The sequence below is a fragment of the Streptomyces sp. NPDC057543 genome (assembly GCF_042801895.1).
GTDB lineage: Bacteria > Actinomycetota > Actinomycetes > Streptomycetales > Streptomycetaceae > Streptomyces.
Genome location: NZ_JBHVFF010000010.1, coordinates 1 through 56,458, shown reverse-complemented (window position 1 = coordinate 56,458; position 56,458 = coordinate 1). Strand labels below are relative to the sequence as shown.

Genomic DNA, 56,458 nt, shown 5'->3' with positions numbered 1-56,458 from the left:
AGGGGCGGGATGCGCCGTTATGCAAGGACTCTGGTCGCGGTCGCGCTGGCGACCACCATGGTGGCGGGGACGGCCGGCTGGGCGTCCGGGAACGCGCAGCAGGCCCTGACCGGGCCACCTCCCGGAACCGCGGCCTGGCGCGCGGATCGGGTGCTGGGGCGTGAGCTGCCGGACCCGGAGCGGACCACCCCCGCCGAAGTGAGCCGCTTCTTCCGGGGGTTGACGGCGGCACAGCAGCAGACCCTGGTCGTACGGCACCCACTCGTCGTGGGGAATCTGGACGGCGCGCCCGTCGCACTGCGCTACCGGGCCAACGCCCGTTCCCTGCGCACCTCGCACGACCCCGGGTACGCGCATCTCGCCGGGCCGGGGCACCGGCAGATCCTCGCCTTCGACCCGCGCGGACGCGGCCAAGTGGCCGAGGTGTTCGGGGACTTGAGCACCGCGCGCCATGTCGCGGTCGTGGTGCCGGGTTCGGACATCGACGCCGGGACCTTCGACCGTACGAACGATGTGTACGGCACCCCGGCCGGCATGGCGAAGGCGCTGTACGCGCAGACCGGACGCGGCAGCGCCGTCGTCGCCTGGGCCGGGTACACCACTCCCGTGGGCATCGGCCTCGATGCCGCGACCGGGTCGCTCGCCGAGGCCGGGGCCGACCGGCTGACCCGGTTCGCGGAGGGGCTGGCCGCCGACGGTGCGCCCGCGCCCGCCGTGTTCTGCCACAGCTACGGCTCCGTCGTGTGCGGGCTCGCCGCGTCCCGGCTGCGCGTCACGGACCTGGTCGTCCTCGGCTCGCCCGGGATGCGTGCCCGCAACGTCGCCGATCTGCACACCACCGCAAGGGTGTGGGCCGCCAAGGACGCCACGGACTGGATCGACGACGTACCGAACGTCGAGGTGGCGGGGCTCGGGCACGGCCCCGATCCGACCGGTCCGGGGTTCGGCGCACGCCGCGTACCGGCCCACAAGGCCCACGGGCACACCGGCTACTTCGCTCCCGGTACGGACTCGCTCCGCGCCTTCGCCTCGATCGCGCGGGGGGAAGCCCGATGAGCCTCACCGCCCTCACCACCCTTGCGCGGCGCATCGACGCCCGTACGCCCGCTCATCGCGACCGCGCCATCGACGGCCTGCGCGCCCTCGCCCTGCTCGCCGTCCCGACCGGCCACTGGCTGCTCGGCGGCTTCCGCCTCGACGGCGACGGCGCGCTGCACAACGCCAGCCCGCTCGCCACGTTCGGCGGCCTCGCCCCGGTGAGCTGGGTGCTTCAGATGCTGGGCATCTTCTTCCTGGTCGGCGGCTACGCCTCCGTGCTCTCGTACCACCGCAGGAAGTCCACCACCGGTGCCTGGCTGCGCGGACGCGTCGCCCGCCTGGGCAGGCCGGTGATCGGGGTGACGGCCGTCTGGGCGGCGATGATCCCGGTGCTGAGCGCGCTCGGCGTGCCCGGTGACACCCTGCGGACCGGGTCGACGCTGGTGATCCAGCCGCTGTGGTTCGTCGGGGTGTACACGGTGGTCACGGCGCTCACCCCGTACTGCGTCAAGGCCGCACGGAAACTGGGCGGCTGGGCCGCGGTGCCGCTGCTCGGGTCGGTCGCAGCCGTCGACTTCCTGCGGTACGGGCCGTTCGCGGACACCATGCCGTCCTGGCTGAGCGTGCTGAACATCCTTCCGGGCTGGCTCTTCGCGTACCAGCTCGGCGTCTCCTGGGGCGAGGGCCGCATCGGCAGGCGTGGCGCCCGCGTCCTGCTCATCGGCGGGACCGTGCTGTTCGCCGCGCTGCTGCTGGTCCTCCACTATCCGGCGTCGATGGTCGGCGTACCGGGCGAGGCGCGGACGAACTCGCATCCGCCGTCGCTGCTGGTCCTGGCGCTGGCCGCCGCGCAGAGCGGCGCGGCGATCCTGCTGCGGGACCGGATCGGCCGGTTCCTGCGCAGGCCGCGGGTGTGGGCGCCGGTCGTCGTCATCAACCTGTCCGCGATGACGATCCTGTGCTGGCACCAGACGGCGATGCTGGCCGCGGCGGTCCCGGCGTCGTTCGCCGGTGCGGTGCCGGGACTGACGACCGGGCCCGACACGGTCGGCTGGATCCTGGCGCGGGTGGCGTGGCTGCCGGTGTTCGCGGGGCTGCTGGTGTTGATCGCCCGGTACGCGCGACGCTTCGAGGCCCCGTGGAAGACCGGCACGCACGCGGCGAACGCCCGCCGCGCGGTGGCGGGCCTGCTGGCGACAGGGTTCGCGGCGTACGCGCTGGGGCTGGCGTAGGACGGCGCCGGACGATCCATCCCGTCCGGCGATCGAGGGCGTCTCAAGCCCGTCCGGCGCTTGAGGGCACAACGATCGCCGGGCGCCCGGGCCCGCCGGAAACGACTACTCTCGCGCGGCGGACGTCGAGCTCATGTCCGGGTACCGGTCCCCCGCCACCTGCCCCGCGATCGGCTCCAGCAACGCCAGCTCCTGGTCCGTCAGCGTGAGCCGGGTGGCGGCCACGTTCTCCAGCAGCCGGCTGCTCTTGCGGGTGCCCGGGATCGGCACCACGGTCAGCCCGTGCACCTGGGCCCGCTGCTGCACCCAGGCGAGCGCCACCTGAGCCGCCGACGCCCCGTGCGCTGCCGCGATCTTGTGGACGGGCTCCAGCAGGGCGGCGTTCGCCTTCGCGTTGTCGCCCGTGAAGCGCGGCTGGAACCGGCGGAAGTCGCCCTGCGACAGGTCCTTGGCCGCGTCCGTGAACGACCCGGTCAGGAAGCCGCGGCCGAGCGGCGAGTACGGCACGACGGTCACCCCGAGCTCGACAGCCGCCGGTACGGCGCTGCGCTCGACGTCCCGGCTGAAGAGCGACCACTCGGACTGCAGGGCGGCGATCGGATGCACGGCGTACGCCTCGCGCAGCTCCGCGCCCGTCACCTCGCTCAGCCCGAGCTGCTTGACCTTGCCCTGCCGGACCAGCTCGGCCATCGCGCCGACGGACTCGGCCAGCGGGACGGCCGGGTCGCGGCGGTGCATGTAGTAGAGGTCGATGACGTCGGTGTTCAGCCGACGCAGGCTGTCCTCGACGGCGCTGCGGATGTACGCGGGGTCGTTGCGCACGCCCCGGTAGTGCGGGTCGTCGTCCTTGCGCTCGATGGCGAACTTCGTGGCGAGCGTGATCTCGTCGCGGTGCGCCCCGACGAACGGGGCGAGGAACTCCTCGTTGGCGCCGAGACCGTACACATCCGCGGTGTCGAAGAGGGTGACGCCCGCCGCCAGCGCCGTCTCCAGCGTCTCGCGGGCGGCGGACTCGTCGGTGTCCCCGTAGAACTCGCTCATGCCCATGCAGCCGAGTCCCTGCACGCCGATCTGCGGGCCGCCGATACCGAGCTCCACGGTGGCGATCTTGTTGTCAGTCATCAGGTACAAGGCCTTTCCGGCGCCCGGCGGGCACTCGCATAGAAGTCGATCTTGTGGTCGAGGACGGCGAGGGTGTCCTGGAGCTCCGCGATCCGCGTCCTCACGTCGCGGCGGGTCGCTTCCAGCAGCTCCTGCCGTTCCTCGAAGGTGTGCTCGCCCTCGCGCAGCAGCTCCGCGTACCGGACCATGTCGGCGACCGGCATCCCGGTCAGCCGCAGCTTGCCGACGAAGGCCAGCCAGTCCAGGTCACGGTTGGTGAAGCGCCGCTGGCCGGTGTGCGACCGGTCGACGTGCGGCATCAGCCCGATCCGCTCGTACCAGCGCAGGGTGTGCGCGGTGAGCCCGGTGAAGGCGACGACCTCACTGATGGTGTAGCGGTCCTGCCCCTCGGGACGCGGATGCGCCTGCGGGGCCGAGGCGCAGACGTCCACCTTCACGGAAGTGCTCTCCATCACCGTCATGACCTCCACGCTAGAACCTTGGAGTGCACTCTAAGCAAGCGCGAACGGTGACGGGTTTCGGCGACGGCCGGCACAGGAGCGTGCTCCTGTGCCGAAGCGTGCCAGTAGGCCGTCGTCGGACACCTCCAGGTGGTTGACGCAGCGGAGCAGCGTGCTCTTGCCGGACCCCGACGGGCCGATGAGACACACGGTCTCCCCGCGCCTCACGTCAAGGGAGACCCCGCGCAGCACTCCATGCCGTGCGGAGCTGCGCGGCGAGAGGAACTGGCCCCTCGACCTGGGCCTGTGCAACTGGTCCGGCAACCTCCTGGAGTCCGGCGTCGCCCTGACGGGCCTGGCGCTGACCGGTGCGCTGCCGTCCATCGTGCCGATGGCGCAGAAACGACGTCACCCGGGGAGCCCTCATGACCGCACGGGGAGTACGCAGGCCACGCGGAGCCCCCGGGGCACTCGCGGGCCGGGGCCTCGGCTTCGGGGGCGTCCGGGCGCCGCCACCGAGCGTAAAATTTGCGGTGTGAATCCGCGACTGACTTTGCTCAGTACGGTGGCTTCTGGCGCTCCGGAAAGCGAAGTCCTCCGGCTGGCGCTCCATCAGGCCGTGGGTGAGCTGTGCGCTCTGGGTGGAACGATCCATCTCTGTGGTCCCACGTCCGCGTTGTGCCTGGCGTCGGCGGTCGGTCTGCCACCCGCCCTCACCCGCTCTTGGGAGATCATCGACCAGGAGAGCCCGCTGGCCCCGGCCCGTGCCCTGCGCCAGGGCACTGCCGTATGGCTGCCGCTGCCGCCCACCGAAGCCGCCGGGCCCGGCACGGGCCTGGCCGCCCTGCCGGTGTCCGGAGGGGGCCGCATCATGGGCACCCTAACCGTTCTGACAAGCGACCGGAGCGAGCCCACCCCGGAGCAGTGGGACTTCCTCCGGGCCGTAGTCACCTGGGCCGAAGAGCGCATGGCCCAGGCTCCGAGGCTGTCCGGATCCGCGCCGACGGAGTCCGACGGTGAGCAGCCCCGGCAGGACGTGCCAGGCCTCAGGGTCGGCTGGTGGGACTGGAACCTCCAGACCGACGAGCTGATCTGGGACGCGGCGGTCATGGAGTTCTACGGCAGCAGACCGGCTGATTTCACCGGAAAGATCCAGGACTGGATGCACATTCTCCACCCCGACGACCTGGCACCGACGCTGGCGGAGGCACAGCGGGCGATCCGCGACCACTCGGTGTACGAGGCCGAGTACCGCGTACGGCGCCTGGACGGCACGTACGGCTGGTCGCGGGCCCGCGGTATGCCGACGTACGACGACAGTGGCCAGCCGCTCCGGATGGTCGGCGTGAGATGGGAGAGCAGCGAGTCGCCCTCCGCTCGGGACGCGCTCAGCCGGGCCCTTCGCCAGATGAGCGACGGTTTCCTGGCGGTGGACGCCGAATGGCGCATCATCTTCACCAACCTGGAAGCGGAACATGCGCTGGGTTTCTCGCAGGAGGAACTCTTCGGGCGTGTGCTGTGGGACCTGCCCGCCGCACGACAGATCAAGGGCCTGGAGCGCCGCTGCCAGATGGCCGCCGCCGAGGAGAAGCCCACCAGCTTTGATGTGCGCATGCCGGACACAGGGTGTCGTTACCGGCTGCGGCTGGTCCCGGGGCCCGTAGGCTGCGCCCTCTACCTGACGGACGTCACCGAGAAACTGCGTATGCAGGAGGAGCACAGGGCGGCCGAGCGTGCCGCGTCCGAGCGAGCGGCCCAGATCACGGAGCTGACCGCGGCGCTCGCCAAGGCGACGACCTCACGGGACGTGGTGGACGCGGTCGCGCGGTGGGTGCTGCCGCCGTTCGACGCCGTCGGACTCATGGTGCAGGCCATCGAAGGAAACCGGCTCCTCAATGTCGGGTCCGTCGGCTACGCGGACGACTTCCTCGACCTCGTGAACGACCGAGCCGCAGCGGGCACCAGCCCGTCCTGGGGTGTGATCTCGTCCGGAGCACCGGCGTTCCTGTCCTCGCCGCAGGAGTACGTCGCGTACTCGCCCGACCACGCCGACCTGCCCGGCATCGCCAACAAGCAGGCGTGGGCGTTCCTGCCGCTGACGGCGTCCGGTCGCACGTTCGGGGTGTGCGTCGTGTCCTTCGACCGTCCGCGTCGGCTCACCGACGACGAGCGTTCGCTGCTGACCACGATCAGCGCCCTCGTCGCACAGGCCCTGGAGCGGGCCCGGCTCTACGACGCCGAGCGTAGCCGGTCCCGCGAACTCCAGCGCAGTCTGCTTCCCACCGGCCTGCCCGACCTGTCCTCATGCGTGGCCGCCGCCCGTTACCTCCCCGCCGGGCAGGGCATGGACGTGGGCGGCGACTGGTATGACGTCATCCCGCTCTCCAGCGGCCAGGTCGCCCTCGTTGTCGGCGACGTCATGGGCCACGGCCTGCCCGAGGCGGCCGCTATGGGCCGTCTGCGCACGGCCGTCCACACCCTGGCCGACCTCGAACTGCCCCCCGATGAAATCATGGGGCACCTCAACGACATCGTCGGCGACATGGGCGAGGAGTCGTACGTGACCTGCTTGTACGCGCTCTACGACTCCACCACCCAGGTCTGCTCCATCACCGACGCCGGGCACCCGCCCCCGGCCCTGGTGCATCCCGATGGCAGCGTGCGGTTCCCGGAACTGGGCGCCGACCCGCCCCTCGGTGCGGCCGAGCCGCCGTTCGAAACGGTCGAGCTGACGGTGCCCGAAGGCACCCTGATCGTGCTCTACACCGACGGCCTCGTGGAGTCGGCGAAACGTGACATCGACGAGGGCATGGCGGACCTGGCCCGGCTCCTGCGCACCGCCCGCGAGGACGGCAGCGACGCGGATCTGGAGCGCCTCTGCGACACTCTGACGGTTGGCCTGCTCCCCGCCGAGCACCAAGCGGCCGACGACGCGGCGCTCCTCGTCGCCCGCCTCCACGCCCTGAACGCCGACAGGATGGCCTCCTGGCCGCTGACCGAGGACCCGAAGGCGGCGAGCCTGGCCCGCAGCCATGTACGCGAGCAACTCTCCGCCTGGGGCCTGGACGACCTGACATACACCACGGAACTGCTGGCCAGCGAACTGGTGGGCAACGTCGTACGCCACGCCAAGGGCCCGGTCGGCCTGCGTCTGCTGCACGGCGCCGAGCTGACCTGCGAGGTCTTCGACGGCAGCCTCACGATGCCCCGTATACGCCGTGCCGCGGACACGGACGAAGGCGGCCGCGGGCTGCAGTTGATCACGGCGCTCTCGCAACGCTGGGGCAGCCGCTACACGGCGAAAGGGAAGTGCATCTGGACCGAGCAGGCCCTGCACGGCCCGGACGTCCGCGGGAACCAGTCGTCCGATGCCCTGGAGCTGATGTTCCTGAGCAGAGACGGATTCGACAGAACAGGCGGATTCGACGTGGACCCGAACGCGCCCTCCTTCGGGGAGGGGGAGCGGTAAGGGCTGCTTCACGGCCGCTTCCAGGGCTGATTCGGGGCTCGGGGGCGCGTCCGGGGGAGCCCTTACAAGTCCGGGACCTGCACCGAACGTTGCCACGACAAGCAGCCGCTGGCCCGGACGGGCTGCAGCACCTCCTGTCCCGCGAGTCGCCGGCAGGCCGACGAGGTCCGCGACGACCTGCACTCCCACGTCGCCGAGCACCTCGGCGCGGACAACCAGTCCGGCTGGAGTACTAGCCGTGACCGGCAATGTTTGCCCCATGAAGAGCGTCGTCCGGTGCGTGCGATCGCAAGGCGGCCGGGAGCCCTTGTAGCGGAGCTACCAGGGCTTTTGGCCAACGCGGAAGGGGGTCCCCCCTGGCCCTCAAGGCCTTGGGGGAGTGCGTGCTGGGCGGCGCGACGGGGCAAAGCTTGCCGGGAGGGGCACTAGTTGTCACATACGCGGGCTTGTTGTCACCGAGACCGTCCTTCAGCCCCATGTGATCCGGGCGGCGACCGGCAGGTGGTCGCTGCCGGTGGCGGGCAAGGTGCGGATGTGGCCGACGGTCGCCGAGCGGGCCATGACCTGGTCGATCCGGGCCAGCGGGAAGACGGCGGGGAAGCTGAAGGCGAAGCCCCGTTCCGCCACGTTCATCCGTGAGGTCAGCGGGGCCATCCCACGGTCATCGACCGTGCTGTTGAGGTCGCCCAGCAGGATCACCGTTTCCAGCTTCTCGGCGGCGATGGCCTTGCCCAGCAGGGCGGCGCTTTCGTCGCGCCAGGAGGATGCGAGGCCGCTCGCCCCGACGCGGACCGAGGGCAGGTGTGCGACGTACGCCGCGATCTCGCCATGCGGCGCGTGGACCACGGTCCGCAGCCCGCGACTCCAGGCCTCCGCGATCCCCTGGGGTTTTATGTTCAACAGCCGGGCATCGGTGAGCGGATGCTTCGACCAGAGCCCGACGGTGCCCTGGACTGCGTGGTACGGGTAGTCGGGGGCGAGGGTTTTCTCGTAGACCGACAGCGCCGGGGGCACCAGCTCCTCCAGCGCGATGAGATCGGGCTCGGCGTCAGCCAGGGCGCGGGCCGTGCCCGCCGGGTCGGTGTTCTCGTCGCTGACGTTGTGCTGCACCACGACCAGATCGTGCGCGCCGGCCTCCGCCCCGGGCAGGAGCAGCCCGCCGAAGAGGTACGTCCAGGCCGCCACTGGCAGGAGCAGGGCCACCATCGCGGTGGCCGAACGGCGCAGCAGCGTCAGGGCGAGCAGCACCACGACCACCAGGCCGAGCCAAGGCAGGAAGGCTTCCAGCAGACTGCCCAGGCGGCCCACGGAGTTGGGGACGGCCCGGTGGAACGCCAGCAGCCCGGCCGTCAGCACCGCAAACGCGGCGAGGACCCGCTCCCGCGTCCAGGCCGGCCGGCCCCTCGCGTCCCCCTCCCACCGCCCCGCCCGGCGCCGCGCCCACCGGGGCGCTACTGCCTTCACCGTCGACGTCGCACCGCTGTCCGCCCGCTCCACCATGGCTTCCCATCCGCTCGGCCTCACCCCCCAGGACGAGCCATCAGGTGAATCAGTTTCTGTTTTCCCCAAGCGCGTGCCGCGTCCTCCGCCCACGCGGAGAAGACGAGCGCACCCCTCCCCCGCCGCACCGGCGTCACTTCGGCGGCAGCCAGTTCGACCGCTCTCGTTGGTGACAACCAGCGCGCTTCGGCACAGCTCCGAACCGCCGCCGGAGCGTGATGGTTCAGGGGCCAGGGCGCGCTCTGCGGCGGGGTGTTGCGGCGGCCCCCGTCGCCACTTTGGGCACGCGGGTGACGCTGCGGGCGCCACCATAAGCCTCCATTGACGGGTTGTCAGATAATGCTACCATCCGCTCGATTACGCTCTGTGATATTCCGATCACGGAGAGCCTTCGGCCAGTGACCTTAGGAGGCCTGAGCTGAGATGAAGAACCGACCGTGCCTAGCCACCCTCCTGGCGGGGTGTCTCATCACACTGACCGCGATGGTCGGGGCCGCGTCCCCGGCAATCGCAGCGACCGTCATCTCTGTCGCGACGGACGGGACCGACACGCCGGGGTGTGGTTCAGTCGCCGCGCCCTGTGCGTCGATCCCGTTCGCGTACAACGAAGCAGCCCCGGGCGACACCATCAGGGTCGAGGCCGGCACCTATGTGATGACCACCCCCCTGGTCATCCGGAAGGCCAACCTGCATTTCCAGGGGGCCAAGACGGGCGTGGACGCCCGCACCCGCACGCCCGGCGAGCCCGGTGAGACGGTGATCACGACCAACCTGAACACCCCGATCGAAGAGGACATGTGGGTCGCACAGGCCGACGGGGTGTCGATCGACGGCTTCACCTTCACCAGCAACGGCGATGGAGCAGGGGTATCCACCAGCGAATCCTTCAGTGGTTACCTCGTCGAGAACAACATCTTCAGCAACAACCTCAAGGGATTCGCCCCGTCGTCCAACGGTGCGATCCCCTCGGTGTTCCGGCAGAACTTCTTCTTCGACAACAACAATGCCCGGATCCACCCCGGTACGCAGGGCAACGGCGTCTTCACGTTCCGGCCGCTGTCCAACGCGCGCTTCGAGGACAACAAGTTCCAGGACAACGGGAACTCGGCGATCAACATCTCCGGAGGGGAGGTAGCCGGCGGGACGCACAACATCACCATCGCCGACAACGAGATGCCCGGTGAGTTCCCCGTCGTACTCGTCGCGGTCTCGGACGCAGTCATCACGCGGAACAGCATGATCGGCGGCTTCAGCGGTGTTCAGGTGTCCGGCGCCTGCCACGACATCCGGATCACGCACAACACGATCACGGACAAGACCCACGGCGCAATCCTGCTCTTCACCGGGTTCGCGCAGGTGACGAACACCGGCATCACCGTGGCGGACAACACCATCGAGCGGACCGCGACGACCCCCGGCCGCTACGGCGTGGAAATCTCCCGAACCAGCGACCTCACGGTACGCAACAACATCATCACCGACACCGGCCAGGACGCCATCGGCTTCACCCTGCGCGGCCAGACCGTACCCAGCTCCGACACCACGATCACGCAGAACACCATCACCGGTTCGGGCGGCTCCGGCATCGTCGTCACGGCCGACTCCTACACCGGACCGATGACGGTCCACTACAACCGGATCGTCGACAGCGGCTCCGGGCACGGTCTGGTCGACGACGCGGCCGACGCACGCATCGACGCCCGGCTGAACTGGTGGGGCTGCAACGACATGCCGAACGGTGCAGGTTGCGATCACCTGTCCGGCACCGTTGCCACGGAGATCGACTTCAGCCCCTGGCTGGTCCTGTCGATCCACTCCGTGCCTGCCGACATCGCGGCCGGACAGCAGGCCCAGATCACCGCCGGCCTGCAGAACGATTCCAACGGCGGTACCCCGCCCGGTCCGTTCTTCCGGCCGGTGCTGACCACATTCACCACCGACCCCGGCATGGTGACGCCCAACCCGGTGCTCACGAACGCGTTGCTGCACGCCAACACGGCCTGGCCTGCAGGCCAACCCCGCCCCGAGCAGATCTGCGCCACGGTGGACAACCAGGAGGTCTGCCTGAACTTCGAGGCCGCGAAGACCGGCTCGATCACTGTGAAGGCCATCAAGGTCAAGACCAAGGTCGGCGTCAAGGACGTCAAAGTGACGGTCCTCGACGCCACGGGCCATGTCGCGGGCACCTGCGCCACCGACCGCGCCGGCACCTGCGACATCGAGGGACTGCAGCCGGGCAGCTTCCGCGTCTGTCTCATCAATCTCCCCCGCGGCTTCGCCCAGCCCAAGAAGCCCTGCACCAGCCTGGTGACCGTCGTCGCGAACGAGGAGACCCCGGTCGTCATCACCCTCAAGAAGCTTGAGTCCAAGCCGAAGCCCAAGCCGAGGCCCGAGCACCACCACAAGCCCAAGCCGAAGCCCCAGCAGCAGTGCCACACGCGGGGGTGCAAGTGATCTAGCCTCGCCCTTTCGTAACGGTCTGCCGACCCCGTCGGCAGACCGCTTTACGTTTCGTGCCCGGTGGCGGGCGGTTCGGCTGTCCGTCCCCCGACCTTGCGGGCCGTCGGCTCGCCGGAGATGCCCGATACGCCCGTACGCATGCAAAGCCTGGCGTTGATCGACACCTGGCTGATCGCGTACGAGGAGGGCGCGGTCGAGCTCGACGAGCCGGCCGGACTGCTGAGATGGGCAAGCTGGTCCGGTCCGAGACCGGCGTTGCTGCTACTCGGGACGCAGCATTTCGGACAGCGATCGAAGGTGTTGCGGATTACCCAGATCTACTGGCCGGAACCCTGATTCGGGCCAGTAGGCGCGTCCGCCGATCCACGGCACCCCGTCCAGAGCCACTACTCCCAGCAGCAGGGGCAGGCGAGCCGCGCGCTGAAGCCCACGGACGCGCCACCACACAGCCCGACGAACATCCACCTCCGGGCGAACGGTCGGCGCCTCCAGCCCGCGATAGGCAGCCTGGCTCACCGCAGCATCCGCCATGGCCGCGAACCTCAGAGAGTCCGCATGGGCGTCCATGTGCACTTCCCCTCCCTCATCCATCAGCAGTACCCGGGGTTCACCGCCGAAGGAATCGCACACGTCGCAAGCTCGAAGCCGCCCCCACCAGCGAACTCAGTGCCCCTCACCAAAGGCAGCCGACAGCGGAAGCGCCTGCCCCGGCTGCTCACATTTCCGTTATTGCCGTGACTATCCAGAAGGAACCCACCAGGACAGCCCCCGCACCCACCACCCGAAATGTCATCGCAGTCGCATTCCCCCTCGGGAGGAAATCCGCAAAGAATTCGAAAATCCTTTCGGCTACGTTTCGGAAATTCGCAAGAAGAATGACCCCCATTGCAATTATGACCAAGCCCACCGAAAGGGCAATCACGAGATCACCTTCTCACTCATCGCTGTCCAGCGGAACCGCGTGCCGATTTGGCACCTGGAGTTCTCGCCCTTGTGGTCGGAGTAGGTGGCCGGTTGTTGCTGCCGCATTGGTAGGCATTGTGCTGGACCCGGTCGTCGACGACCAGTAGCGGGTCCACGGAAATGAACCGGCCGAGTGTCAGGTCGTACTCACGGACGCCCAGATGTGTCAGCCCGGTCGGGCCGGTCGTTCTGTCCACGAACCCGTGCCTCCCGGCAGGTACGCCGTCGTGATGCCGTCGGCGTTGCGGGCCAGGATCCGGTTGCCATTTCGCCCGGACGGTGGCTCGACAGCCCCGCCCGTTACGCTCGTATGCATGCAGAGCCTGGCGATGATCGACAACTGGCCCGTCCCCACCGCGGCTGCGGCCGTCGTACGAGCGGACGGCACGGTCGTCGGTACGCACGGCCCGACCGCGCACCGCTTCCCGCTCGCCTCCATCACCAAGCCGATCGCGGCCTACGCGGCGCTCGTGGCGTACGAGGAAGGCGCGGTCGAGCTCGACGAACCGGCCGGGCCCGAGGGCTCCACCGTCCGGCATCTGCTCGCGCACACCAGTGGCCTCGCCTTCGACGAGCACCGGACGACGGCCGCACCCGGTACCCGGCGGCTCTACTCCAACGCGGGCTTCGAGGTCCTCGGCGACCACATAGCCAAGGCCACCGACATCCCGTTCCCGGAGTACGTGCGCCAGGCGGTGCTGGAGCCGCTGGGCATGACGGCGACGGCGGTGGACGGCTCGCCAGCCAAGGACGGCGTCTCGACCGTCGACGACCTCATACGGTTCACGGCGGAGGCGCAGGCGCCCCGGCTGCTCCACCCGCGTACGGTGCTGGCCGCGCAGACCGTCGTACACCCCGGCCTGAAGGGCGTGCTGCCCGGCTACGGCCACCAGAACCCCAACGACTGGGGGCTCGGCTTCGAGATCCGGGACCACAAGTCACCGCACTGGACGGGCAGTTCCTCGTCCCCGGCGACCTTCGGGCACTTCGGGCAGTCGGGGACGTTCCTGTGGATCGACCCGGTCGCGGGGGCGGCCTGCGTCGCTCTCACCGACCGGGCCTTCGGACCGTGGGCGGTCGAGGTGTGGCCGGTGTTCACGGACGCGGTGCTCGCGGAGCTCCGTTCCAGCCGCTGAAAGACGTCACCCGTCGGCCGCTTTCGTGGCCAGGCACTCGAACCACACCGTCTTGCCACGGCCGTCGCGGCGCGGTTCCGCGCCCCAGCGGTCGGTGACGGCGTCGACGAGCATCAGTCCTCTCCCGCCCTCGTCGAGCGCATCACCCATGACCGCGCAGGGAAGTTCCGGGGAGGCATCCGCCACCTCGACGCGCACACCCTCGGCCGGGAGCAGGAAGATGAGCGTCTGACAGCGGCGACCGGGGACGTGTCGTACGACATTGGCGATCAGTTCGGTGAGTGCCAACTCCGCCGCGTCGGCAACATCGAGGAGATCCCAGCCGGTGAGGTAGAGCCGCAGGATGCGGCGCAGATGCCGGGCCGAGTGCTCACCGATCGCGAAGTCGGCGTGGTAGGTCGCCTCCGGCGAGTCGACGGCCTGCGGATCAATTACGTGATTCATGTCACCAGAGTGCAGCGACGTGATTACGCTCGGCTACGTACGGAAACGAACGCCGCGAGGCGTTGAACGCCGGAGGTGCCCCCCGCCGTGGCCAACATCCAGACTCTCGATCCCAACGCTTCCCCGTTGGACTACTACGGCTGGGAGCTGCGCCGCCAGAGAGAGGCCAACAACCTCAAACAGGGGCAGCTCGGCGACATCATCTTCTGCACCGGCTCCCTGATCGGCCAGATCGAGACCACGAGGAAGCTACCCACCCGCGACTTCTCCGAGCGGGTGGACGCGGCACTCGGCACGGACGGCGTTTTCTCGCGCCTCGTCGGCCTGGTCCTGCGCAGCCAGCTGCCGACCTGGTTCCAGCCGTACGCGGACATGGAGGCCCGTGCGGCGTACATCTCCACGTACCAGGCGCAGTTGGTGTACGGGCTGTTGCAGACGGAGGAGTACGCGCGGGCGGTGCTCGCCACCGGTATGCCGGACGACGTCGACGGGCTGCTGGCGGCCCGGATGGAACGCCAGCGCATCCTGGAGCGGGAACGGCCACCGCTCGCCTGGGCCATTCTCGACGAGGTGGTGCTGCACCGTCCGATCGGTGGCCATGACGTCATGCGGAAGCAACTCCGGCGGTTGTTGGACTTCACCGACCAGCGCTGGATGCGGATCCAGGTGCTGCCCTTCACGGCCGGTCAACACGCAAGCCTGGACGGCGCGTTCAATCTCCTGCGCTTCGACGACGACCCCGACATCGTCTACACGGAGGACATCGTCTCCGGCCATATGACCGCCAATCCCGACACCCTCAGAGAGGCCGCACTCCGATACGCTCATTTACAGGCCGCCGCCCTCTCCGTCGAGGACTCCGCGGCCCTGATCACCCGCGTGATGGAGGAGCGTTATGGAGACCGGCCCCAACCTGAAGAACGCGCGGTGGCGTAAGTCGAGTTACAGCGGAAGCACCGGCGGCGACTGCGTCGAGTGCACCGTCACTGGCGGCGCCGCCTGGCGCAAGTCCAGCCACAGCGGAAGCACCGGCGGCGAATGCGTCGAGGTGGCCGACGGCCTCCCCTGCGCCGTCCCCGTCCGCGACAGCAAGAACCCGGACGGCCCCGTCCTGACCATCGGGGCCGACGCCTGGCAGAGCTTCGTGGACGGGCTTCGCTGACGTCACCGGAAGCCCTGCGCGACGGAGGGGACTCGGGACGACCATCCATGGTCCGTCCCGAGCCCCCTTCCCGTCCCCCGGGACAGGCGCCCCCGAAGCCATGCCCTCCGCCCCGGGGAACCGCTACCCTCCTCGGCCATGGCCGACATAGTCCGCGCCGCCGTCTCCGACGTCCCGGCGCTCGCTTCCGTACTCGCCAGCGCCTATGCCGAGGACCCCGTCTGGTCCTGGCTGATGCCGCACGACCGGGACCGGCGGCTGCGGCTGCTGTTCACCGCGCATCTGGCGCAGCAGGTTCCGGCGGGCCGGGTGTGGACCGATCCGGACCGCACGGTGGCGGCGGTGTGGGCGGAGCCCGGGAAGTGGAAGCTGCCGGTGAGCTATCTGCTGCGCAACGCGGGCACGCTGCTGCGGGCGGGACGGGCCCAACTCCCGCGTACCGGAATGCGGTTGCTGGCCCTTGAGCATCGCCACCCGGCCGAGCCCGCGCACTGGTACGTCGAGTACATCGGCACCCACGCGGACGCGCGCGGCACGGGGCGCGGATCGCAGGTGCTGGGCGGGCTGCTGGAGCAGGCGGACGCGGACGGGCGGCCGGTGTTCCTGGAGTCGAGCAACCGCCGCAATCTGACTTTCTACCGGCGGCACGGCTTCTCCGTGCGGGAGGAGATGACGTTCCGGGCAGGGCCGCCGATGTGGTCGATGTGGCGCCGGGACACGGACCAGTAGCTCTTCGCCGACGAGCGGGCCCGCCGCCCACGGGGGGTGCGGTGGTTGCGGACGAGCGCGGCGGCCCGCCCCTGTGTCCCGCCCGCAACCACGCGGTCATTCACCGTCATTCACCGAAGCGCCCTCGTGGGTCGCGTCGGCGTCCCCGAGCGGGCCCTCGTCACTTCCGCCAGAACAGGTGGTGCGTCACGCCGCTCGGGCTGGGCACCACCTCCAGGTGGTACCGGTCGAGCAACTCGTCGGGTGACTCCCAGAGCCGTACTCCGGATCCGAGCTTCACCGGCGAGACCGCCACATGCAGGGTGTCGACGAGGCCCGCGTCGAGGAACTGCCGGATGGTGGTGGCTCCGCCGCCGAGTCGGACGTCCTTGCCCTCGGCCGCCTCCCGCGCCTGCTGGAGGACCGTGGCCGGATCCCCGTCGACGAAGTGGAACGTGGTGTCGGACAGTGTGTACGAAGGACGTGTGTGGTGGGTCATGACGAACACCGGGGTGCGGAACGGGGGCTCGTCGCCCCACCAGCCGCGCCACTCGTGGTCGTTCCAGGGCCCGCGCTGGGGCCCGAACTTGTTGCGGCCCATGATTTCGGCGCCGATGTTGCGTGCGTAATCCCGCGTGAAGTAGTCGTCGAGGCCCCGGCTCCCCCCGGGGTCGGTGCGCATGGGCCAGCTCGCCGTGGCACCGGCCCAGGAGAACAGTCTCTCCGGATCGGCATGACCGAACGGACTCTCGAAGCTCTGGTCCTCACCGGCCCCGATTCCGTCACTGGAAACATTGAAGTTCTGGACTCTCAGTAGCTGAGCCACGTGTTCCTCCTGCGTCGTCGGTATCGGCGATCAGACTCTTCGGGCCGGCAAAACTCATCGCCGCCCCGCGACCGACCTGGATTCGGGCTGCCCGTGGTCCTGCCGGCTCAGGCTGACAGTTCCCAGATCAGCACCTCGGCCGCCTCGGCCGCCACCAGTTCCAGGCCCTGTTCCCCCGTGATCCGCGCCGCGTCGCCGGGTGCCAGTTCCTCGTCGCCGATCCGCACGCCGCCCGCCACGACATGGACGTACGCCCGCGCCGCGTCCGGCACCGCAGTGCGTTCCCCCGCGGCCAGTCTGCGTACGTGCAGCATCGCACCGGCCGCCGGGAGGTCGTACGGGGTGGAGTCGGCGATGCCGGGAACGATCGTGTACTCGGGCTCGCCACCCGGTTCGAGCGGGGCCAGCCACATCTGAAGGAACGTCAGCAGACCGTCGCCGTCGTTGCGCTCGACGTGACGGACGCCCGCGGCGGCACTGAGGTGCTGGAGGTCCCCGGCCCGTACGACCGTGACGTGACCGGTCGAATCGCGGTGGGTCAGCTCGCCCTCGACGACCCAGGTAACGATCTCCGTATGGCTGTGCGGGTGTTCGTCGAAGCCCGCGCCGGAGGCGAGCCGCTCCTCGTTGCAGGCCAGCATCGCGCCGAAGCGGAGGTTGTCCGGATCGTAGAAGGCACCGAACGAGAAGGCATGCAGGGACTCGATGCCGGCGGCCTCGTCCCCGCCCGTGAAGCGGTCGTCGCAGCGCTGAACGGATATCACCCGTCCACGGTAGCCCGGCGCGGGCCGCCCGGGACCGCCCTCGCGGGCCTGCGCCCCTCCTCGGCCCCCGTCCGCTACCCGGCGGTACGACCCGCGGCCGCCCCGGCCCTCCGTTCACGTGGTCCGATAAGGCAGTCTTGTGTTCGTGCCCCGACCCGATCCTGAGCAGCCCGCTGCGAACGCCGCCCACCTGCATGCCGCGACCCTGAAACGGCTGGAACAGTCCTCCGGCCGACTGGCCGCCAACGCGATCGCCCGCATGGACGAGACGCTGCCGTGGTACCGGGCGATGCCACCGGAGAACCGGTCCTGGATCGGCCTGGTGGCCCAGGCCGGAATCGCGGCGTTCACCGAATGGTTCCGGCATCCCGAGACCCCCCAGGCCATCTCCACCGATGTGTTCGGCACGGCTCCGCGTGAGTTGACCCGGGCGATCACGCTGCGGCAGACCGTCGAGATGGTGCGTACGACGATCGAGGTCATGGAGGCCGCGATCGAGGAGGTCGCCGCGCCCGGCGACGAGTCCGTACTGCGGGAGGCGCTGCTCGTCTACGCCCGGGAGATCGCCTTCGCCACCGCCCAGGTGTACGCGCAGGCCGCCGAGGCCCGGGGCGCCTGGGACGCCCGGCTGGAATCGCTCGTGGTGAACGCGGTGCTGTCCGGTGAGGCCGACGAGGGTGCCGTGTCACGCGCCGCGGCTCTCGGCTGGAACTCCCCCGAACACGTCTGCGTGGTGCTCGGTACGGCCCCGGACGGCGACAGCGAGCTGACCGTGGAGGCGATCCGACGGGCCGCCCGGCACGCGAAGCTCCAGGTACTGACCGGGGTGCTCGGCAACCGCCTCGTCGTCATCGCCGGCGGCAGCGACAACCCCCTTCAGGTCGCGAAGGCGCTGATCGGCCCGTACGCGGCAGGTCCCGTGGTCGCCGGGCCCGTGGTGCCCGACCTGTTGGCGGCCACCCGTTCCGCGCAGGCGGCGGCGGCCGGGCTCAAGGCGTGCAGCGCCTGGCAGGACGCCCCGCGGCCGGTGCTGGCCGACGATCTGCTGCCGGAGCGCGCGATGGCGGGTGACCCCGCCGCACGGGACCAATTGGTGGAGGAGATCTACAGACCGCTGGAAGAGGCGGGTTCCGCGCTCCTGGAGACGCTGAGCGTGTATCTGGAGCAGGCGAGCAGCCTGGAGGGCGCGGCCAGGATGCTCTTCGTCCACCCCAACACCGTGCGCTACCGGCTCCGACGTGTGACTGACGTCACCGGTTGGTCACCTTCCGATGTCCGCTCGGCGTTCACCCTGCGAATCGCCCTGATCCTGGGGCGCTTGGCCGCCAGAGATCCCCAGTCCTAGACTTTTGTCGGACATCAACAATTCCCCCTACGGTTCTTCGTCCCTGTCCCCACGGGTGTTCCGGACCGTTCACAAGAGAGAGTGTGAGGGTGCTCGTACTCGTCGCTCCCGGCCAAGGCGCTCAGACGCCCGGCTTCCTGACTCCCTGGCTCGACCTCCCCGGTGCCACCGACCGCGTCGCGGCCTGGTCCGACGCCATCGGGCTCGACCTCACCCACTACGGCACCGAGGCCGATGCGGAGGCGATCCGTGACACCGCGGTGGCGCAGCCGCTGCTGGTTGCCGCGGGTCTGCTGTCCGCCGCCGCGCTCGACGCGTCGCCCGACATCGTCGCAGGTCACAGCGTGGGCGAGATCACCGCAGCAGCCCTCGCCGGCGTCATCGGCGACGAGGCCGCGCTGCGTCTCGTACGTGCTCGTGGGCTCGCCATGGCCGATGCCGCCGCCATCACCGAGACCGGTATGGCGGCGTTGCTCGGCGGCGACCCGGAGGTGACGGTCGCTCATCTGGAGAAGCTCGGGCTGACCCCGGCGAACGTCAACGGGAGCGGCCAGATCGTCGCCGCGGGCACCGCCGCGCAGATCGTCGCGCTGACCGAGGACATGCCCGAGGGCGTACGCCGGGTGGTGCCCCTCAAGGTCGCCGGTGCCTTCCACACGCACCACATGGCGCCCGCCGTCGACCGGCTGCGCGAGGCCGCGATGGAGCTGAAGATCACCGACCCGGCCGTGACGTATGTCTCGAACGCCGACGGGCAGCCCGTCGCCCTCGGTGACGAGGTCATCTCCCGGCTGGTCGGCCAGGTGGCCAATCCGGTCCGCTGGGACCTGTGCATGGAGACCTTCAAGAAGATGGGTGTCACGGCGCTCATCGAGGTGTGCCCCGGTGGCACACTCACGGGTCTCGCCAAGCGCGCGCTGCCCGGTGTGCAGACTCTCGCGCTGAAGACACCCGACGACCTCGACGCGGCCCGCGCGCTCATCATCGAGCACGCGGGTGCCTAAGGAGCCCGAGAGCATGTCGAAGATCAAGCCCAGCCAGGGCGCCCCGTACGCACGGATCATGGGTGTCGGCGGCTACCGCCCGACCCGTGTCGTGCCGAACGAGGTGATCCTCGAAACGATCGACTCGTCCGACGAGTGGATCCGCTCGCGCTCCGGCATCGCCACCCGCCACTGGGCCTCCGACGAGGAGACCGTGGCCGCGATGTCCATCGAGGCGTCCGGAAAGGCCATCGCCGACGCCGGGATCACGCCCGAGCAGATCGGCGCCGTGATCGTCTCCACCGTCTCGCACTTCAAGCAGACCCCGGCCATCGCGACCGAGATCGCCCACAAGATCGGTGCGGGCAAGCCCGCCGCCTTCGACATCTCGGCCGGCTGCGCGGGCTTCGGCTACGGGCTCACCCTCGCCAAGGGCATGATCGTCGAGGGTTCCGCGGAGTACGTCCTCGTCATCGGCGTGGAGCGGCTCAGCGACCTCACCGACCTCACCGACCGGGCGACGGCCTTCCTGTTCGGTGACGGCGCCGGCGCGGTCATCGTCGGCCCGTCGAAGGTGCCGGCGATAGGACCGACGGTCTGGGGCTCCGAGGGCGACAAGTCCGAGACCATCAAGCAGACCGTGGCGTGGGACGAGTTCCACGCCGAGCGCCCGGAGAAGTTCCCGGCCATCACGCAGGAGGGCCAGGCGGTCTTCCGCTGGGCCGTCTTCGAGATGGCGAAGGTCGCCCAGCAGGCGCTGGACGCGGCCGGGATCGCCCCGGAAGACCTGGACGTCTTCATTCCGCACCAGGCCAACATGCGGATCATCGACTCGATGGTGAAGACCCTGAAGCTGCCGGAGAACGTCACGGTCGCCCGTGACGTGGAGACCACCGGCAACACCTCCGCCGCCTCGATTCCGCTCGCTATGGAGCGGCTCCTGGCGACCGGTCAGGCGAAGAGCGGCGACACCGCGCTCGTCATCGGCTTCGGGGCGGGTCTCGTCTACGCCGCGACGGTCGTTACCCTCCCCTAGGCACACCAGGCCTTTTGGCCCGGACGCCCGAACCCTGCAGATAAACACCGAAGGAGCGCCAACATGGCCGCCACTCAGGAAGAGATCGTCACCGGTCTCGCCGAGATCGTCAACGAGATCGCCGGTATCCCGGTCGAGGACGTCCAGCTGGACAAGTCCTTCACCGACGACCTGGACGTCGACTCGCTGTCCATGGTCGAGGTCGTCGTCGCCGCCGAGGAGCGCTTCGACGTCAAGATCCCCGACGAGGACGTCAAGAACCTCAAGACGGTCGGCGACGCCGCCGACTACATCCTCAAGCACCAGGGCTGATCAGCCCGGCTCCTGTGTCGCCACCCGGCGGTGGCGCCGCTGATTCACGACCCTCTACACGTGGAGAAGATTTTCCAGTGAACTCGACCAATCGCACCGTGGTCGTCACCGGTATCGGCGCAACCACTCCGCTGGGTGGCGACTCGGCGTCGACCTGGGAAGGTCTGATGGCCGGCCGGTCCGGCGTCAAGCCTCTCGAGGGCGAACGTTTCGCCGAACTGCCCGTCCGGATCGCCGCGCTCGCGGCCGTCGACCCGGGCGACGTCCTGCCCCGCCCGCTCGCCCGCAAGCTGGACCGCTCGGCGCAGTTCGCGCTGATCGCGGCCCGTGAGGCGTGGGCGGACGCAGGCTTCACCGGCAAGGCCGGTGAGGACGAGAAGATCCAGCCCGAGCGGCTCGGCTCGGTCATCGCCTCCGGTATCGGCGGCGTGATCACCCTGCTCGACCAGTACGACGTGCTCAAGGAGAAGGGCGTACGCCGCGTCTCCCCGCACACCGTGCCCATGCTCATGCCCAACGGCCCGGCCGCCAACGTCGGCCTGGAGGTCAACGCCCAGGCCGGTGTGCACACTCCGGTCTCCGCCTGCGCCTCGGGCGCCGAGGCGATCGGGTACGCCGTCGAGATGATCCGCACCGGCCGTGCCGATGTGGTCCTCGCCGGCGGCACCGAGGCGGCGATCCACCCGCTGCCGATCGCGGCGTTCGCCAACATGATGGCGATGTCGAAGAGCAACGACGAGCCGGAGAAGGCCTCCCGTCCGTACGACACCGGCCGTGACGGCTTCGTACTCGGCGAGGGCGCCGGAGTCGTCGTCCTGGAGTCCGCGGAGCACGCTGCCGCGCGCGGCGCCAAGGTCTACTGCGAGGTGCTGGGTCAGGGGCTGTCCGCGGACGCCCACCACATCGCGCAGCCCGAGCCGACCGGCCGTGGCATCGCCGCCGCGATGCAGAACCTGCTGGACCAGACGGACCTCAAGCCGTCCGAGGTCGTCCACCTCAACGCGCATGCCACGTCGACGCCGCAGGGCGACGTCGCGGAGCTGAAGGCCCTGCGCAAGGTGCTGGGCGACGACCTCGACCACGTCGCGATCTCCGCGACGAAGTCGATGACCGGTCACCTGCTGGGTGGTGCGGGCGGCATCGAGACCGTCGCGACGGTCCTGGCGCTGCACCACCGGATGGCGCCGCCGACCATCAACATCGACAACCTCGACGAGGCGGTCGAGGCGGACATCGTGCGCGATGAGCCGCGGCCGCTGCCGGAGGGTCCGATCGCCGCGATCAACAACTCGTTCGGGTTCGGCGGGCACAACGTGGTCCTCGCGTTCCGCAGCGTCTGACCTGCGGTCCGCGGGCCCGGTACATCGAAACCCGTCTCCCCAGCTGGGGGGACGGGTTTCGTCCGTTGCACGGGGCGTTCCGGGGGCTCTGCCCCCGGACCCCCGCGCCTCAAACGACGTCGAGGCTGGTTTTTCACACCACCTGGTGCAGCCACCGCACCGGCGCACCCTCGCCCGCGTGACGGAAGGGTTCCAGTTCGTCGTCCCACGGCTTGCCGAGCAGCTTGGCGATCTCGGCCTCCAGATCGGTCTCGCCCCGCACCGACCGTGCCAGCGCCGCACGCAGCCGGTCCTCCGGCACCAGGATGTCGCCGTGCATGCCGGTGACGGCGTGGAAGATGCCCAGCCGGGGCGTGGAGCTGTAGCGCTCGCCCTCGGACGTGGGGCTCGGCTCCGCCGTCACCTCGAAGCGCAGCAGATCCCAACCGCGCAGCGCGGAGGCCAGCTTCGACGCCGTGCCGGGGCGGGCCTGCCAGGAGAACTCGGAGCGCCAGGTGCCGGGCGCGGCCGGCTGTCTGATCCAGTCGAGCTGGACCCGCACACCGAGGACACCGGCCACCGCCCATTCGACATGGGGGCAGAGCGCGCGCGGTGCGGAGTGAACGTACAGAACTCCACGTGTCGTCACCGGGACCTCCAGTGTGGGACGAAGTTCGCCTTCCCCAGCGGCCTCGCGCCCGTACCGTCTCTTCTCAGCCGGCCCCCGAGGTTGTCGTCAGTAAACAGCATCGGGGTGAATCTCCTGAAATGGGACAGTACGTGACGTGATGTGATTTACGGAAAGCCACCCGAGTGGAGCCGGGCGAGGCAGGACGCCGCTGGTTCGACGAGGAAAAGCTACCGCGCGGCGGCGGTCGAGGTGTGGCGTACGGTCGGTCCTGGGCACATCATTCGCTCAGCTTTCACCCTGTGGGGCACCCGGGCCTGCCGCCTGGTGCAGCGAGGGGTTGCCGGGGGCATAACCGAGGGGACCAAGGGATGCAGAATCGTTCCGCCCGTCACCGTTCGCGTACCGCTGCCGCTGTCCTGACTGCGGTCTCGTTGCTCGGCGCCGCCGCTCTGACCGGCTGCGACGCCGATGGGAACAGAACAACGAAGGGGGCGGCGGCCGAGCAGCGGAAGCCGTCCGCCAGGCCAGGACCGATCTGGGACCGCAGTCCGGGGTCGGTGGCCGCCGTCGGTGATTCCATCACCCGCGGTTTCGACGCGTGTTCGGTGCTGGCGGACTGTCCGGAGGCGTCCTGGGCGACCGGCACGGACCGGGAGGTGCGCAGCCTCGCCGTGCGGCTGCTCGGTGAGCCGGGGGCCGCCGCGCGCAGTTGGAACCACGCCGAGACGGGGGCCAGGATCGCGCAACTGCCGGAGCAGATGGCGCTGGCCGCGAAGGAGAAGCCGGATCTCGTGACGGTGCTGATCGGCGCCAATGACGCCTGCCGGGACTCGGTGCGGCTGATGACGCCGGTGGCGGATTTCCGGGCGTCGTTCGAGGCTTCGATGCGTCAGTTGCGCGCCGGGGCACCGAAGGCGCAGGTGTACGTGTCGAGCGTGCCCGATCTCAAGCGGCTCTGGTCGACGGGGCGCGGCAACGCGCTGGGCAAGCAGATCTGGAAGCTGGGGATCTGTCAGTCGATGCTGGGGGACGCGGACGACATGGGGGCGCCCGCCGCGGCCCGGCGCGCCTCGGTGCAGGAGCGGGTCGTGGCGTACAACGAGGTGCTGCGGGACGTCTGCGCGAAGGACCGGCGCTGCCGTTACGACGGCGGGGCGGTCTTCGACTACGCGTTCACCGGCGAGCAGCTCAGCCAGTGGGACTGGTTCCACCCGGGGCGCAACGGCCAGGCGAGGCTGGCGGAGATCGCATACCGCAATGTCACTTCGGCCAGGCCCCCGGCGTAGGCTTTGTGATCATGGACACAGGTTCGAGCGCGGTGATACGTGCGGAAGAGTTCGGCACCCTCACGGACGGCACCGTCGTGCACCGCTGGACGCTGGAGCGGGACGGTACGCGGGTGCGCGTCCTGACGTACGGCGGCATCGTGCAGTCGGTCGAGGTGCCCGGCCGGGACGGAGCGCGGGCGGGTGTCGTGCTCGGGCTGCCGGACCTCGCCGGGTACAAAACGTTCACCGGCCCGTATTTCGGCGCGCTCGTCGGGCGGTACGCGAACCGGATCGGCGGGGCCTGTTTCGAGCTGGACGGGCTTACGCACCGGGTGACGCGGAACGAGGGGCGCAACCATGTGCACGGTGGGGCCCGGGGCTTCGACAAGCGCGTGTGGGAGGCGCGGGAGGTGGCGGACGGTGTCCGGCTGTCCCTGGTCTCCGAGGACGGCGAGGAGGGCTTCCCAGGGCGTCTGACGGTGTCGGCGACGTACACGCTGGACGAGGGCGGGGCGCTGCGGATCGCGTACCGGGCGACGACGGACGCCCCGACGGTGGTCAACCTGACCAACCACACGTACTGGAACCTCGCGGGCGCCGACAGCGGCAGCGCCCTCGGGCAGCTGCTGCGGATCGCGGCCGGGCGGATCACCCCGGCGGACGCCGAGTCCCTGCCGACGGGCGAGTTCCTGCCGGTGGACGGGACCAGGTTCGACTTCCGTGAGCCGCAGCCGGTCGGCCCGGACTACGACCACAACTTCGTGCTGGACGATGCGGGGGCGGGTCCGGTGGCCGAGCTGTACGACGCGGGGTCGGGGCGCGTCCTGACCGTCAGCACGACGGAGCCGGGGATGCAGCTGTACACGGCGGACCACTTCGACGGACGCCCCTTCGGGCCGTGCGGCGGGATCGCACTGGAGACGCAGCACTTCCCGGACTCCCCGAACCGGCCGGAGTTCCCGAGCACGGTGCTGCGGCCGGGCGAGGAGTACGTCTCGTCGACGGTGTACGGATTCTCGGTGCGCTGACGCCGTCACCACGGCACGGGGAGAGCCCCGGAGCGGGGTACAGATACCGCTCCGGGGCTCTTCCGCGTGGGGAGGGGTCGCTTACTCGGCGATGTCCATGGCCTTGATGTCCACGGTCTTGATGTCCAGGGCCGTCGTCAGGCGTACGTCGCCGAGCGAGCGGGCCGCCTGCACCTCGTACGTGCCGGGGACGGGGGTCCAGTCGTACGCCGCCTCGTCCCAGATCTCGTACGCACGCCGCTCCAGCGCGATCACCGCCTCGACGCTCTCGCCCGGTGCCGCCTCGACCCGTGCGAAGCCGGCCAGCCAGCGGACGGGGCGTTCGGCGGTGTCGTCCCGGGGCGCGAGGTAGAGCTGGACGGTCTCGGCGCCGGGGCGGGTGCCGGTGTTGCGGAGGCGGACGGTGGCGCTGTCCGGGCCGGCGGTCAGGGTCTCGTACTCCCAGGTGGTGTATCCGAGTCCGTGGCCGAAGGGGTACGCGGGCGCGGTGCCCGCCTTCTCCCAGGCGCGGTAGCCGACGAAGACGCCCTCGTCGTAGGAGAGTTCGCCGTCGGTGGGGGTGGTGTTCGAGACCGGGACGTCGGCGAGCGCGGCCGGCCAGGTGGTCGGGAGACGGCCGCCCGGTTCCTCGGCGCCGAGCAGGACGTCGGCCAGGGCGTGGCCGGCCTCCTGGCCGGGGAACCAGCTGAGCAGGACCGCGGCGACCTCGTCGCGCCACGGGAGCTCCACCGGGGAGCCGGAGTTGACGATCACGACCGTGTTCGGGTTGGCGGCGGCGACGGCCCTGACGAGGTCGTCCTGGTGGCCCGGGAGCTTCAGGTCGGTGCGGTCGAAGCCCTCGGACTCGACGCGTTCGGTGGTGCCGACGACGACGATCGCGGTGTCCGCGGTGCGGGCCGACTCGACGGCCTCGGCGATCAGTTCCCCGGGGTCGCGGCGCGGGCCGAGGTGGCAGAAGGAGAACGAGACGCCCGGGATCGCCGCGTCGTCGCCCAGGGTGTCGGGAATCTGCCGCAGCGAGACCTCGACGGGTTCGCCCGCGGTGAGGGCGATCCGGCCACGCTCCAGGGGGTTGCCGAAGAACGCCTCGCCGGGGTCGGCGGAGCCGGTGACCCGGTGGACGTCGTCGTACAGGGTCTCGCCCGCGACGGTGAGGGTGAGCGCTCCGGTGCCGCGGGTGCCGAAGATGTGCTCGCCGCTGTCGCGCGGGACGAAGGTGCCGGTGATCTCGACGCTGTGCAGCGCCTCGCGGGTGACGCCGTCGGGGAAGTCGGCGCCGATCCACTGGACGGTTCCGCTGTGCAGCGGAACCGAGCCGATGACGGTGCCGGAGGCGTCCTGGCAGACGGCCCTGAGTTCGAAGCCCTTCTCGGCGGGGGTGAGGTCGTCGTTCGGGTCGGCGCCGACGCGGTAGTCGACGGCGCCCTCGGGGAGGGCGGCGGTGAGGCCGTCCAGGGGCGAGACGATGTGGTGCGGGAAGACCTGGGCGGAGCCGCCGCCGAGGACCCGGGCATCCCGGGCGAGCGCCCCGCTGAGCGCGACCTTGCGCACGGCGGCGGGGTCGACGGGGAGCGCGGCACGTTCGTTGCGTACGAGGACGAAGGAGCGGCGGGCGACCTCGCGGGCCAGTGCGTCGCCGTCGATCGTCTCCGGGTACGCGGTCTCGTCCACGACGGGCGGGGCGCCGTCCAGGACGCCGACGCGGGCGGCCAGCCGCAGCACGTTGCGTACGGCGCCGTCGACGACGGACTCCTCGACGTCACCGGCGCGCACGGCGTCGGCGAGCGCCTTCCCGTACACCGTTCTGGGGCCCGGCATGGCGACGTCGAGGCCGCCCTCCACGGCGGCGACGGTGGAGCGTGCGGCCAGCCAGTCGGAGACGACGTAGCCGTCGAAGCCCCATTCGCCGCGCAGCACCGCGTTCTGCAGATAGCGGTGTTCGGTCATGGTGGAGCCGTTGACCCGGTTGTAGGCGGCCATGATGCCCCACGGGTGGGCATTCCTGACGATCCGTTCGAACGGGGCGAGGTAGATCTCGCGCAGGGTGCGGGGGGCGACGATGTTGTCGACGGTGAAGCGGTCGGTCTCGGCGTCGTTGGCGACGAAGTGCTTGACGGTCGTGCCGACGCCGCCGTCCTGCACGCCCCGCACATAGCCGGTGCCGATCTCACCGGTGAGATACGGGTCCTCGCTGTACGCCTCGAAGTGGCGCCCGCCGAGCGGGGACCGGTGGAGGTTCACGGTCGGGGCGAGAAGGACGTGCACCCCCTTGCGACGGGCTTCCTGGGCCAGCAGCCGGCCGGCACGGCGGGCCAGGACCGGGTCCCACGTCGCGGCGAGCGCGGTGGGCGAGGGCAGGGCGACGGAGGGGTCGTCGGCGCTCCAGGCGACCCCGCGGACGCCGATCGGCCCGTCGGACATCACCAGGGAGCCCAGCCCGACGGCGGGGAGTGCGGGCAGCGACCACATGTCCTGGCCGGCCAGCAGCCGCGCCTTGTCGTCGAGGCCGAGTGCGGCCAGCGCCGCGTCGACCGCGGCCTCGCGGGCCGCATCGGGGTTGTTGGTGGGTGTGGACGCGCCTGCCACGGCCGTACCTCCTCGTCGGTGTCCTGCACGGAATCGTCTCCATACTGACCCCCGTACCGGTAGAGCAGTAGGCTTCGTTATCATCTCGTGATTTTGGATGGCGTACGGTCCTCGGTGCGGGACCGATGAAGCACCGAAAGGGGCCGGGGCGATGGTGCGGGCCAGAAGCACGGAGCGGCGGGCGGAGATTCTGCGCGCCACACTCGAAGTGATCGCCGAGCGCGGCTATCGCGGCGCCTCGCTGAGCGCCGTCGCCGAGCGGGTCGGCCTCAGTCAGCAGGGGCTCCTGCACTACTTCCCGACCAAGGAGGCGCTGCTCGTCGCCGTACTGGAGGATCGCGACCGGTGGGACACCGGCGGCGGCCCCCGGAGCGACGGCACCTGGCGGACCGACCTGCTGGGCTCGCTCGTCGAGTACAACGCGATGCGCCCCGGCATCGTCCAGACGTTCTCGGCACTGCTCGGCGAGAGCGTGACGGAGGGTCATCCCGCTCGCGAGTTCTTCACCCGCCGCTACGTCCAGGTCCGCGCGAGCATGGTGGCGACGTTGCGCGCGGAGTACGGCGAGCGGCTGCCGGGCGGCCTGACTCCGGAGCGCGCGGCGCCGCTGCTGGTCGCGATCATGGACGGGCTCCAGTACCAGTGGCTCCTCGACCCGGACTCGGTGGACATGCCCGCTGCGTTCCAGGATTTCCTGGCGCTGTTGCGGTCGGCGGAACCGGAAGCTCCGGAGAACCCCCGATCATGACATGACCTGCTGCGACGTCACTACTACAAGATCGACGGGCCCCACCTGCGGGTGATTTCCAGGCGGTCTACGCGCGTCCGGGCCAAGGGCACCCTACCGGGCGCCCCAAGGTGGGCCGCATGACTCCCAAGCCCACCGGAGCCTCCTCCGGCCTGCCCTCCCGGCGCACCCTGATCACGGGCGCCGCCGCCGGTGCCGCCGCGCTCGCCACGACCGCCGTCGGCTCCGCGAACGCCGCCGCGCCCCACGCCGTCGGCGCAGCCGCCGCGTCCGGCACCGCGCTCGCCCCCACGGCCGCCCCCGGCTCGGACTGGAACGCCTGCCTGACCATCGCCCGCGCCATCCTCGTACGCGACGAACAGGACCAGCCGCTGGTTCCCACGTACCGCGACATCCTGCTCTCCAAGGGCCTGCCGCGCAGCCGCAAGGCCCCCAAGAAGGTGCTGGTCGTCGGCGCGGGCCCGGCCGGGCTCACCGCCGCCCATCTGCTCCGCGGCGCCGGGCACACCGTCACCGTGATCGAGGCCAACGGCAACCGCGTCGGCGGCCGGATCAAGACCTTCCGCACGGGCGGCCACGAGCACGCGAAGGCGCCGTTCGCCGACCCGAAGCAGTACGCCGAGGCCGGCGCCATGCGGATCCCCGACAGCCACCCGCTCGTCACCGGGCTCATCGACAGCTTCGACCTGAAGCGCCGCCGCTTCTACCTGGTCGACGTCGACGCCGAGGGCCGGCCGGTCAACCACACCTGGATCCAGGTCAACGGCGTCCGGATGCGCAAGGCCGACTACGCGGCGAAGCCGCAGGCGGTCAACCGCTCGTTCGGCGTCCCCGCCGAGTTCGAGAACAAGACCGCCGCGACGATCGTGCGGGAGGCCTTCGCGCCCGTGCGGCAGGAGTTCGAGGGCAAGGAGGGCCGGGAGCTCGTCGAGGGCTGGGCGCGGGTCATCCAGCGGTACGGGCACTGGTCGATGTTCCGCTTCCTGACCGAGGCGGCCAAGCTCGACGAGCGCACCATCGACCTCATCGGCACGGTCGAGAACCTCACCTCGCGGCTCCATCTCGCCTTTGTGCACAGCTTCATCGGGGCCTCTCTGATCAGCCCGGACACCGCGTTCTTCGAACTGCCGGACGGCACGGCCACCCTGGCCGACGCCATGTACAAGCGGGTCCGGGACCTCGTGCGGCTGGACCGCCGGGCCACCAGGATCAGTTACGGGGCGAACAGCGTCCGGGTCGAGACGATCTCCGAGGGCCGCGACGGCAAGCCGCTGGTGCGCGAGACGTTCACCGGCGACCGGGCGATCATCACCGTGCCGTTCTCCGGGCTGCGCCACATCCCCGTCGCCCCCCTGCTCTCGTACGGCAAGCGGCGCGCGATCACCGAGATCCACTACGACGCGGCGACCAAGGTACTGCTCGAATTCAGCCGCCGCTGGTGGGAGTTCGAGGAGAAGGACTGGAAGACCGAGCTGGACCGCATCAAGCCCGGCCTGTACGACGCCTACCGGCTGGGCAAGGCCCCGGCCGACGGTTCGCTGCTCGGCGCCCACCCGTCCGTACCGCCCGGTCACCTGCCGCCCAACCAGCGGGTGCACTACGCGGCGTACCGGGCCACCGCGCGCAACCAGCCCGAGGCGGCGCATGTCATCGGCGGCGGATCGGTCACCGACAACCCCAACCGCTTCATGTTCCAGCCGTCCCACCCGGTCGAGGGCAGCCCGGGCGGCGTGGTCCTCGCCTCGTACAGCTGGGCCGACGACGCGCTGAAGTGGGACTCGCTGGACGACGACGAGCGCTATCCGCACGCCCTGGGCGGGGTGCAGGACGTGTACGGGCAGCGAGTCGAGGTCTTCTACACGGGCGTCGGCGCCACCCAGTCGTGGATGCGTGACCCGTACGCGTACGGCGAGGCGTCGGTGCTGCTGCCGGGCCAGCACACCGAGTTGTTCGCCGACGTGCGCTCGGTGGAGGGGCCGTTGCACTTCGCCGGCTGCCACACCTCGATCAAGCCGGCCTGGATCGAGGGTGCCCTGGAGTCGGCCGTCAGGTCCGCGCTGGAGGTGCACACCAGCTGACCGGTGTCCGGCGGGCGTCGCTCGGCGGGCCCGGCCCGGGGGACGCCCGGCGGACGAACAACGGTTTGCGTCTCAGCCCTTGTGGAGGGTGTACGGGGCGGGGGCCGCGTCGTCGTCCTCGTCGGGCGCCACCAGGTTGCGGGCCAGCAGGGTGGCCCCCGCGACGGCGCCCGGCATCAGGAACACGGCGACGAACGGGACGAGGAAGGCGAGCCCCAGCGGCACGCCGAAGCCGAGGGTCAACAGGCGGCGGCCGCGCAGCAGGGCGAGCCGGTCCTTCAGGACCATGCCGCGGCGCTGGAGCGCGACGGCGGTGAGTTCCTCGGCGAGGAAGTAACCGGTGACGCAGAAGCCGATCACGGGGACGACGGTCTGGCCGACGACCGGAATGAATCCGAGGGCGAGGAGCAGCACCGAGTACAGCCCTACCCGCACCAGGATGCGGACGCTGTCGCGGGCGGATATCCACAGCTCCCGCCAGAGCGGCAGCCCGGACTCGGGGACCTCGCCGCCCTCCGTACGGTCGACCTGCTCGGAGAGCGACTCGTAGAAGGGCTGGCCGACCAGCAGGGTCACGGCGGTGAACGTGATCACGGCGAGGAAGAGACCGAGGGCGAACACCAGCACGGTCAGGGTGTTACGGAGCAGGCCGAGCCAGGGCGATGACCAGTCGTCGGCGAAGGGGGTCGCCCAGGTCACCAGGTTGTCGGCGCCGTAGCCGAGGCCGACGAGCGCCGCCGCGTACAGGACGAGGGTGATGAGTCCGGGCAGCAGCCCGAAGCCGAACCAGCGTCCGTGCCGGCCGACCCATCGCTGCCCCTTGATCAAGTAGCCGAAGCCCACCCCTAGATCACGCATGGCGTCAGGGTACTGGTGGGGGTGGTGGCCTCTCCCGTCGCGGTGGCCCGGTGCACGGCCGAGGGCCGCACCCCCTTGCGGGATGCGGCCCTCGGTCGGTTGCGAGCGGTCAGGCGACCGACAGCTCGACCTTGATGTTGCCGCGTGTGGCGTTCGAGTACGGGCACACCTGGTGGGCCTTCTCGATGAGCGACTGCGCGGTGGCGGTGTCGACGTTCGGGATGGTGGCCGTGATCGCGACCTCCAGACCGAAGCCGCCCTCGGCGGTCTTGCCGATGGAGACCGCGGCGGTCACCGTGGAGCCGGAGATGTCGGCCTTCTCCTGACGGGCGACGACGCCGAGGGCGCCCTGGAAGCAGGCGCTGTAGCCGGCCGCGAAGAGCTGCTCCGGGTTGGTGCCCGCGCCGCTTCCGCCCATGGCCTTGGGCGGGTTGACGACGACGTCGAGGTTGCCGTCGTCGGACGAGACGCGGCCGTCACGGCCGTTCTCGGCGGTGGCGACGGCGGTGTAGGCAACGGTGATGTCCTGAATAGCCATGCTGAGATATTTCCTTCTGCTGTGCGCCGCGACTCGCGCCCACGATCGCGACGGCCTGGGGATGAGACTAATGGGTGCCCCTGAGCGGCTTTCAGGCGAGGGAGACGATCATCTTCCCGGTGTTCTCGCCGCGCAGCAGACCGAGGAAGGCGTCGAAGCCGTGCTCGATGCCTTCGACGAAGGTCTCGCGGTACTTCAGCTCGCCCGAGGCCAGCCAGCCGGCCACCTCCTGGACGAACTGCGGCTGGAGCGCGGCGTGATCGCCGACGAGCATGCCCTGGATGCGCAGCCGCTTGCCGATGACGAGGGCGAGGTTGCGCGGGCCGGGGGTCGGCTCGGTCGCGTTGTACTGGGCGATCATTCCGCAGACGGTGACGCGGCCGTGCACGTTGAGCGAGGAGATCGCGGCTTCGAGGTGTTCGCCGCCGACGTTGTCGAAGTAGACGTCGATGCCGTCGGGAGCGGCCTCGCGCAGCTGCTCTGCGACCGGGCCGTTCTTGTAGTTGAAGGCCGCGTCGAAGCCGTACTCCTCGACGAGGAGCTTGACCTTCTCGTCGGATCCGGCCGAGCCGATGACCCGTGAGGCGCCCTTGAGCTTCGCCATCTGGCCGACCTGGCTGCCGACCGCACCGGCCGCGCCGGAGACGAAGACGGCGTCGCCCTCCTTGAAGGAGGCGACCTCGAAGAGGCCCGCGTAGGCGGTGAGACCGGTCATGCCGAGCACGCCGAGGTAGGCGGAGAGCGGGGCGAGCGACGGGTCGACCTTCACCACGCGCTCGGCCGGGACCTCGGCGTACTCACGCCAGCCGAGGCCGTGCAGGACGTGGTCGCCGACCGCGAGGCCCGCCGCGTTCGACGCGATGACCTCGCCGACCGCTCCGCCGTCCATGGGGTGATCGAGCTTGAAGGGCGGGGTGTACGACTTCACGTCGTTCATCCTTCCCCTCATGTACGGATCGACCGAGAAGTGCAGGTTACGGACGAGGACGCGCCCCTCGCCGGGAGCGGTGACCGGGGCCTCACGCAGTGCGAAATCCTCGGCTTTCGGCCAGCCGTGCGGGCGGGCCACGAGGTGCCATTCACGACTGGACGCGGGAAGTGCTGCAGACATGGGCTCGGGGTCTCCTCAATGTCCTACGGGGTGGGGAACGCTCCGCCGGGCCGGCCGGGGCCGACGGGGAAGCGGAAATGCTTCATGACGTGAAACAACCATGCGCCTGGATATTTCATATTGTCAAGTAACCGGTTATCGTGGGTGTCATGGCCACCACCCGTACAGACCCTCTGACCCTCGAAGTCGTCGAGCTCATCGGCACCGTCGTGGCGCGTTACTACGAGGAGTACGACGAGGCCGCGGCGGCCCACTCCCTCACCGGCGCACAGGCGCGCGTCCTCGGGCTGCTCGCCCTGGAGCCGATGCCCATGCGCAGGATCGCCCAGAAGCTGAAGTGCGAGCCGTCGAATGTCACCGGCATCGTCGACCGTCTGGAGACCCGCGGCCTGGTGGAGCGCAGACCGGATCCCGCCGACCGGCGGGTAAAGCTGGCCGCCCCGACGGAGAAGGGCGCGCGGACGGCGCAGGAGCTGCGCGATTCGCTCACGTTCGCCCGGGAGCCGCTGGCCGAGCTGTCGGACGAGGACCGGGCGACGCTGCGGGACCTGCTGCGGCGGATGCTGGGCGAGTCGGGCCCGCGCCACGACTGAGGGCAGGGCGCGGCCGGGGCCGCGCGAGCGGACGTACCGCTCGGGAGCGGAACCGGGTCAGGGGCGAACCGGGCCGGGACCAGACCGGGCCAGGAACAGAACCAGGTCCAGAGCAGAACCGGGTCAGGAGCGGAACGCTCGGGAGCAGACCGGGCCGGCAGCAGAACCAGGCCGGGACCAGACCGGGCCAGGAACAGAACCAGGTCCAGAGCAGAACCGGGTCAGGAGCGGAACGCTCGGGAGCAGACCGGGCCGGCAGCAGAACCAGGCCGGGACCAGACCGGGCCAGGAACAGAACCAGGTCCAGAGCAGAACCGGGCCCGGAGCAGAACGCTCGGGAGCAGACCGGGTCAGGAGCAGAACCAGAGGAACCAGCACGTCTCGGACCGGGTCGGCGTCGGCGTCGGGGTGGGCGACGCCGGGGGTGCCGACCTCGTCGGGCCGCCGCCGGGCCGGGCCGGTTCCGGCGGATCGTCGGACGTCCCCTCGGTCGCGTCGGGGCCCGGCGACAGTTCCGTGGACGCGGAGGACGCGGCGGACTCCGGTGCCGACGCGGCACCGGAATCCTCCGGGCGGGGACTGTCCGCGCCTGGATCCTCGGGGCGGGCGCTACCCATCGCCTCGCCCGCACCCGTGGCACCGACGGGGTGCGCATCGATGGCCGGGAGCACGGAGGCGCCGTCCACCGGGCCGGGCCGTTCGGCCGCGTCGCTCGCCGAGAGGACGGGGGCCGGCTCGGTCGTGACCGGGACCGCTTCGCGTACGTAGTCCGAGGCGCGGTCGTCGCCGTTCGGCTCGATGGCCAGCTCGGCCAGGCTCAGCAGCCCCGCCGCGAGCACCACGCCGAGCACGACGAGCAGGGCCGTCCGGCTCCGACGACGGTGTGCGCGCTTGCCACGCCGCTGCGTCCCGGCCCTCCGGTCCGGCCTGCGGGAATCGGAGGTGCCGCGCGCGGGCGGCCGGGCAGCACCGCGCCCCCGGCGGCGTCCCCCGGGCAGGGGCGGTGCGGACGGTTCGCGCTCCGCATCCGGTTCGTGACCGGAGAACGCGGGCGTGGCGTAGTGGCTCAGCGCCTCCGCGGGGGTTCCGCATCCGGCACAGGCCAGGGCGCCGTTGAGATGCCGTTGACACGGGTGGCAGTAATCCATGGCGCCCGCAGATTAGATGCCAGTAGGACAACATAGATAGCCACCCATGTGAGGATCCTGTGTGGAACCGTTGAATCCATGACCGCGCCCACGCCTTTCGGCCCTCGTGAGTTCCAGCTCGTCCTGCTGCGCCGGATGGCCGACCATCAGCCCGCCCTCGTCGACGAGGCCCGGCAGGAGCTGAGTGCCTCGCTCGCCGAGATGCGGGAGGCCAACCGGCGTTGGCAGGCCATGGTGCGGGCGCCGCGCGGGCGGGGCGCCCTGCGGCGCTACCGTTCGGTGCTCGGCGAGCCCGAGTCGTCCGTACACCGCACGATCGGCGATCTGGAGTGCGACGCGCTGCTGTGGCCGGTGCCGCTCTGGCCGGATCTGCGGTTCGAGGTGATGGTCGCGCCGGGCGGGGCCGTATGGAACGAATGGCTGGTGCGGGCGCCGGGAGCGCCGGGTCCCGAACTGCGTACGGTCGAGGATCTGCGCCCCTGGTCGGGCACGGTGGACGAGGTCGCCCGGGCCTTCGCGCCGGCCCGCCCGATGGAGGGCAGCGCGCCGACCCGGTGGGCGCTCGCGATCAACGCGCCCGACACGGGTGAATCGCATGTCGCCGAATTCACCTGGGGGCTGTTCCAGCGACTGCTGCCCGGCTGACCTCTGCGTACCGCGCGTTCTGTCACTCCGTCAGACCTGTACCCCCTACGGCTCATCCCGACGGGCGCGATGACTCCGAACGGCGCACGATGCGAAGAGAGCCGGCTGCCGCCGGAACCCCCTCAGTGCTCTCGGGAGAACCTGCCGTGACCGTCAGCCTTGAGCAGTTGCGCCGTTGCCATGTCGCCGTCGACCTCGGGGCCGCACGGACCCGCGTGTACATCAAGGGTCTCGGGCTCGTCGTCGACGAGCCGAGCGCCGCCGCCATGAACACCCGTACCGGCTCGCTCATCGCCGTCGGCGAACTCGCCGAAAAGATGACGGGCCGCACCCCCGACTACATCCGAGTGGTCCGCCCGGTCTCCGGTGGAACCGTCATCGACATCGAGATGGCCCAGCGGATGCTCCGCCAGCTGCTCGGCGAGAAGCTCCGCCGCCAGCTGCGCCGCAAGCCCCGGCTGCGGGCCGCCGCCTGCACCCCGCACGACAGCGATCCGCTCGCTCAGCGGGCCACCATCGAAACCCTGGTGGGGCTGGGCGCGCGGCGGGTCGAGCTGGTCGACACCCTGATCGCGGCGGCCGTCGGCTGCGGGCTCCCCGTCGAGCAGCCGACCGCGACCATGATCATGGTGTGCGGGGCGGCGACCACCCAGATCGCGGTGCTCTCGCTCGGCTCGATCGTGACCGCCGTACGTATCCCGGTCGGCGGCGACGCCATCGACCACACGGTGGTCCAGTATCTGCGCCACCACCACGAGTTGATGCTGCCGAGCCAGTCCGTACGACCGCTGCAAGTCGCGCTCAACGGCGGCGGTCCGAGCTCTCACGGGGCCACCACGACCGAGATCCACGGCCGGGACGTGGCGACCGGTCTGGCCCGCTCGGTGGAGGTCGACACCGCCGCCGTACGGAAGGCGATCCACGCCCCGCTGACCGCCGTGCTCGACGGCCTCGGCAAGATCCTGCGCGACTGCCCGCCCGACCTGGTGGCCGACCTGGTCGACTGCGGGATCATGATGGTCGGCGGCAGCGCGCTGCTGCCCGGCCTCGACCGGATGCTGCGGGAGGCGACGGGCATGACCGTGCACATCGCGGACCGGCCCGACGTGTGCTCCGTACTGGGGCTCGGTGCGATGCTGGACGGGAAGATCGAGCCGATGGTCCTCGACCCGCTCGCCTGCTGAACCCCGCGGGGGTGCGCGCATGACCGACGAGACGGAGAACAGGGCGGCGGCGCACCCGCGCTCGGGGCCCCCGGACGAGGGGGCGGCCGCCGCGGCCGGTGCGCGGGCGCCCCGGCCGCCGATGCTCCTGGAAGCGGTGCTGAGTGTCGGCACCGCTCTCGAACTGCGGGCCACTCTCCAGCAGATCGTGGACACCGCCACCGCGCTGACGGGGGCTCGGTACGGCGCGCTCGGCATACTCGACCTCGGGTGCGACACGATCAGCGAGCTGTTCACCTCGGGACTCGGCGACGCTGAGCGACAGCGCCTCGGCCGGTTCACGGGCGGGCACTCGGAGATGCCCGGCGTTCTCATCGCCGAACCGCAGCCGCCCCGCTCCGACGATCCGACCACCGACCCGCGCTCCTGCGGGGCAGCGCCCGGCCATCCGCCGATGCACTCCTTCCTGAGGGCACCGATCCGGGTGCGGAACCAGGTGTTCGGCAATCTCTGCCTCACCGAGAAACGCACCGGCCGCTTCACCGATACGGACATGGCACTGCTCAAGGTGCTGGCCTCGCAGGCCGGGATCGCGATCGGGAATGCCCTGCTGTACGAGGCCGCCCGGCAACGAGATCGCTGGATCGAGGGGGCGGCCGCCGTCACCACCGCCCTGCTGTCGGGCGGGAACGCGGCCGACGCGCTGCTGACCGTCGCCGAGGAGGCCAGGGCACTCGCCGACGCCGCCGCCGGGGTGATCCTCCAGCCGAACGAGGAGGGCGGCATGGAGATCGTCACCGCGTCCACGCTCGACGACCCGGCCGGGATCGTCGGTACGACCATCGAGCCCGGCTCCGCCGTGCTGGTCCCGCTGCTGGGCGGAGAACCGGTGTTCATCGAGGACTCGGCCACCGATCCGCGGATGACGACGCATGTGCGGTCGCGGTTCGGGCCCAGCATGATGCTGCCGCTGCAGAGCGGCGGGCGGCTGATCGGCACCCTCGCCCTGCCCCGGCGGCGCGGCGCCCGCCCGTACACGGCCGTGGACCGGCAGCTGGCCTCGCAGTTCGCCTCGCAGGCCGCGCTCGCCCTGGTCCTGGCGGACGCCCAGCACGACCGGGAACAGCTCGCGGTGTACGAGGACCGGGACAGGATCGCCCGCGATCTGCACGACCTCGTCGTCCAGCGGCTGTTCGCGACCGAGATGATGCTGGAGTCGACGCGCCGCAGGGCCGCCGCCCCGGAGACGGACGAGCTGCTCGGCAAAGCCGTCGACGAGCTGGACTCCACCATTCAGGAGGTACGGACGGCGATCTTCGCCCTCCAGCAGCCGCCCGCCGAGGCCCCCACCACCTTCCGTGGCCGGGTGCTGCGGGAGACCGGGGGCGCCGCCGCCGTGCTCGGTTTCCAGCCGTCGGTGCACTTCAACGGGGCTGTCGACACGCTGGTCCGGGAGCCCGTGGACGGCCGGCTGCTCGCGGTGCTGCGGGGCGCCCTGGCCGCCGCGCACCGGCGGACCGGGGTGTCGGCCATCGAGGTGGAGGTGGACGCGGCGGCCGTGGAGCCCGACGGGCGGGCCGCGGTCCGGCTGTCGGTCGCCGACGACGGTCGCGAGGAGGACGGCTCACGCTCGTCGACCGTCATCTGGCAGGCGCCGCTCTGACAGCCACCCGCGCGACTGTCATCGAGCAGGCGCCGCTCTGAGCGCGACGCGGGTGTTGGAGTGGGCGACACCCGCCTCCCGCTTGAGCCTGCGCAGCAGTCCGTCCAGGGCCGCGGTGTCGGCGACGGTGGCCCGTACGAGGTAGTCGTGGCCGCCGGTCACATGCACCACCTCGGTGATGCCGGGCAGCGCGAGCACCGCCCGCTCGAACACCTCGTTCGTCGTGTCGATACGCAGCGTCACGTCGATGAAGACGACGAGGCCCGTGCGGGTGTCGGCGGCCGGGTCGATGATCACGGTGAAGCCGCGGATGACACCGTCGCGCCGCAACCGGCGCACCCGGTCGGCCGCGGCGTTGGCGCTGAGCCCGACCCGTACGCCCAGATCGCGGTACGAGATCCGGGCGTCCTCCTGGAGGATGCCGAGGATCTCCCTGTCCAGACGGTCCATGCTGCGATTGTCTCAGCTTTGTCCGGTTCGTGACCTCGTATGGCGCACCGGAGCGGTACCCGGGACCGCGGCCCGGCCGTGTTGCCTCGCATGGCGCAGTCCGGCGGGCCCACGGCTTCCGTCCGCTCTTGACTGAAGGGGTGGATACAGCCGTCAAGCAGTCCCCCGCTCCGGTCGGCACGGTGTCCGCTGCCGCTTGCCGCAACCTCGTGATGGCCACGGTCGGCTTCGGGCTGACCTTCTGGGCCTGGAATCTGATCGCGCCCATGTCCGGGGATTACAAGGAGCGGCTGGGCCTGAGTTCCTTCGAGCAGTCGCTGCTGGTCGCGGTGCCGGTGCTGGTCGGTTCGCTGGGCCGGATCCCGGTGGGCGCGCTCACCGACAAGTACGGTGCGCGGCTGATGTTCCCGCTGATCTCGGCGCTCACGATCGTGCCCGTGCTGCTGCTGATCCCGGCGGGGAACTCCTACGCCGCGATGCTCGCCGCGGGCTTTCTGCTGGGCCTCGGCGGCACGACGTTCGCGATCGGCATCCCGCTGGTCAACTCATGGTTCCCGCCCGCCAAGCGGGGGCTCGCGCTCGGGGTGTTCGGCATGGGCATGGGCGGCGTCGCCCTGTCCGGGTACTTCACCCCGCGGATCGCGAAGCACGGCGACAACCTGCCGTTCCTGGTCGTCGCGGGCGCGCTCTTGGTGTACGCGGCGCTGGCCGCGGTACTGGTCGGCGACCGCCCGGACCGCCCGGTGCCGACCGACTCGCTTGCCCACCGGCTGGGCGACGCGGGGCGGCTGCGGGTCACCTGGGAGCTGTCCGCGCTGTATGCGATCGGCTTCGGCGGAATCGTGGCGTTCGGCGTCTACCTCCCCACGTATCTGAAGACCTGGTACGGACTCTCGGCGACCGACGCGGGCACGAAGGCCGCCGGGTTCGCTCTGGTCACGGTCGTCTTCCGGCCGATCGGCGGCTGGCTCTCGGACCGCGTCCACCCCGCCGTGGTCACCGCGGCCGCGCTCTGCCTGGCCGCCCTGATGGCGATCGTGCAGGCCTTCGACCCGGAACTGGCCCCGGGCGGCACGGTCGCGCTGCTCTGCATGGCGGCGGGCCTGGGCACCGCGAGCGGCAGCGTCTTCGCCCTGGTCTCCCAGGTGACGCCGCAGGCGAAGGTGGGCAGCGTGACCGGCATCGTCGGTGCGATGGGCGGCCTGGGTGGCTTCGTACCGCCGCTGGTGATGGGGGCGATCTACAGCGCGCAGGGGTCGTACTCGATCGGCTTCATGCTGCTGTCGGACCTTGCGCTGGCGGGGGGCGTGTACGCGTACGGGCGCATGCGGAGCCTTCGGCGTGAGTAGGGCCCTAACGACCTCACCCGCGATGGAGAGCGGGCTCCCGACGCCCTGCGACTCCGCCTCCGGCGTTGTCGTCGGTCAACGACGCTCCGCGTCGCTTCCCTCCTCCGCCTTGGATTCGAACATGACGCCGCTCGCTGATCCACTCTCTATCGCGGGTGAGGTCGTAAGACCGACCGGCAAATGGGGGGCGGCGTCGCGGGGCTCGGCACGCGCATCTGCGGCGTTGTCGTCAATCACCAACGCTCCTTCCCCGAGCTCTCGGCTTCGCTCGAGCAGGGGAGACCCCATCTGCCTCGATCCTCCGCCTTGCAGCTGAACCGCACCCGGCCCCGCTCCTTCTCCCGCCCCCATTTGCCGGTCGGTCTAAGGTGCGATGGGTGACTTCTCTTCTGTGCGTGCCCGATGACGGTTCCGTCCGTGAGGCCATCCGGTTCGGCGAACACTCCCTGACGTACGACCGGCTGGCCCTTGCCTCCACCGCGCTCGCCGCGCGTCTCACCGGTGCCGGGCGGGTCGCCGTCTGGGCCACGCCCACGCCCGGGACCGTGGTCGCCGTCGTGGCCGCGCTGCGGGCCGGGGTGCCGGCGGTGCCGCTCAATCCGAGGACGGGGACGCGCGAACTCGCGCACATCGTGGCCGACAGCGAACCGGGCGTGGTGCTGGCCGGGGCGGGCGACGTCCTCCCGCCGGTACTGGACGCGCTGGACCGTATCGATGTCGAGACGGCCCCGGACGGGGCGGCGTGCCCCACACTCCCCGAGCCCTCCCCCGAGGCCCCCGCGCTGATCGTCTACACCTCCGGCACCACGGGCCCGCCCAAGGGCGCGGTCCTGTCGCGGCGGGCGATCGCCGCGTCGCTGGACGCGCTGGAGGACGCCTGGCAGTGGACCGGCGACGACGTACTCGTCCACGCCCTGCCGCTGTTCCATGTGCACGGTCTGATCCTGGGCGTGCTCGGGCCGCTGCGCCGGGGCGGATCGGTGCGGCACCTGGGCCGGTTCTCGACCGACGGGGTGGCCCGGGAGCTGTCGTCCGGCGGCACGATGCTTTTCGGCGTACCGACGATGTACCACCGGCTGGCCGAGGCCCTCGACGGCTCCGGCCCGGACGCGGCCGGGCTGGCGAAGGCGCTGGCCGGGGCCCGGCTGCTGGTGTCCGGGTCGGCCGCGCTGCCGGTCCACGACCACGAGCGGATCGCGGCGGCGACCGGCCGCCGGGTCATCGAGCGGTACGGCATGACGGAGACCCTGATGAACACCGGCGTCCGGGCCGACGGCGAACCGCGTCCCGGCACGGTCGGCGCACCCCTGCGCGGCGTCGAACTCCGTCTGGTCGAGGAGGACGGCACCGTCCTCACCGGCCCCGACACCATCGGCGAGATCCAGGTGCGCGGCCCGAACCTCTTCACCGGCTATCTGAACCGCCCCGACGCCACCGCCGCGGCGCTCACCGAGGACGGCTGGTTCCGTACCGGGGACATGGCCACCCGCGACCCCGACGGCTACGTACGGATCGTCGGCCGCAAGGCCACCGACCTGATCAAGAGCGGCGGGTACAAGATCGGTGCCGGTGAGATCGAGAACGCGCTCCTCGACCACCCCGGCGTCCGCGAGGCCGCCGTCACCGGTGAACCGGACCCTGATCTGGGCGAGCGCATCGTCGCCTGGGTGGTGCCGGCCGACCCCGCCGCGCCCCCGGCAAAGGACGAGCTCGCCGACCATGTGGCCGCCCAGCTGGCCCCGCACAAGCGCCCGCGTACGGTCCGTTACCTGGAGGCGCTGCCCCGCAACGACCTGGGCAAGATCATGAAGCGGTCACTGTCTGCCTGACGGTTACGGGCAGGGCCTTTCGCCCGGATCAGGCCGGATCCGTCCCGATCAGGCCTGATCCGTCCCGATCCGGAAGAGAGGTCCGGGAGAGAGGTCCGGAAGCAGGGTCCGGTGCCGAGCCGTCACGGCTGCGGGTTCTTGGCGTCGTACCGCACGAATCCGCGCCACCGCAGCCCCAGCAGCGACACGGCGGCGACGCAGGCGATCCCGCCACCGGTCACCGCCAGGCCGGGCGAGGTCAGGTCCGCGACCGATCCGGCGACGAAGTCGCCGAGCCTGGGTCCGCCCGCCACGACGACGATGAACACGCCCTGCAGCCGCCCCCGCATCTCGTCCGGCACGGCCGCCTGGAGCATGGTGTTCCGGAAGACCATCGAGGTGGTGTCCGCGGCACCGGCGAGCGCCAGGAAGATCAGTCCGAGCCAGAGCTGACGGGTCAGGCCGAAGAGCGCGATGGCGGTGCCCCAGCAGGCGACGGCGAGGAGCACGGCGAGGCCGTGGCGGCGGACGCGGCCCAGCCACCCGGAGAACACTCCGCCCAGCAGCGCCCCCAGCGCGGGGGCGGCGACCAGCAGTCCGGTGGTCTTCGCGTCACCGCCGAACCAGACCACGGCGACGACGGGGAACAGCGCCCGGGGATGGGCCAGCACCATGGCGCACAGGTCGGTGAAGAAGGTCATGCGCAGATTGGGCCTGGTCCCCAGGAAACGCAGCCCGTCCGCGACGGATGCCCGCTTGGCGCCCGCGTCTCCCGCCCGCTCCGGCAGCATCGAGGGCAGCCGCCACATCGCGTACAGCGAGGCGGTGAAGGTGACGGCGTCGACGGTGTACGCGGCCCGGTATCCCCACCAGCCGACGATCAGCCCGCCGAGCATCGGCCCGACCAGCGTGCCGGTGGTGCCGGTCATGGAGGTGAGGGCGTTGGCGGCGGGCAACTGCTCGGCCGGCAGCAGCCGGGCGATCATCGAGCTGCGGGCCGGTGAGTTGACCGCGAAGCAGGCCGCCTGCAGGGCGACGATCGCGTACAGCAGCCCCACCTGTTCCACCCCGGCGACGGCGACGGCGGCCAGCGCAACGGAGAGGACGAACGACCCCGCCGAGCTCGCGAGCCCCAGCTTGCGCCGGTCGACGGTATCCGCGACGGCGCCGCCGTACAGCCCGAAGACGACCAGGGGCAGGAACGAACAGAACCCGATGAGCCCGACCGAGAAGGCGGATCCGGTGATGTCGTAGACCTGGAGCGAGACGGCGAGCGCTGTCATCCCCTGCCCGATCCAGGAGACCGTGTTCCCGAACCAGAGCCGCCGGTAGTGGGGGGAGGTCCGCAGCGGCGTCAGGTCGGCGAATATGCGGGGGCGGTGTGCGGGTTCTTCGGCTGTTCCGGCTGTTTCGGCTGTTTCGGCTGTTTCGGTCACAGCGGATGGTAGCGACCGTCGTGCATCCGACGGTCCGGCGGCCACCGGGTACGGCCCGTACGCCTCCGGGCCGCCGCGTCAGGAAGCGTGGCCGGCCGCGCAGTTGGATCCCGTGAGTGCCCGCCTACCGCCAGTGGATTCCCGATGGGCGGGCTGACGGGTACACGGTGCCGTTACAGGGTTGGGTACGGCGCTCGAACAGGGTGGCGTACAGACCGTTCCGGCCCAGGAGTTGCGTGTGCGTGCCCGACTCCACCATGCGTCCCTCGTCCAGGACGAGGATGCGGTCGGCGTCCGCGGCAAGGGCCAGGTCGTGTGTGATGACGATGGTGGTGCGCCCCTCGGCGAGGCGCCGCAGCGGTGCGAGGATGCGCTGTGCGGCGAGTCTGTCCAGTCCGGTGGTGGGCTCGTCGAGCAGGAGCACGGGCGCGTCGCGCAGCATGGCGCGGGCGATCGCGATCCGCTGCAACTGCCCTCCGGAGAGCCGGGAAGTGCCCGTGGCAATGACAGTGTCATATCCCTCCGGCAAGGTCCGGATGAAGGCGTGGGCGTCGGCCGCACGTGCGGCCTCCACGACGTCACGGTGGGTCACATCGGCGCGTCCGCAAGCGATGTTCTCCTCAATGGTGTCGTGCAGGACGAGCGTCTCCTGCGGCAACAGGGTGATGTTCCGGCGCAAGTAGGTCAGTGGCAGCTGATCCACGGACACGCCGTCCAGCCGGATGCTGCCGGCATCCGGGTCGTAGAACCTCAGCAGCAGAGCCGCCAGCGTCGACTTGCCGGCGCCGCTGGGGCCGGTGATGACGAGGAGTTCCCCGGGGTTCGCGGTGAACGAGAGATCCCGGAGAACGGGCTCGCTGCTGTCCGGGTAGTGGAAGAGGACCTGGCGCGCCTCCACCTCGCCGAGCGCACGGCTCCGGGGCGGGGCGGGCACGGAGGCGGCCGGGTCGGTGACGGCGGGTCGGGCGTCCAGGATCTCCAGCAGCCGCTCGGCTCCCGCAGTCGCGGCGGTGGCCGTCAGACCGAGCTGGCCCAGGGAGCGGATCGGCGGGTAGAGGTAGCCGATGAAGGCGGCGAAGGCCAGGAGCTGTCCGAGAGTCATCCGGTCCGCGGAGATCTCCCACACCCCCAGGCCGATGATCGTCAGGACGCACAAGGTTTCGAGGACTTCGACGAGTTGCTCGTAGAACTCGGTGAGGCGGACGGCCCTCACCGCTGCCTTCAGCCGGATGCGTGCCTTGCCGAAGAGCCGCGCCTCCTCGTCGGGCTGCCTGTTGTACGCCTGCGTCATGACGACATTGACCAGCGTCTCCTCGACGACCGCCGTGATGGCGCCGTCGGCGGCGCGGCCACGCCGGGACACCGCGCGCAGGGGCTGGGTAAATCGGCTGGTCGTGAACCAGAAGAGCGGCACCATGAGAAAGGTGACGAGGGCCAGGTCCCAGCGCAGCCACAGGGCCGCGGCGGCGTAGAAGAGCGTGCTGAACACGGCCGAGGCCGCCCCGACGATGCCGGACACCACGAGCGCCTCGATGGCCTCCACATCGCCGGTCAGCCGCTCCACCAGGTCACCGCGGCGATTGCGTTGGTAGAAGTGCGGCGGGAGGGTCTGGAGATGGCTGAAGACCCGCGCCCGCAGCCGCATCACGAAGCGTTCGGCGGTCCAGGCGGCGATCGAGTTGCCCAGATATCCCACCACCGCGCCGATGACGGCCACGGCGAGCCACTGGCCCGCCGGTTTCCAAAAGGCACTGACGGAGCCGGTCTGCAGCGCCGAGTCAGTGAGTTCGGCGAACAGCAGCACGGTGATGGTCTCGGCGACGGCGGCGAGGACGGCGCACAGGAAGATGAGGACGAGCCAGCGCCGGTCTCCCGCAGTCATCGGCCAGAAGCGCCGGAACGCCACCATGATGCTGATGGGGTCGGTGCGGATCGGAATATCCGTCACCGAGTCCTGAGAAGTCTCTTCGGGGGGCGCTGGGCGCCGTGGTGAGCTGCGCAGGCGCATGGGCGTCACGTCACAGAGGTGCTCGGACTATGGAACATCTCCATAGTCGCGGGCCCCAAGACCACGAGACAAACTCGCGCCGAAGCGCGAGCCTGCCTCGCTTGGGGATGGAGTCAGGGATTTTCGGGTCAGTAACCCCCGCGGCCTCCGCGGCCTCCGCCGCCGCCGCCTCCGTGGCGGCCGAAGTCCCGGCCGAAGTCCCGTCCGCGTCCGCCGCGGTCGCCTCCACGACCGCGTCCGCCGCGTCCGTAGTCGCCGTAGTCCCTGTCCCTGTGGTCGAAGATGCTGCGTACCTTCATCTTCGCCTCCTTTGGAGGATGTCGCTGTGCCGCTCCTGACTCTTGCTGCGGCACTACCGACACTACGTCCGTCCTCTGTGGCCAACAACTCGTACAAGCCGTAATAAGAGCAAAACTCATGAAATACCGTAAATCTTCGGAGCGTTGCCATAAGTGACTCTCCGGAGGCCCCCCGGAAGTACGCCCCCGTTGCCGCGATCGAGTCCGTGGATCGCCCTCAGCCGACGGGTTCTCCGGACCGGATGACCGGCCCATGCATTGCCTTGACGTGTTGCATGTGCGTCAGGTTGCGGACCAGTCGGATGGCGAGGACGGCGCAGGCGATGTCGAGGAGGTCGGCGAGCGTGAGCAGGCCGATTCCCACGTTCGCCGTGCCGATTGATTCGGCCATGTCGTAGACCGCTCCGCCGACCAGGGCGACGAAGCCCTGAGCGAGCCAGAAGCCCCACCAGAGGTTGATCGGGCCACGGCCCGGCCGATCGGGTGCATACGGTCCCTCAGGACGGCTCGCGTTCCAGATGTCGAGGGTGATCCGACGTGGGAACCACAGGTTGACGACCGGGACGAGCCAGCCCCAGCCGGTCCAGCTGCGGTGCCGTCGGTGAGTGCCGGGGGCGAAGACTTCGGCGTTGTCGCGCAGGCGGTAGAGCCAGCACACGTAAACGATTCCGGTGGTGAGATACAGCAGGCTCCGGAGCAGGCCGAAGAGGTTGTAGACGAGTTGCCTGTCCTCGATCCCGGGAACCGAGAGCAGGGCCGCCCGGGCGTCCGCCGCGCCGCGCAGCAGACCGTACAGATACCCCCCTGACGCGAGCGACAGTACGTCCGTGACGATCACGGCGACGAGCAGAAGAGAAGTGGCCAGTCCCAGACCGACCGGTGAGCGCAGCACCGCGAGGTAGGCGGGCGAAGGGGCGGCGGCGTGCGTCGCGTTCGTATTCACACTCCGACCAGCGACGCCACCGCCCCGGGCGTCACACCGGCGGACGCGTCGAGGAGTGGAGAAGGGCGGCTCCGGGCGGGTAGGCATCAACAACGTGACGGAGTGTGCCCATGACAGAAGCCTGTGGGCGAGCGGAGCCGGGTCATGGTTCGGCCGAGCGGGTCATGGTTCGGCCGAGCCCGGTGGGGAGCCGCGGAGGGTGGCCAGGCGACGCCGGTACTCGTCGTCGTCGATCTCGCCGCGTGCGTACCGCTCGGCGAGGATCCGCTCCGCGGACGACGAGCCGGGCCCGGGCCAACCGGGCGCGCCAGGGGGCCCGCCGCCGACAGGACGGCTCCGGCCGAATGCGCGGAAGAGCAGGACGACGACGATGATGAGCAGCACCCAGAAGAGGACCATGCCGACCGTCATCGCGAACCAGCCCCACCCGCCCATGCCGTGGTCGTGCCAGTACAACATCGAAGATCACTCCCCCTTGCGTCCGGTGGGGTGCGGGCCCTGCGCCCGTAGAGAGCCTTCGGTTCCATCTTCTCTCTCCTGAGGGGCACGGACCCTGAAGAGCACGCCTGGCAGTGGCCGGGCGGCCGAACCCAACAAGCACTTTACGTAATCAAGCAGGTACCGTACGTGACGTGCTCGTGTTGCGGCGTCACTCCCGATCGGCGGCCACAGCGGCCCTCGCCGCGGTGCTGGCAGCCCTCATGCACGTGCTGGCCTGCGCCCATGGGCCCGATCTCGGGCGCGCGGCCGTGTCCGACTCGCTTCCGGTCCCGGCCGCGGCCGCGGGCAGGACCGCTGTGCCCGCATCGGGTCCGGTGTCCGCGCCGGGCGCCGGGGAGCGGGGGCTGCGGTTCGCCGAATGCGCGGGGGGCGATAACCCCGGTGTGCTGTCCCGGGACGTGTGCGTGGCACCGGCACCGGAGGCGATCGCGCCCGCGAGCGCGGTGGAGCCGGAGCCACTGGCGGTTGCCCTGCGCAGCGCGCCGGAGGCGGGTGCGTCCGGGAATCACGGCGAGCAGCAACGGGTACGGGCGGTGCTGGGGGTGTGGCGGACGTGATCGGGACCCGCCCCGCGGCGTGACGGGAGTGGCCGGATGGCCCCGTCGTGCCGTGGTGGCGTTCGCGTCCTGAACAGCCGTCACGATCACGCGGCCCGCCGAACGGCGGGGTCGCGGGAGACCACACACAATGAATCCTCCGCACACCTGCACTACTTCTGCCTCTTCACCTGCCCGGCTGCTCGCGTCCGGACCAGCCGCGCAAACGCCGGCCGGACTCGTCGGCGACACCCCGCTATTGTGGGTCGGTGAGCCGTTCACCAGCGCCGGCCACGGGTTCTGGGCGAAACTCGAAGGACACAACCCCGGCGGGATCAAGGACCGCACCGCGCTGTACATGGTGGCCCGCGCACGCGAACGCGGCGAACTGCTGCCGGGAGCGCCGATCGTGGAATCCACTTCCGGCACCCTGGGGCTGGGCCTGGCGCTGGCCGGGGTGACGTTCGGGCATCCGGTGGCGGTGGTCACCGACCCCGGCATGGAGCCGCTGATGCGTGGCCTGCTCACCGCCTACGGCGCCGAACTGCATGTGGTGACCGAGCCGCATCCGGTGGGCGGCTGGCAGCAGGCCCGCCGCGAGGAGGTCGACCGGCTGCTGGCGACACGGCCGGACGCCTGGTGCCCGGATCAGTACCACAACCCGGACAACGTGGCCGCCTACGCCCCATTGGCCCACGAGCTGGTCGCCCAGCTCGGCCGCATCGACACCCTGGTGGTCAGCGTGGGCACCGGCGGGCACTCGGCCGGCATCGGAAGGGTGCTGCGCGGCTTCTTCCCCGCCCTACGAATCGTAGGGGTCGACACCTGCGGCTCCACGATCTTCGGTCAGCCCGCCGCACCGAGGCTGATGCGAGGGCTGGGTTCCAGCATCTATCCGCGCAATGTCGACTACGCCCTGTTCGACGAGGTGCACTGGGTCGCCGCCGGTGAGGCGGTCTGGTCGGCCCGCGCCCTGGCGAGGGCCTGGTACGCGACGGGCGGGTGGAGCGTGGGCGCGGTCGCGCTGGTCGCCCGCCGGCTCGCCGCCACATCGGCGGCGGAGACGCGGATCGCCGCGGTGTTCCCCGACGGCCCGCAGAGATATGTGGGCACGGTATTCGACGACGCCTGGTGCCGTACCCACCAGTTGCTCGACCAGGAACCCGCCGACGTGCCGGACGAGCTGACGCATCCCGGTGAGCGGGTTGTCGCACGCTGGAGCCGCTGTACGACAGTCCTCGATCCGCTGGCCGGGACCGCCCGCACGGCCGCCGAGGAGCGCGGGCTGGCGGGGGTGGCCCGGTGAAAGCGCTGCTGGCGACGGCCCGGAGCTTTTCTCCGGTGGTGCGGCTGCTGATGGTGAACCAGTTCGCCATCAACCTCGCGTTCTACATGCTCATGCCCTATCTCGCCGCTCACCTCGCAGGGCAACTGGGGTTGGCGGCCTGGGCGGTAGGCCTTGTGCTGGGGGTGCGGAACTTCTCCCAGCAGGGCATGTTCCTGATCGGCGGCACCATCGCCGACCGCTTCGGCTACAAGGCCCCGATCATGGTCGGCTGCCTGCTGCGCACCGGCGGGTTCGCCCTGCTGGGGTGGGTCGACAGCCTGCCCGCCCTGGTGGCCGCGTCGGCGGCCACCGGGTTCGCCGGGGCCCTGTTCAACCCGGCCGTACGCGCCTACCTCGCCGTCGAGGCCGGCGAGCGGCGGGTGGATGCCTTCGCCGCGTTCAACGTCTACTACCAGGCCGGGATGCTGCTGGGCCCGCTGGTAGGACTCGCCCTGCTGGCAGCCGACTTCCGCCTGGTGTGCACCGTCGGTGCCGCCATTTTCGCCGCGCTCACCGTGCTCCAGGGCCGCGCGCTGCCTGCCCGCCGCGCCACCGCCGCCAAGGACGGCGGGGATGCGGGCGGGATGCTCGCGCAGTGGCGCCGGGTGGTGGCCAACCGGCCGTTCCTGCTGTTCTCGCTCGCGATGATCGGCTCCTACGTACTGACCTTCCAGGTCTACCTGGCCCTGCCCATGGCCGCCGACGCCGCGCTCGGGGCCGACGGCACGAAGGTCACGAGCGGCTTGTTCGTGCTCTCCGCCGCGGTGGCGGTCGCCGGGCAGCTCAGGCTGACCGCCTGGGCGAAGGCGCGGTGGAGCCGTTCGCAGGCGATGGTGCGCGGGCTGGCCGCGATGGGCCTGGCATTCACCCCGCTCGCCCTCACCCCGGCCGCCGGTGCGGGGATGTGGCGGACCCCGGTCGAGCTGGCGGCCCTGACGGCGGCCGTCGTCCTGCTGGCGGCGGGCAGTGCGGTGGTCTACCCGCTGGAGATGGACACCGTCGTTGCACTCTCCGGCAACCGCCTGGTGGCCACGCACTACGGCCTCTACAACACCGTTTCCGGCCTCGGCATCACGCTGGGGAACCTGGCCACCGGCGCGCTGTGGGACTTCGCCGCCGCCCATCACGCGCTGTGGCTGACCTGGGCGGCGCTGACGGTGACCGGGCTGGGCTGCGCCGGCGCCGTGTACGGGCTGGCGCGCACCGGCCGCATCGGCGCCCCGGCGCCCGTACCGCTGGCCGTCTGAACCCGGCACCAGCCCCGGGGACTGCGGGTCCACGGCCTGAACAAGCCGAGGCCGGGACCCGCAGCACCGCTGGGTGACGGGCGTCGCACACCCACGCCGAAATACCCCCCCTGGTATCTCTGTTACGGTAGGTGACAGATACCCCGGGGGGTAAAATTTCGAGGGAGGTTGCCGTGTTCTTTGCCGACACCCTGGAGACCGAAGGTCTGGGCAACCGCAGCTACCTGGCCGGGGGAGCCCGGGCGGCCGTCGTCGTGGACCCGCCCCGGGACCACCCGATCCACGAGCGCCTGGACGAGGTGCCCGCGGGCACCGTCCGGGTGCACTGCGCCGGAGGTGTGCGGGCGGCCATCGCCGCCTCCGTGCTGGACGCCGCCGGACGGGACGTGGTCGCCATCGACGACGGCTACGCCGCAGCCGCGGACGCGGGACTCGCCCTCGTAGCCCCTGATCAGCACTGACTGCACCTTCCCGTTCGGTCCGGGCCGCTGCCCGGTCGACGGGAGTACGTAAGGAACGCAAGATGATCTTCTCCCGACACGATGGCGGTCGCCCCGCCTCCGGGGCCGTGCACGCGCCCCTGCCGCGACTGCTCGCCGAGCGCCCGGCGCCCTGTGCCGATGCGACGGGCAGCATGAGGGCATGGAGCGCGGCGAGGCGCACTGCGCCCAACGCACGCGGCCTCGCAGGCGCCACACACAACGCACACGGCCTCGCGGGCGCCGTCGCATGACCGCGTTCCTGCTGGCCCTGGCCGCCGGTGCGCTGGTGGGCCTGGCCCTCGGAGCCCTGGGGGCCGGCGGCAGCATCCTGACGGTCCCCGCGCTGATCTACCTGCTCGGCTTCAGCCCGGCAGAGGCGACCACAGCCAGCCTGATCATCGTCATCGTCACGTCGCTGACCGCCCTCGTGGCCCACGCGAGGACGGGAGCCGTGAACTGGCGCGCGGGGCTGCTGTTCGCGGCGGCGGGAATCCTGCCCGCCGGCGGGGCGGGACTGCTGTCCGCGCACATCCCCGCCGCCGTGCTCACCCTGGCCTTCGCCGTGCTGGCCGCTCTGGCCGCGCTGCGCATGCTGCGCCGCAGGACCCCCACAGGCAACGGGATGGTCTCGGCGGGGCGCGCGGCAGGGGCCGGCGCCGGATTGGGCGCGGTCACCGGATTCCTGGGAGTCGGCGGCGGATTCCTCGCCGTCCCGGCGCTGGTGGCCGTGCTGGCCGTACCGATGAGCGCGGCCGTCGGCACGAGTCTGCTGGTCATCATCGCCAACGCGCTCGTGGCCCTGGCGGCCAGGACGGCCACCGATGTCACCCTGGACTGGACCCTGATCATGCCGTTCATCGCGACGGCCGTTCTGGGCGCCTGGGACGGCAAACGCCTGACCGCCAAGATCGCACCGGGCACACTCCAGCGCGTCTTCGGCATTCTGCTGCTGGCCGTCGCCGTGACGATGGCAGTGGGTGCCGTGCTGTGACACCCCACGGGGCAACCGTTCAGGTCAGTGACAGGAATCAGGCCAGTGACAGGAAGAGCTTCTCCAGCCGGGCCCGCATCTGCACGGAGTCCCGCACCTGCGGATCGTCGCTGGTCATGCACTGTTGCAGCCCTGTCGCGATGATCGAGAACCCGGCCCGGTCCAGGGCGCGGGAGACGGCGGCCAGCTGCGTGACGACGTCCTCGCAGTCCCGCCCCTCCTCGATCATCCTGATCACGCCGGCGAGCTGGCCCTGCGCCCGCCGAAGCCGGTTCAGCGCCGACTTCAGCTCATCGGCCGACATGTCGAGTTCCACGCATCCTCCCTCATATGACCCTTATACCCCTATGGGTATCGTACGTGGAGGGCAACCCATTTCCGAAAGGCATTGTTCCGTGACCACCCCCGCCTCCCTGACCTCCTCCCAGGCGTCCGCCCGTTACGCGGAATTCACCGTGATCGACGTCCGCACTCCCGGCGAGTACGCCGGCGGCCACCTCCCCGGCGCGCACAACATCCCCCTGGACCGACTGCACGAGGCCGCCGACGCGCTGAAGGGCGCTTCGGCCCTCGCACCGCTGCTGGTGGTGTGCGCCTCCGGCAACCGCTCGGCCAAGGCCTGCACCCAACTGTCCGGCCTGGGGGTCGAGGCCGCGACCCTGGAGGGCGGGACCAGCGGCTGGGCGGCCGCGGGCCACCCCGTCGACCGGCCCGCCGGAGCGCGCTCCACCTGGCCGATGGACCGCCAGGTCCGGCTGGCGGCCGGGTCGCTGGTCGTCGTCGGCTTCCTGGCGGGATTCGCCTGGCAGCCGGCGCACTGGCTGTCCGGCGCGGTCGGCGCCGGCCTCGTGTTCTCCGGCGTGACCAACACCTGCGGAATGGCCGCGATCCTGGCCAAGCTCCCCCACAACCGGCCCCCCAGGAGCACCGTCTCCTTCCAGGACACGCTCACGCGCCTGGCCTCCTGATCCACGGCCGTCCCGTCGTGACGCCGCACGACGTCGTCACGGAGAAGGGACGGCCCAGGCTCGTCTTGGAGTTGGGTGCGGGGCCGTTCCCTGGCAGACCTCCTGGAGGAGGGCACGCCCACCCCGCCGCAGGCGGCGAGGATCGGCCTGGCGGTGGTCGGCGCACTGACTGCGGCGCACACGGCGGGGTACTGCACCGGGACGTCAAACCCGCCAACATACTGCTCGCCGAGAACGGCGGGGTGGCGCTCACCGATTTCGGCATCGCCCAGATCGAGGGCGCCACGCCGCTGACGGAGACCGGCGCGATCACCGGTCCCCCGAGTACATCGCGCCGGAGCGCGTGACGGTTTACGTCCGGATGCCGCCTCGGACCTGTGGTCACGGGGTGTGCTGCTGTATGTGGCCGTGGAGGGCTGGTCACCGTTCCGGCGTTCGAGCTCGATCACGACGACGCTTACCGTACGGGACGAAGGTCCGCCGCCCCCGGCATGGGCCGGAACGCTGTCACCCCTGATCACCGCCCCGCGAAGGCTCGGACAACGACCTCGCCGGCTTCTACCGAGCCGTCGGCCGCGAAGTGCGCCGCTACGTACTCGACCACCACGCCACGCCCGGCGGGCGACCGGCCTCGACGCTCGACGTCCAGTACTACGCCCGGGGCGACAAGGCTGCCGGAATCCTCAGCCGCGGTCTCCAGCTCGAGGTCATCACCAAGGACGGCAAGGTCGAGTACTCCGTCCACATCTGGACACGAGGCCCTGAGAAGGACGTCTCGGGCGACACACCCGGCGCCTTCTGCGAGAAGGTCGTCACCGGACTACGGATACCGGACATCCCGGAGCCCCGGACCTGACACGAGCCGGACTTGCGCCCGTGAGTCTTGATGAACGCCGTAATGGCCATCTCATTTGGGCCACGCGAGGAAACGGTGCGGCGACGGATCTGCCGCGACCTCCTCAAAGGGACGTTCCGCAGGTCAAATCGACTTTGCATGGTGGGGCGGGTGGAACTCGAACTCATACCGGCGACGCGCCTCACTTGCGAACTTACCGAAGAACCGGACGTATTCATCTATTTCTGTCCGGCCGCACCCCTCTCGATCCAGTTTGATCTGGCGCAATCAGGTGCTTGCCAGACCGTTTTCTCGCGGAACAGACGGAGCCGGGAGCGAAGCGACGCCGCGGCCGCACCGCGATCACGGCAGGGGGCGGCGCGGCAATCCGCGCAGCCGGAAGCCGACTTCGGCCCATCCGGCCGACCGGACGCACGCCTGCACGCCTGCACGCCTGCCGGCCGTCCGGCCCGGGCGCCTGCGCCCGGACGCCCCGCCCGTCGGCATCGCACCGTCAGACGCCTTCCGTCATCGACGGACAAAGAAACACACGATTAATTCCAATCCGCTGCCGACTATTTCCGTTCAATACCCATGGAAAATCGACCACCCTTGCCCGGATAAACCTTTAAATGCCCAAAATATTTTCCTGGTTATGCCAGCGGCATGACGCTAAGGTCGGCCACGGACGCCGGGAGATCAGGGGCGTCCGCCGCCTCTCGGGGCGGTTCACGGGGGAAGGCGACGTGCGGTGCGCCGCGCCCGCGGCACGCCCACCAAAGGCGGTGGGCCCGCGCGGCAGGCGGACTGGTTCCGCGACACGGCGCGCCGATGGGTCGACCGGCTCCCGCGACAGCTGGTCCGCCCACCGCCGGTCCGGGGGTCTGCTGTCGCAGGCACGGGGCCGGCTCGTCCTTCAGGAGAAGTACGTGAAGACCACCGCAATCCGTATCGCCACCGTCTCCGCGGCCACCATGGCGCTGGGCCTCATCCCACTGGCCGGCACCTCGTACGCTGCCAGCTGCAGCGGTAGCGGCTGTGACAACCTGGGGCCCAGAGGGACGGCATGCGAGACGGCCGAGGTGTCCACCCAGCGCACCATCACCAACAACTCCCGCAAGGCCGAACTGCGCTGGTCGGTCGGCTGCCAGGCCGCGTGGGTCCGGGTCACCGACAATTCCAGCAATTCGATCTACAACTCGTCCGGCTACATCGAGAAGTACGACTCGGCCGGCAAGCTGCTCCGCTCCCTGAACGTCACCATCCCCCACAACGGCAGCGACTGGTCCAACATGCTCGGCGGCACCAGCTACTACTACCGGGTCTGCGTCAAGTTCCAGGGCAACGAGTACCCGATGACCTGCAGCACCAAGTTCTGACGGGAACCCCGGCCCGCTGAACCCCCGGGAGTCCGCCGCACGCGGCCTCCCAGCCGGTCCGCGAAGGGCCCCGGTCCGTCTTCCCTTCTCGTCACCCCTTTCCACGCGCGCAGTTCCACACCCGTGTGCCCGGCACACGGGTGTCTGCGGTCTGCCCACGCAGTGCGGGCCCGCCCTCCATGGGCGGGCCCGCACATGACTTTGGAGCACCATCGTGCGTCATCGCCTGTCCAGACCCCGGGCATCATGGGCGGCCCTCACGGCCGCCGTGATGCTGAGTGGGGTCTTCTCCACGACCTCCGCGGGGGCGGCCGAGCCGTCGGCCCGGCCCGCCTCGGCCGCACCACCCGCGTCCTCGCACCCCACTTCCGTCCCGGCCGGCGAGCGTTCCGCGCTCCTCGGGGAGCGGTGGCAGACCTCGCAGGACGTCGCCTGGACGACCAGCGGGGATGCTGACGGCTTCCACCTGCTGACTGCGGCCGGTTCATCCGGTTACGCGTGGAAGAACCTGGCCACGCTCGCCGAGCCCGGCTTCGACGCGGACGCGTGGATCGGCAACGCCTGCGTGACCGGCTCCGGCCACTACGCTGTCGTCGTCTACGCCCCGCGCACCTTCACCAACAAGCCGGAGCTGATGGCCCGTGGCGGCTTCACGGCCGTGGTCAACCTGACCTCCGGAGCGGTGCGCAAGCTGCCCGTCCTCTCCTCGCTCTCGTACTACAACCCCGGTTGCGGCAACGGCGACACCGCGGTACTCACCCAGTCCGGTACCGACGAGCAGCCCGGCACCCGGCTGCTGCGCCTGGACGCTCGCACCGGGCGCACCGGCCCGCCCACCACGGTGAAGGGCCAGGTCACCTCGGCCGTCCCCGGCCCGGGCAGCACCACCCTGGCTGCCCGCGGCGCCCAGGTGGTCTCGCTCGACACGACCGGCCACGCCACCACCGTCGCCCGCACCGACAGCGTCCCCTTCCGCCTCACCCCGGACGCCCGCGGCGGTCTGCTCTACCTCGATCACCGGGGCAACACCGCCACCGCCCGGCACCTGGGCGCCCCGGCGCTGAAGCGCCCCGACGCCGCGAAGGCCCGCCCGGTCTCCGTGGCCAGCGGCCCGCTGACCCGGCTCGGCGTGACCCGCAGCCGCACGACCGTCTACGTGACGGGTCCCAGCAGCGCCCCGCGGACGGCCGCCCCGGCCGGGGTGAGCCGCATGCCGGAGGCCGGCAAGGACACCCAGGTGTCCACGCTCGGCACGGCGCTCGTCTCCCACCAGCGGTGGGCCGACGGCAAAGGCACTCTGCTGCAGCCCGGTGAGAGCAACACGGCCCGGCCCGTCGACCTCGACCTGACGGTCCGGGAGTCCGGCCGGACCCGCACCCTGCGGGCCGTCACCACGAAGGTCTCCTCCCGCCACGCCGCCCAGGGACGCGCGCTCTCCCCCGGCCTGCGCACCTCCGCCGGCACGGCCGGCCCGAGCGGCCCGGCCGGCCGTGCCGCGCCCCCCCAGGCGAGCTCCCCCCGCGCCCCCGGGGAGGACGAGCGGACCAGCGCGGTACCGCGCCACGACCCCGACAACCCGGCG

The 56,458-nt window shown here is 70.7% G+C and carries 52 protein-coding genes and 2 pseudogenes; 34 read left to right on the top strand and 20 right to left on the bottom strand.

The window, feature by feature from the left end; genetic code table 11:
• Positions 1-9: 9 nt before the first annotated feature.
• Both ACFU8Q_RS03755 and ACFU8Q_RS03750 read left to right on the top strand, forming a co-directional pair.
• On the top strand, positions 10-1,056 hold the full coding sequence (locus tag ACFU8Q_RS03755) for an alpha/beta hydrolase (RefSeq protein ID WP_384447308.1): 1,047 nt from the start codon (positions 10-12) through the stop codon (positions 1,054-1,056).
• Entirely contained in the window at positions 1,053-2,270 is a 1,218-nt protein-coding gene (locus ACFU8Q_RS03750; RefSeq protein ID WP_384447306.1) for an acyltransferase, read from the top strand. The genes ACFU8Q_RS03755 and ACFU8Q_RS03750 overlap by 4 nt, the downstream gene beginning before the upstream one ends.
• A gap of 105 nt (positions 2,271-2,375) precedes the next feature.
• Here the strand turns inward: ACFU8Q_RS03750 and ACFU8Q_RS03745 are convergent, their stop codons facing one another.
• From ACFU8Q_RS03745 to ACFU8Q_RS03735, 3 genes are read right to left on the bottom strand one after another with little or no spacing between them, the layout of a single operon-like run.
• Positions 2,376-3,392 (bottom strand): aldo/keto reductase, encoded by a 1,017-nt coding sequence (locus tag ACFU8Q_RS03745; protein ID WP_384447304.1) that lies wholly within the window; start codon positions 3,390-3,392, stop codon positions 2,376-2,378.
• Positions 3,392-3,853, bottom strand: coding sequence for a MerR family transcriptional regulator (locus ACFU8Q_RS03740; RefSeq protein WP_384447303.1), 462 nt, complete (start codon positions 3,851-3,853; stop codon positions 3,392-3,394). The genes ACFU8Q_RS03745 and ACFU8Q_RS03740 overlap by 1 nt, the downstream gene beginning before the upstream one ends.
• A gap of 30 nt (positions 3,854-3,883) precedes the next feature.
• Positions 3,884-4,216, bottom strand: a complete 333-nt coding sequence (locus tag ACFU8Q_RS03735) for an ATP-binding cassette domain-containing protein (RefSeq protein WP_384447301.1) — start codon at positions 4,214-4,216, stop codon at positions 3,884-3,886.
• Positions 4,217-4,367: 151 nt separating this feature from the next.
• On the opposite strand from ACFU8Q_RS03735, the gene ACFU8Q_RS03730 reads away from it, so the two are divergent.
• Positions 4,368-7,301, top strand: coding sequence for a SpoIIE family protein phosphatase (locus tag ACFU8Q_RS03730; RefSeq protein ID WP_384447299.1), 2,934 nt, complete (start codon positions 4,368-4,370; stop codon positions 7,299-7,301).
• 468 nt (positions 7,302-7,769) lie between these two features.
• Here the strand turns inward: ACFU8Q_RS03730 and ACFU8Q_RS03725 are convergent, their stop codons facing one another.
• Positions 7,770-8,801 carry an endonuclease/exonuclease/phosphatase family protein gene (locus ACFU8Q_RS03725; protein ID WP_384447297.1) on the bottom strand — a complete coding sequence of 344 codons (1,032 nt, stop codon included), beginning with the start codon at positions 8,799-8,801 and terminating at the stop codon, positions 7,770-7,772.
• 423 nt (positions 8,802-9,224) lie between these two features.
• Here ACFU8Q_RS03725 and ACFU8Q_RS03720 point away from each other — a divergent pair, with 423 nt between their 5' ends.
• From ACFU8Q_RS03720 to ACFU8Q_RS03710, 3 genes are all read left to right on the top strand, one after another.
• On the top strand, positions 9,225-11,255 hold the full coding sequence (locus ACFU8Q_RS03720; RefSeq protein WP_384447296.1) for a right-handed parallel beta-helix repeat-containing protein: 2,031 nt from the start codon (positions 9,225-9,227) through the stop codon (positions 11,253-11,255).
• Between the two features lie 144 nt (positions 11,256-11,399).
• Positions 11,400-11,597 (top strand): hypothetical protein, encoded by a 198-nt coding sequence (locus ACFU8Q_RS03715; protein WP_384447294.1) that lies wholly within the window; start codon positions 11,400-11,402, stop codon positions 11,595-11,597.
• Between the two features lie 941 nt (positions 11,598-12,538).
• Positions 12,539-13,360 (top strand): serine hydrolase domain-containing protein, encoded by an 822-nt coding sequence (locus ACFU8Q_RS03710; protein ID WP_384447293.1) that lies wholly within the window; start codon positions 12,539-12,541, stop codon positions 13,358-13,360.
• A gap of 6 nt (positions 13,361-13,366) precedes the next feature.
• Here the strand turns inward: ACFU8Q_RS03710 and ACFU8Q_RS03705 are convergent, their stop codons facing one another.
• A complete protein-coding gene (locus ACFU8Q_RS03705; protein ID WP_384447291.1) occupies positions 13,367-13,804 on the bottom strand; it encodes an ATP-binding protein in 438 nt (145 codons plus the stop codon).
• An 87-nt stretch (positions 13,805-13,891) separates the two neighbouring features.
• Between ACFU8Q_RS03705 and ACFU8Q_RS03700 the strand changes: the two genes are divergently transcribed.
• The 3 genes from ACFU8Q_RS03700 to ACFU8Q_RS03690 all read left to right on the top strand — a co-directional run bounded on the left by ACFU8Q_RS03700 (position 13,892) and on the right by ACFU8Q_RS03690 (position 15,695).
• The gene (locus ACFU8Q_RS03700; RefSeq protein WP_384447289.1) at positions 13,892-14,740 is read left to right on the top strand and encodes a helix-turn-helix transcriptional regulator; all 849 of its coding nucleotides are present in this window, start codon (positions 13,892-13,894) and stop codon (positions 14,738-14,740) included.
• Positions 14,700-14,966, top strand: coding sequence for a DUF397 domain-containing protein (locus ACFU8Q_RS03695; RefSeq protein WP_384447288.1), 267 nt, complete (start codon positions 14,700-14,702; stop codon positions 14,964-14,966). The genes ACFU8Q_RS03700 and ACFU8Q_RS03695 overlap by 41 nt, the downstream gene beginning before the upstream one ends.
• 138 nt (positions 14,967-15,104) lie before the next feature.
• Positions 15,105-15,695, top strand: a complete 591-nt coding sequence (locus ACFU8Q_RS03690) for a GNAT family N-acetyltransferase (protein WP_384447286.1) — start codon at positions 15,105-15,107, stop codon at positions 15,693-15,695.
• A gap of 160 nt (positions 15,696-15,855) precedes the next feature.
• On the opposite strand, the gene ACFU8Q_RS03685 is transcribed toward ACFU8Q_RS03690, so the two are convergent.
• The gene (locus ACFU8Q_RS03685; RefSeq protein ID WP_384447285.1) at positions 15,856-16,500 is read right to left on the bottom strand and encodes a dihydrofolate reductase family protein; all 645 of its coding nucleotides are present in this window, start codon (positions 16,498-16,500) and stop codon (positions 15,856-15,858) included.
• Between the two features lie 107 nt (positions 16,501-16,607).
• Positions 16,608-17,264 (bottom strand): pirin family protein, encoded by a 657-nt coding sequence (locus ACFU8Q_RS03680; RefSeq protein ID WP_384447283.1) that lies wholly within the window; start codon positions 17,262-17,264, stop codon positions 16,608-16,610.
• A gap of 145 nt (positions 17,265-17,409) precedes the next feature.
• On the opposite strand from ACFU8Q_RS03680, the gene ACFU8Q_RS03675 reads away from it, so the two are divergent.
• From ACFU8Q_RS03675 to fabF, 5 genes are all read left to right on the top strand, one after another.
• A complete protein-coding gene (locus ACFU8Q_RS03675) occupies positions 17,410-18,609 on the top strand; it encodes a CdaR family transcriptional regulator (RefSeq protein ID WP_266746052.1) in 1,200 nt (399 codons plus the stop codon).
• An 89-nt stretch (positions 18,610-18,698) separates the two neighbouring features.
• Positions 18,699-19,613, top strand: a complete 915-nt coding sequence (locus ACFU8Q_RS03670; RefSeq protein WP_384447281.1) for an ACP S-malonyltransferase — start codon at positions 18,699-18,701, stop codon at positions 19,611-19,613.
• Between the two features lie 13 nt (positions 19,614-19,626).
• Complete coding sequence (locus tag ACFU8Q_RS03665; protein ID WP_384447280.1) at positions 19,627-20,628, top strand: ketoacyl-ACP synthase III; 1,002 nt, start codon at positions 19,627-19,629, stop codon at positions 20,626-20,628.
• A gap of 63 nt (positions 20,629-20,691) precedes the next feature.
• Positions 20,692-20,940 (top strand): acyl carrier protein, encoded by a 249-nt coding sequence (locus ACFU8Q_RS03660; protein ID WP_014045780.1) that lies wholly within the window; start codon positions 20,692-20,694, stop codon positions 20,938-20,940.
• A gap of 77 nt (positions 20,941-21,017) precedes the next feature.
• Positions 21,018-22,280: a beta-ketoacyl-ACP synthase II gene (gene fabF / locus ACFU8Q_RS03655; RefSeq protein WP_384447278.1), complete on the top strand. Its 1,263-nt coding sequence runs from the start codon at positions 21,018-21,020 to the stop codon at positions 22,278-22,280.
• Positions 22,281-22,413: 133 nt separating this feature from the next.
• Here the strand turns inward: fabF and ACFU8Q_RS03650 are convergent, their stop codons facing one another.
• Positions 22,414-22,908, bottom strand: coding sequence for a DUF3145 domain-containing protein (locus ACFU8Q_RS03650; RefSeq protein ID WP_383761081.1), 495 nt, complete (start codon positions 22,906-22,908; stop codon positions 22,414-22,416).
• A 350-nt stretch (positions 22,909-23,258) separates the two neighbouring features.
• Between ACFU8Q_RS03650 and ACFU8Q_RS03645 the strand changes: the two genes are divergently transcribed.
• Positions 23,259-24,176: an SGNH/GDSL hydrolase family protein gene (locus ACFU8Q_RS03645; RefSeq protein WP_384447276.1), complete on the top strand. Its 918-nt coding sequence runs from the start codon at positions 23,259-23,261 to the stop codon at positions 24,174-24,176.
• An 11-nt stretch (positions 24,177-24,187) separates the two neighbouring features.
• On the top strand, positions 24,188-25,186 hold the full coding sequence (locus ACFU8Q_RS03640) for an aldose epimerase family protein (RefSeq protein ID WP_384447275.1): 999 nt from the start codon (positions 24,188-24,190) through the stop codon (positions 25,184-25,186).
• Positions 25,187-25,267: 81 nt separating this feature from the next.
• Here the strand turns inward: ACFU8Q_RS03640 and ACFU8Q_RS03635 are convergent, their stop codons facing one another.
• Entirely contained in the window at positions 25,268-27,772 is a 2,505-nt protein-coding gene (locus tag ACFU8Q_RS03635) for a beta-glucosidase (protein WP_384447273.1), read from the bottom strand.
• 151 nt (positions 27,773-27,923) lie between these two features.
• Between ACFU8Q_RS03635 and ACFU8Q_RS03630 the strand changes: the two genes are divergently transcribed.
• Both ACFU8Q_RS03630 and ACFU8Q_RS03625 read left to right on the top strand, forming a co-directional pair.
• Entirely contained in the window at positions 27,924-28,520 is a 597-nt protein-coding gene (locus ACFU8Q_RS03630; protein WP_384447271.1) for a TetR/AcrR family transcriptional regulator, read from the top strand.
• Positions 28,521-28,639: 119 nt separating this feature from the next.
• A complete protein-coding gene (locus tag ACFU8Q_RS03625) occupies positions 28,640-30,598 on the top strand; it encodes a flavin monoamine oxidase family protein (RefSeq protein WP_384447269.1) in 1,959 nt (652 codons plus the stop codon).
• Between the two features lie 72 nt (positions 30,599-30,670).
• Here the strand turns inward: ACFU8Q_RS03625 and ACFU8Q_RS03620 are convergent, their stop codons facing one another.
• From ACFU8Q_RS03620 to ACFU8Q_RS03610, 3 genes are all read right to left on the bottom strand, one after another.
• Positions 30,671-31,456: an EI24 domain-containing protein gene (locus ACFU8Q_RS03620; RefSeq protein WP_384447267.1), complete on the bottom strand. Its 786-nt coding sequence runs from the start codon at positions 31,454-31,456 to the stop codon at positions 30,671-30,673.
• 109 nt (positions 31,457-31,565) lie between these two features.
• On the bottom strand, positions 31,566-31,994 hold the full coding sequence (locus tag ACFU8Q_RS03615; RefSeq protein ID WP_384447265.1) for an organic hydroperoxide resistance protein: 429 nt from the start codon (positions 31,992-31,994) through the stop codon (positions 31,566-31,568).
• Between the two features lie 91 nt (positions 31,995-32,085).
• On the bottom strand, positions 32,086-33,105 hold the full coding sequence (locus ACFU8Q_RS03610) for an NADP-dependent oxidoreductase (protein WP_384447263.1): 1,020 nt from the start codon (positions 33,103-33,105) through the stop codon (positions 32,086-32,088).
• A 149-nt stretch (positions 33,106-33,254) separates the two neighbouring features.
• On the opposite strand from ACFU8Q_RS03610, the gene ACFU8Q_RS03605 reads away from it, so the two are divergent.
• Positions 33,255-33,698, top strand: a complete 444-nt coding sequence (locus tag ACFU8Q_RS03605) for a MarR family winged helix-turn-helix transcriptional regulator (protein WP_384447262.1) — start codon at positions 33,255-33,257, stop codon at positions 33,696-33,698.
• Positions 33,699-34,048: 350 nt separating this feature from the next.
• On the opposite strand, the gene ACFU8Q_RS03600 is transcribed toward ACFU8Q_RS03605, so the two are convergent.
• On the bottom strand, positions 34,049-34,846 hold the full coding sequence (locus ACFU8Q_RS03600) for a hypothetical protein (protein ID WP_384447260.1): 798 nt from the start codon (positions 34,844-34,846) through the stop codon (positions 34,049-34,051).
• A gap of 78 nt (positions 34,847-34,924) precedes the next feature.
• On the opposite strand from ACFU8Q_RS03600, the gene ACFU8Q_RS03595 reads away from it, so the two are divergent.
• The 3 genes from ACFU8Q_RS03595 to ACFU8Q_RS03585 all read left to right on the top strand — a co-directional run bounded on the left by ACFU8Q_RS03595 (position 34,925) and on the right by ACFU8Q_RS03585 (position 38,317).
• Positions 34,925-35,491, top strand: coding sequence for a hypothetical protein (locus ACFU8Q_RS03595; protein ID WP_384447259.1), 567 nt, complete (start codon positions 34,925-34,927; stop codon positions 35,489-35,491).
• 146 nt (positions 35,492-35,637) lie between these two features.
• Positions 35,638-36,675, top strand: a complete 1,038-nt coding sequence (locus ACFU8Q_RS03590) for a rod shape-determining protein (protein ID WP_384447257.1) — start codon at positions 35,638-35,640, stop codon at positions 36,673-36,675.
• Between the two features lie 19 nt (positions 36,676-36,694).
• The gene (locus ACFU8Q_RS03585; RefSeq protein WP_384447255.1) at positions 36,695-38,317 is read left to right on the top strand and encodes a GAF domain-containing protein; all 1,623 of its coding nucleotides are present in this window, start codon (positions 36,695-36,697) and stop codon (positions 38,315-38,317) included.
• 18 nt (positions 38,318-38,335) lie between these two features.
• Here the strand turns inward: ACFU8Q_RS03585 and ACFU8Q_RS03580 are convergent, their stop codons facing one another.
• A complete protein-coding gene (locus tag ACFU8Q_RS03580) occupies positions 38,336-38,767 on the bottom strand; it encodes an Lrp/AsnC family transcriptional regulator (RefSeq protein ID WP_124717831.1) in 432 nt (143 codons plus the stop codon).
• A 140-nt stretch (positions 38,768-38,907) separates the two neighbouring features.
• Here ACFU8Q_RS03580 and ACFU8Q_RS03575 point away from each other — a divergent pair, with 140 nt between their 5' ends.
• Together ACFU8Q_RS03575 and ACFU8Q_RS03570 are read left to right on the top strand one after the other, a co-directional pair.
• On the top strand, positions 38,908-40,116 hold the full coding sequence (locus ACFU8Q_RS03575) for an MFS transporter (protein WP_384447253.1): 1,209 nt from the start codon (positions 38,908-38,910) through the stop codon (positions 40,114-40,116).
• Positions 40,117-40,493: 377 nt separating this feature from the next.
• Complete coding sequence (locus tag ACFU8Q_RS03570) at positions 40,494-41,945, top strand: acyl-CoA synthetase (protein WP_384447251.1); 1,452 nt, start codon at positions 40,494-40,496, stop codon at positions 41,943-41,945.
• A 122-nt stretch (positions 41,946-42,067) separates the two neighbouring features.
• Here the strand turns inward: ACFU8Q_RS03570 and ACFU8Q_RS03565 are convergent, their stop codons facing one another.
• The 5 genes from ACFU8Q_RS03565 to ACFU8Q_RS03545 all read right to left on the bottom strand — a co-directional run bounded on the left by ACFU8Q_RS03565 (position 42,068) and on the right by ACFU8Q_RS03545 (position 47,069).
• Positions 42,068-43,360: an MFS transporter gene (locus tag ACFU8Q_RS03565; RefSeq protein ID WP_384447249.1), complete on the bottom strand. Its 1,293-nt coding sequence runs from the start codon at positions 43,358-43,360 to the stop codon at positions 42,068-42,070.
• A 124-nt stretch (positions 43,361-43,484) separates the two neighbouring features.
• Positions 43,485-45,269: an ABC transporter ATP-binding protein gene (locus ACFU8Q_RS03560; protein WP_384447319.1), complete on the bottom strand. Its 1,785-nt coding sequence runs from the start codon at positions 45,267-45,269 to the stop codon at positions 43,485-43,487.
• 227 nt (positions 45,270-45,496) lie between these two features.
• Positions 45,497-45,667, bottom strand: coding sequence for a hypothetical protein (locus ACFU8Q_RS03555; RefSeq protein WP_384447248.1), 171 nt, complete (start codon positions 45,665-45,667; stop codon positions 45,497-45,499).
• Positions 45,668-45,884: 217 nt separating this feature from the next.
• Positions 45,885-46,610 carry a DUF4328 domain-containing protein gene (locus tag ACFU8Q_RS03550; RefSeq protein ID WP_384447246.1) on the bottom strand — a complete coding sequence of 242 codons (726 nt, stop codon included), beginning with the start codon at positions 46,608-46,610 and terminating at the stop codon, positions 45,885-45,887.
• A gap of 162 nt (positions 46,611-46,772) precedes the next feature.
• The gene (locus ACFU8Q_RS03545; protein WP_384447244.1) at positions 46,773-47,069 is read right to left on the bottom strand and encodes an SHOCT domain-containing protein; all 297 of its coding nucleotides are present in this window, start codon (positions 47,067-47,069) and stop codon (positions 46,773-46,775) included.
• Positions 47,070-47,242: 173 nt separating this feature from the next.
• Between ACFU8Q_RS03545 and ACFU8Q_RS03540 the strand changes: the two genes are divergently transcribed.
• The 5 genes and pseudogenes from ACFU8Q_RS03540 to ACFU8Q_RS03520 all read left to right on the top strand — a co-directional run bounded on the left by ACFU8Q_RS03540 (position 47,243) and on the right by ACFU8Q_RS03520 (position 51,694).
• Positions 47,243-47,668 (top strand): hypothetical protein, encoded by a 426-nt coding sequence (locus ACFU8Q_RS03540; protein ID WP_384447242.1) that lies wholly within the window; start codon positions 47,243-47,245, stop codon positions 47,666-47,668.
• 130 nt (positions 47,669-47,798) lie between these two features.
• Positions 47,799-48,953, top strand: coding sequence for a PLP-dependent cysteine synthase family protein (locus tag ACFU8Q_RS03535; protein WP_384447241.1), 1,155 nt, complete (start codon positions 47,799-47,801; stop codon positions 48,951-48,953).
• Entirely contained in the window at positions 48,950-50,221 is a 1,272-nt protein-coding gene (locus ACFU8Q_RS03530; protein ID WP_384447239.1) for an MFS transporter, read from the top strand. Before ACFU8Q_RS03535 ends, ACFU8Q_RS03530 begins: the two co-directional genes overlap by 4 nt.
• A gap of 272 nt (positions 50,222-50,493) precedes the next feature.
• A pseudogene (locus tag ACFU8Q_RS03525) lies at positions 50,494-50,682 on the top strand (MBL fold metallo-hydrolase); the annotation flags it as partial.
• A gap of 268 nt (positions 50,683-50,950) precedes the next feature.
• Positions 50,951-51,694: a sulfite exporter TauE/SafE family protein gene (locus tag ACFU8Q_RS03520; protein ID WP_384447237.1), complete on the top strand. Its 744-nt coding sequence runs from the start codon at positions 50,951-50,953 to the stop codon at positions 51,692-51,694.
• A gap of 37 nt (positions 51,695-51,731) precedes the next feature.
• Here ACFU8Q_RS03520 and ACFU8Q_RS03515 read toward each other — a convergent pair whose 3' ends face one another.
• Positions 51,732-52,010 carry a metal-sensitive transcriptional regulator gene (locus tag ACFU8Q_RS03515; RefSeq protein WP_030403028.1) on the bottom strand — a complete coding sequence of 93 codons (279 nt, stop codon included), beginning with the start codon at positions 52,008-52,010 and terminating at the stop codon, positions 51,732-51,734.
• Positions 52,011-52,089: 79 nt separating this feature from the next.
• Between ACFU8Q_RS03515 and ACFU8Q_RS03510 the strand changes: the two genes are divergently transcribed.
• The 5 genes and pseudogenes from ACFU8Q_RS03510 to ACFU8Q_RS03490 all read left to right on the top strand — a co-directional run.
• Positions 52,090-52,662, top strand: a complete 573-nt coding sequence (locus ACFU8Q_RS03510) for a rhodanese-like domain-containing protein (RefSeq protein ID WP_384447235.1) — start codon at positions 52,090-52,092, stop codon at positions 52,660-52,662.
• A gap of 17 nt (positions 52,663-52,679) precedes the next feature.
• Positions 52,680-53,009, top strand: a complete 330-nt coding sequence (locus ACFU8Q_RS03505; protein ID WP_384447233.1) for a hypothetical protein — start codon at positions 52,680-52,682, stop codon at positions 53,007-53,009.
• A 233-nt stretch (positions 53,010-53,242) separates the two neighbouring features.
• Positions 53,243-53,518 (top strand): hypothetical protein, encoded by a 276-nt coding sequence (locus ACFU8Q_RS03500; RefSeq protein ID WP_384447231.1) that lies wholly within the window; start codon positions 53,243-53,245, stop codon positions 53,516-53,518.
• 908 nt (positions 53,519-54,426) lie between these two features.
• On the top strand, positions 54,427-54,876 hold the full coding sequence (locus ACFU8Q_RS03495; RefSeq protein WP_384447229.1) for a DUF2690 domain-containing protein: 450 nt from the start codon (positions 54,427-54,429) through the stop codon (positions 54,874-54,876).
• Between the two features lie 271 nt (positions 54,877-55,147).
• Positions 55,148-56,458 (top strand): annotated as a pseudogene (locus ACFU8Q_RS03490) (hypothetical protein); the annotation flags it as partial.

What these genes read in the sequence shown, in the direction of transcription:
- ACFU8Q_RS03705 (WP_384447291.1), bottom strand. Translation starts at nt 13,804, where the DNA reads ATGAATCACGTAATTGATCCGCAGGCCGTCGACTCGCCGGAGGCGACC.
- ACFU8Q_RS03580 (WP_124717831.1), bottom strand. Translation starts at nt 38,767, where the DNA reads ATGGACCGTCTGGACAGGGAGATCCTCGGCATCCTCCAGGAGGACGCC.
- ACFU8Q_RS03690 (WP_384447286.1), top strand. Translation starts at nt 15,105, where the DNA reads ATGGCCGACATAGTCCGCGCCGCCGTCTCCGACGTCCCGGCGCTCGCT.
- ACFU8Q_RS03605 (WP_384447262.1), top strand. Translation starts at nt 33,255, where the DNA reads ATGGCCACCACCCGTACAGACCCTCTGACCCTCGAAGTCGTCGAGCTC.
- ACFU8Q_RS03645 (WP_384447276.1), top strand. Translation starts at nt 23,259, where the DNA reads ATGCAGAATCGTTCCGCCCGTCACCGTTCGCGTACCGCTGCCGCTGTC.
- ACFU8Q_RS03620 (WP_384447267.1), bottom strand. Translation starts at nt 31,456, where the DNA reads ATGCGTGATCTAGGGGTGGGCTTCGGCTACTTGATCAAGGGGCAGCGA.
- ACFU8Q_RS03595 (WP_384447259.1), top strand. Translation starts at nt 34,925, where the DNA reads ATGACCGCGCCCACGCCTTTCGGCCCTCGTGAGTTCCAGCTCGTCCTG.
- ACFU8Q_RS03660 (WP_014045780.1), top strand. Translation starts at nt 20,692, where the DNA reads ATGGCCGCCACTCAGGAAGAGATCGTCACCGGTCTCGCCGAGATCGTC.
- ACFU8Q_RS03625 (WP_384447269.1), top strand. Translation starts at nt 28,640, where the DNA reads ATGACTCCCAAGCCCACCGGAGCCTCCTCCGGCCTGCCCTCCCGGCGC.
- ACFU8Q_RS03725 (WP_384447297.1), bottom strand. Translation starts at nt 8,801, where the DNA reads ATGGTGGAGCGGGCGGACAGCGGTGCGACGTCGACGGTGAAGGCAGTA.
- ACFU8Q_RS03615 (WP_384447265.1), bottom strand. Translation starts at nt 31,994, where the DNA reads ATGGCTATTCAGGACATCACCGTTGCCTACACCGCCGTCGCCACCGCC.
- ACFU8Q_RS03610 (WP_384447263.1), bottom strand. Translation starts at nt 33,105, where the DNA reads ATGTCTGCAGCACTTCCCGCGTCCAGTCGTGAATGGCACCTCGTGGCC.
- ACFU8Q_RS03600 (WP_384447260.1), bottom strand. Translation starts at nt 34,846, where the DNA reads ATGGATTACTGCCACCCGTGTCAACGGCATCTCAACGGCGCCCTGGCC.
- ACFU8Q_RS03520 (WP_384447237.1), top strand. Translation starts at nt 50,951, where the DNA reads ATGACCGCGTTCCTGCTGGCCCTGGCCGCCGGTGCGCTGGTGGGCCTG.
- ACFU8Q_RS03720 (WP_384447296.1), top strand. Translation starts at nt 9,225, where the DNA reads ATGAAGAACCGACCGTGCCTAGCCACCCTCCTGGCGGGGTGTCTCATC.
- ACFU8Q_RS03560 (WP_384447319.1), bottom strand. Translation starts at nt 45,269, where the DNA reads ATGGTGGCGTTCCGGCGCTTCTGGCCGATGACTGCGGGAGACCGGCGC.
- ACFU8Q_RS03545 (WP_384447244.1), bottom strand. Translation starts at nt 47,069, where the DNA reads ATGTTGTACTGGCACGACCACGGCATGGGCGGGTGGGGCTGGTTCGCG.
- ACFU8Q_RS03555 (WP_384447248.1), bottom strand. Translation starts at nt 45,667, where the DNA reads ATGAAGGTACGCAGCATCTTCGACCACAGGGACAGGGACTACGGCGAC.
- ACFU8Q_RS03695 (WP_384447288.1), top strand. Translation starts at nt 14,700, where the DNA reads ATGGAGACCGGCCCCAACCTGAAGAACGCGCGGTGGCGTAAGTCGAGT.
- ACFU8Q_RS03585 (WP_384447255.1), top strand. Translation starts at nt 36,695, where the DNA reads ATGACCGACGAGACGGAGAACAGGGCGGCGGCGCACCCGCGCTCGGGG.
- ACFU8Q_RS03745 (WP_384447304.1), bottom strand. Translation starts at nt 3,392, where the DNA reads ATGACTGACAACAAGATCGCCACCGTGGAGCTCGGTATCGGCGGCCCG.
- ACFU8Q_RS03755 (WP_384447308.1), top strand. Translation starts at nt 10, where the DNA reads ATGCGCCGTTATGCAAGGACTCTGGTCGCGGTCGCGCTGGCGACCACC.
- ACFU8Q_RS03735 (WP_384447301.1), bottom strand. Translation starts at nt 4,216, where the DNA reads ATGGACGGCAGCGCACCGGTCAGCGCCAGGCCCGTCAGGGCGACGCCG.
- ACFU8Q_RS03710 (WP_384447293.1), top strand. Translation starts at nt 12,539, where the DNA reads ATGCAGAGCCTGGCGATGATCGACAACTGGCCCGTCCCCACCGCGGCT.
- ACFU8Q_RS03640 (WP_384447275.1), top strand. Translation starts at nt 24,188, where the DNA reads ATGGACACAGGTTCGAGCGCGGTGATACGTGCGGAAGAGTTCGGCACC.
- ACFU8Q_RS03535 (WP_384447241.1), top strand. Translation starts at nt 47,799, where the DNA reads ATGAATCCTCCGCACACCTGCACTACTTCTGCCTCTTCACCTGCCCGG.
- ACFU8Q_RS03630 (WP_384447271.1), top strand. Translation starts at nt 27,924, where the DNA reads ATGGTGCGGGCCAGAAGCACGGAGCGGCGGGCGGAGATTCTGCGCGCC.
- ACFU8Q_RS03740 (WP_384447303.1), bottom strand. Translation starts at nt 3,853, where the DNA reads ATGACGGTGATGGAGAGCACTTCCGTGAAGGTGGACGTCTGCGCCTCG.
- ACFU8Q_RS03750 (WP_384447306.1), top strand. Translation starts at nt 1,053, where the DNA reads ATGAGCCTCACCGCCCTCACCACCCTTGCGCGGCGCATCGACGCCCGT.
- ACFU8Q_RS03665 (WP_384447280.1), top strand. Translation starts at nt 19,627, where the DNA reads ATGTCGAAGATCAAGCCCAGCCAGGGCGCCCCGTACGCACGGATCATG.
- ACFU8Q_RS03715 (WP_384447294.1), top strand. Translation starts at nt 11,400, where the DNA reads ATGCAAAGCCTGGCGTTGATCGACACCTGGCTGATCGCGTACGAGGAG.